At 52.1% G+C, this 57671-nt stretch carries 49 protein-coding genes and 2 tRNA genes (1 of these 51 running past the window's edge); 10 read left to right on the plus strand and 41 right to left on the minus strand.

What is annotated here, in order from left to right; all coding sequences use genetic code 11:
• Window positions 1-48: 48 nt before the first annotated feature.
• The 7 genes from B4N58_RS12380 to B4N58_RS12410 all read right to left on the minus strand — a co-directional run bounded on the left by B4N58_RS12380 (window position 49) and on the right by B4N58_RS12410 (window position 6851).
• Window positions 49-124, minus strand: a tRNA-Val gene (locus B4N58_RS12380).
• Between the two features lie 107 nt (window positions 125-231).
• Window positions 232-504 carry an HU family DNA-binding protein gene (locus B4N58_RS12385; protein ID WP_105029303.1) on the minus strand — a complete coding sequence of 91 codons (273 nt, stop codon included), beginning with the start codon at window positions 502-504 and terminating at the stop codon, window positions 232-234.
• Between the two features lie 215 nt (window positions 505-719).
• A complete protein-coding gene (gene lon, locus B4N58_RS12390; protein ID WP_040512342.1) occupies window positions 720-3128 on the minus strand; it encodes an endopeptidase La in 2409 nt (802 codons plus the stop codon).
• A gap of 162 nt (window positions 3129-3290) precedes the next feature.
• Window positions 3291-4562: an ATP-dependent Clp protease ATP-binding subunit ClpX gene (clpX, locus tag B4N58_RS12395; protein WP_008248422.1), complete on the minus strand. Its 1272-nt coding sequence runs from the start codon at window positions 4560-4562 to the stop codon at window positions 3291-3293.
• 64 nt (window positions 4563-4626) lie between these two features.
• Window positions 4627-5274, minus strand: a complete 648-nt coding sequence (clpP, locus tag B4N58_RS12400) for an ATP-dependent Clp endopeptidase proteolytic subunit ClpP (RefSeq protein ID WP_105029305.1) — start codon at window positions 5272-5274, stop codon at window positions 4627-4629.
• A gap of 21 nt (window positions 5275-5295) precedes the next feature.
• Window positions 5296-6600, minus strand: a complete 1305-nt coding sequence (tig, locus tag B4N58_RS12405; protein ID WP_008248428.1) for a trigger factor — start codon at window positions 6598-6600, stop codon at window positions 5296-5298.
• A 166-nt stretch (window positions 6601-6766) separates the two neighbouring features.
• A tRNA-Leu gene (locus B4N58_RS12410) sits at window positions 6767-6851 on the minus strand.
• 87 nt (window positions 6852-6938) lie between these two features.
• Here B4N58_RS12410 and B4N58_RS12415 point away from each other — a divergent pair.
• Complete coding sequence (locus tag B4N58_RS12415; RefSeq protein WP_291749854.1) at window positions 6939-7784, plus strand: squalene/phytoene synthase family protein; 846 nt, start codon at window positions 6939-6941, stop codon at window positions 7782-7784.
• Window positions 7785-7798: 14 nt separating this feature from the next.
• Here B4N58_RS12415 and B4N58_RS12420 read toward each other — a convergent pair whose 3' ends face one another.
• From B4N58_RS12420 to alr, 4 genes are all read right to left on the minus strand, one after another.
• Window positions 7799-10876: an efflux RND transporter permease subunit gene (locus B4N58_RS12420; RefSeq protein WP_291749855.1), complete on the minus strand. Its 3078-nt coding sequence runs from the start codon at window positions 10874-10876 to the stop codon at window positions 7799-7801.
• Window positions 10873-11973, minus strand: coding sequence for an efflux RND transporter periplasmic adaptor subunit (locus tag B4N58_RS12425; protein ID WP_291749857.1), 1101 nt, complete (start codon window positions 11971-11973; stop codon window positions 10873-10875). Before B4N58_RS12425 ends, B4N58_RS12420 begins: the two co-directional genes overlap by 4 nt.
• A 74-nt stretch (window positions 11974-12047) precedes the next feature.
• Complete coding sequence (gene radA / locus B4N58_RS12430; RefSeq protein ID WP_008248437.1) at window positions 12048-13430, minus strand: DNA repair protein RadA; 1383 nt, start codon at window positions 13428-13430, stop codon at window positions 12048-12050.
• 21 nt (window positions 13431-13451) lie between these two features.
• A complete protein-coding gene (gene alr, locus B4N58_RS12435; protein ID WP_291749859.1) occupies window positions 13452-14549 on the minus strand; it encodes an alanine racemase in 1098 nt (365 codons plus the stop codon).
• Between the two features lie 159 nt (window positions 14550-14708).
• On the opposite strand from alr, the gene lplT reads away from it, so the two are divergent.
• Window positions 14709-15986, plus strand: coding sequence for a lysophospholipid transporter LplT (lplT, locus tag B4N58_RS12440; protein ID WP_008248439.1), 1278 nt, complete (start codon window positions 14709-14711; stop codon window positions 15984-15986).
• Between the two features lie 8 nt (window positions 15987-15994).
• Here lplT and B4N58_RS12445 read toward each other — a convergent pair whose 3' ends face one another.
• The 5 genes from B4N58_RS12445 to ispD are packed head-to-tail and all read right to left on the minus strand — an operon-like array spanning window position 15995 to window position 19064.
• Window positions 15995-16696, minus strand: coding sequence for a uracil-DNA glycosylase (locus B4N58_RS12445; protein ID WP_291749864.1), 702 nt, complete (start codon window positions 16694-16696; stop codon window positions 15995-15997).
• Entirely contained in the window at window positions 16693-17154 is a 462-nt protein-coding gene (gene rimI / locus B4N58_RS12450; RefSeq protein WP_291749867.1) for a ribosomal protein S18-alanine N-acetyltransferase, read from the minus strand. Before rimI ends, B4N58_RS12445 begins: the two co-directional genes overlap by 4 nt.
• The gene (gene tsaB / locus B4N58_RS12455) at window positions 17141-17842 is read right to left on the minus strand and encodes a tRNA (adenosine(37)-N6)-threonylcarbamoyltransferase complex dimerization subunit type 1 TsaB (protein ID WP_291749869.1); all 702 of its coding nucleotides are present in this window, start codon (window positions 17840-17842) and stop codon (window positions 17141-17143) included. The genes rimI and tsaB overlap by 14 nt, the downstream gene beginning before the upstream one ends.
• A complete protein-coding gene (ispF, locus tag B4N58_RS12460) occupies window positions 17842-18336 on the minus strand; it encodes a 2-C-methyl-D-erythritol 2,4-cyclodiphosphate synthase (protein ID WP_291749872.1) in 495 nt (164 codons plus the stop codon). The genes tsaB and ispF overlap by 1 nt, the downstream gene beginning before the upstream one ends.
• On the minus strand, window positions 18333-19064 hold the full coding sequence (gene ispD / locus B4N58_RS12465; protein ID WP_291749875.1) for a 2-C-methyl-D-erythritol 4-phosphate cytidylyltransferase: 732 nt from the start codon (window positions 19062-19064) through the stop codon (window positions 18333-18335). Before ispD ends, ispF begins: the two co-directional genes overlap by 4 nt.
• Before the next feature lie 126 nt (window positions 19065-19190).
• Here ispD and mfd point away from each other — a divergent pair, with 126 nt between their 5' ends.
• The 3 genes from mfd to serB are packed head-to-tail and all read left to right on the plus strand — an operon-like array spanning window position 19191 to window position 24572.
• Window positions 19191-22655 (plus strand): transcription-repair coupling factor, encoded by a 3465-nt coding sequence (gene mfd / locus B4N58_RS12470; protein WP_291749956.1) that lies wholly within the window; start codon window positions 19191-19193, stop codon window positions 22653-22655.
• A 4-nt stretch (window positions 22656-22659) separates the two neighbouring features.
• Entirely contained in the window at window positions 22660-23703 is a 1044-nt protein-coding gene (locus B4N58_RS12475) for a tetratricopeptide repeat protein (protein WP_291749878.1), read from the plus strand.
• Window positions 23700-24572: a phosphoserine phosphatase SerB gene (serB, locus tag B4N58_RS12480; protein WP_291749881.1), complete on the plus strand. Its 873-nt coding sequence runs from the start codon at window positions 23700-23702 to the stop codon at window positions 24570-24572. The genes B4N58_RS12475 and serB overlap by 4 nt, the downstream gene beginning before the upstream one ends.
• 58 nt (window positions 24573-24630) lie before the next feature.
• Here the strand turns inward: serB and bktB are convergent, their stop codons facing one another.
• The 8 genes from bktB to B4N58_RS12525 form a co-directional block, all read right to left on the minus strand.
• Window positions 24631-25812 (minus strand): beta-ketothiolase BktB, encoded by a 1182-nt coding sequence (bktB, locus tag B4N58_RS12485; protein ID WP_291749883.1) that lies wholly within the window; start codon window positions 25810-25812, stop codon window positions 24631-24633.
• 31 nt (window positions 25813-25843) lie between these two features.
• A complete protein-coding gene (gene rimO / locus B4N58_RS12490; RefSeq protein ID WP_291749886.1) occupies window positions 25844-27205 on the minus strand; it encodes a 30S ribosomal protein S12 methylthiotransferase RimO in 1362 nt (453 codons plus the stop codon).
• 8 nt (window positions 27206-27213) lie between these two features.
• Window positions 27214-27831 carry a polyhydroxyalkanoate synthesis repressor PhaR gene (gene phaR / locus B4N58_RS12495; protein ID WP_105029321.1) on the minus strand — a complete coding sequence of 206 codons (618 nt, stop codon included), beginning with the start codon at window positions 27829-27831 and terminating at the stop codon, window positions 27214-27216.
• A gap of 206 nt (window positions 27832-28037) precedes the next feature.
• The gene (gene phbB / locus B4N58_RS12500; protein ID WP_008248461.1) at window positions 28038-28781 is read right to left on the minus strand and encodes an acetoacetyl-CoA reductase; all 744 of its coding nucleotides are present in this window, start codon (window positions 28779-28781) and stop codon (window positions 28038-28040) included.
• Between the two features lie 44 nt (window positions 28782-28825).
• Window positions 28826-30004, minus strand: coding sequence for an acetyl-CoA C-acetyltransferase (locus B4N58_RS12505; RefSeq protein ID WP_291749889.1), 1179 nt, complete (start codon window positions 30002-30004; stop codon window positions 28826-28828).
• Between the two features lie 21 nt (window positions 30005-30025).
• Window positions 30026-31765 (minus strand): PHA/PHB synthase family protein, encoded by a 1740-nt coding sequence (locus B4N58_RS12510; RefSeq protein WP_414673800.1) that lies wholly within the window; start codon window positions 31763-31765, stop codon window positions 30026-30028.
• A gap of 427 nt (window positions 31766-32192) precedes the next feature.
• On the minus strand, window positions 32193-33038 hold the full coding sequence (gene pgeF / locus B4N58_RS12520; RefSeq protein ID WP_083797088.1) for a peptidoglycan editing factor PgeF: 846 nt from the start codon (window positions 33036-33038) through the stop codon (window positions 32193-32195).
• Complete coding sequence (locus tag B4N58_RS12525) at window positions 33007-34173, minus strand: RluA family pseudouridine synthase (protein ID WP_291749898.1); 1167 nt, start codon at window positions 34171-34173, stop codon at window positions 33007-33009. The genes pgeF and B4N58_RS12525 overlap by 32 nt, the downstream gene beginning before the upstream one ends.
• 115 nt (window positions 34174-34288) lie before the next feature.
• On the opposite strand from B4N58_RS12525, the gene B4N58_RS12530 reads away from it, so the two are divergent.
• Complete coding sequence (locus B4N58_RS12530) at window positions 34289-35137, plus strand: outer membrane protein assembly factor BamD (RefSeq protein ID WP_008248472.1); 849 nt, start codon at window positions 34289-34291, stop codon at window positions 35135-35137.
• A gap of 57 nt (window positions 35138-35194) precedes the next feature.
• Here B4N58_RS12530 and B4N58_RS12535 read toward each other — a convergent pair whose 3' ends face one another.
• From B4N58_RS12535 to B4N58_RS12545, 3 genes are all read right to left on the minus strand, one after another.
• Window positions 35195-37159, minus strand: coding sequence for an ATP-dependent DNA helicase (locus tag B4N58_RS12535; RefSeq protein WP_291749903.1), 1965 nt, complete (start codon window positions 37157-37159; stop codon window positions 35195-35197).
• A 30-nt stretch (window positions 37160-37189) separates the two neighbouring features.
• Entirely contained in the window at window positions 37190-37405 is a 216-nt protein-coding gene (locus B4N58_RS12540; protein WP_008248474.1) for a YdcH family protein, read from the minus strand.
• A gap of 99 nt (window positions 37406-37504) precedes the next feature.
• The gene (locus tag B4N58_RS12545) at window positions 37505-37903 is read right to left on the minus strand and encodes a hypothetical protein (RefSeq protein WP_008248477.1); all 399 of its coding nucleotides are present in this window, start codon (window positions 37901-37903) and stop codon (window positions 37505-37507) included.
• A 12-nt stretch (window positions 37904-37915) separates the two neighbouring features.
• On the opposite strand from B4N58_RS12545, the gene B4N58_RS12550 reads away from it, so the two are divergent.
• The gene (locus tag B4N58_RS12550) at window positions 37916-40279 is read left to right on the plus strand and encodes a Tex family protein (RefSeq protein ID WP_291749907.1); all 2364 of its coding nucleotides are present in this window, start codon (window positions 37916-37918) and stop codon (window positions 40277-40279) included.
• Between the two features lie 25 nt (window positions 40280-40304).
• Here the strand turns inward: B4N58_RS12550 and zapE are convergent, their stop codons facing one another.
• From zapE to B4N58_RS12605, 11 genes are all read right to left on the minus strand, one after another.
• A complete protein-coding gene (gene zapE, locus B4N58_RS12555) occupies window positions 40305-41396 on the minus strand; it encodes a cell division protein ZapE (protein ID WP_291749910.1) in 1092 nt (363 codons plus the stop codon).
• 82 nt (window positions 41397-41478) lie between these two features.
• Window positions 41479-42915 (minus strand): dihydrolipoyl dehydrogenase, encoded by a 1437-nt coding sequence (gene lpdA, locus B4N58_RS12560; protein WP_291749913.1) that lies wholly within the window; start codon window positions 42913-42915, stop codon window positions 41479-41481.
• A gap of 11 nt (window positions 42916-42926) precedes the next feature.
• A complete protein-coding gene (gene odhB / locus B4N58_RS12565; RefSeq protein WP_291749915.1) occupies window positions 42927-44213 on the minus strand; it encodes a 2-oxoglutarate dehydrogenase complex dihydrolipoyllysine-residue succinyltransferase in 1287 nt (428 codons plus the stop codon).
• A 68-nt stretch (window positions 44214-44281) separates the two neighbouring features.
• Complete coding sequence (locus tag B4N58_RS12570; RefSeq protein ID WP_040512368.1) at window positions 44282-47140, minus strand: 2-oxoglutarate dehydrogenase E1 component; 2859 nt, start codon at window positions 47138-47140, stop codon at window positions 44282-44284.
• Window positions 47141-47448: 308 nt separating this feature from the next.
• Complete coding sequence (locus tag B4N58_RS12575) at window positions 47449-48756, minus strand: citrate synthase (RefSeq protein WP_008248489.1); 1308 nt, start codon at window positions 48754-48756, stop codon at window positions 47449-47451.
• Window positions 48757-48782: 26 nt separating this feature from the next.
• Window positions 48783-49055 (minus strand): succinate dehydrogenase assembly factor 2, encoded by a 273-nt coding sequence (locus tag B4N58_RS12580; RefSeq protein ID WP_008248490.1) that lies wholly within the window; start codon window positions 49053-49055, stop codon window positions 48783-48785.
• A 72-nt stretch (window positions 49056-49127) separates the two neighbouring features.
• Window positions 49128-49844, minus strand: a complete 717-nt coding sequence (locus B4N58_RS12585) for a succinate dehydrogenase iron-sulfur subunit (RefSeq protein WP_008248492.1) — start codon at window positions 49842-49844, stop codon at window positions 49128-49130.
• Between the two features lie 22 nt (window positions 49845-49866).
• Window positions 49867-51648, minus strand: a complete 1782-nt coding sequence (gene sdhA, locus B4N58_RS12590) for a succinate dehydrogenase flavoprotein subunit (protein ID WP_008248495.1) — start codon at window positions 51646-51648, stop codon at window positions 49867-49869.
• A 2-nt stretch (window positions 51649-51650) separates the two neighbouring features.
• A complete protein-coding gene (gene sdhD / locus B4N58_RS12595) occupies window positions 51651-52031 on the minus strand; it encodes a succinate dehydrogenase, hydrophobic membrane anchor protein (RefSeq protein WP_156799535.1) in 381 nt (126 codons plus the stop codon).
• Window positions 52031-52444 carry a succinate dehydrogenase, cytochrome b556 subunit gene (gene sdhC, locus B4N58_RS12600; RefSeq protein WP_008248499.1) on the minus strand — a complete coding sequence of 138 codons (414 nt, stop codon included), beginning with the start codon at window positions 52442-52444 and terminating at the stop codon, window positions 52031-52033. Before sdhC ends, sdhD begins: the two co-directional genes overlap by 1 nt.
• 196 nt (window positions 52445-52640) lie before the next feature.
• A complete protein-coding gene (locus tag B4N58_RS12605; RefSeq protein ID WP_050771143.1) occupies window positions 52641-53369 on the minus strand; it encodes a GntR family transcriptional regulator in 729 nt (242 codons plus the stop codon).
• 160 nt (window positions 53370-53529) lie between these two features.
• Here B4N58_RS12605 and B4N58_RS12610 point away from each other — a divergent pair, with 160 nt between their 5' ends.
• Complete coding sequence (locus B4N58_RS12610; protein ID WP_008248504.1) at window positions 53530-54516, plus strand: malate dehydrogenase; 987 nt, start codon at window positions 53530-53532, stop codon at window positions 54514-54516.
• An 87-nt stretch (window positions 54517-54603) separates the two neighbouring features.
• Window positions 54604-55581, plus strand: a complete 978-nt coding sequence (locus B4N58_RS12615; protein ID WP_008248506.1) for an HpcH/HpaI aldolase/citrate lyase family protein — start codon at window positions 54604-54606, stop codon at window positions 55579-55581.
• On the opposite strand, the gene B4N58_RS12620 is transcribed toward B4N58_RS12615, so the two are convergent.
• Genes B4N58_RS12620 through B4N58_RS12630 form a run of 3 tightly spaced genes read right to left on the minus strand, consistent with a single transcriptional unit; the run spans window position 55578 to window position 56580 of the window.
• Window positions 55578-56135, minus strand: coding sequence for a DUF924 family protein (locus B4N58_RS12620; protein WP_008248508.1), 558 nt, complete (start codon window positions 56133-56135; stop codon window positions 55578-55580). The genes B4N58_RS12615 and B4N58_RS12620 overlap by 4 nt on opposite strands.
• Window positions 56132-56416, minus strand: a complete 285-nt coding sequence (locus B4N58_RS12625) for a DUF1330 domain-containing protein (RefSeq protein WP_291749935.1) — start codon at window positions 56414-56416, stop codon at window positions 56132-56134. The genes B4N58_RS12620 and B4N58_RS12625 overlap by 4 nt, the downstream gene beginning before the upstream one ends.
• 14 nt (window positions 56417-56430) lie before the next feature.
• A complete protein-coding gene (locus B4N58_RS12630) occupies window positions 56431-56580 on the minus strand; it encodes a hypothetical protein (RefSeq protein WP_008248511.1) in 150 nt (49 codons plus the stop codon).
• Between the two features lie 160 nt (window positions 56581-56740).
• Between B4N58_RS12630 and B4N58_RS12635 the strand changes: the two genes are divergently transcribed.
• Window positions 56741-57671, plus strand: partial view of an AsmA family protein gene (locus B4N58_RS12635; protein ID WP_291749938.1) — the beginning only. The gene runs 1082 nt beyond the window's last position; the window shows 931 of its 2013 coding nt (coding positions 1-931); it begins with the start codon at window positions 56741-56743; its stop codon lies beyond the right edge, outside the window.

Consider the following 57671-nt stretch of genomic DNA (forward strand, 5'->3'; position numbering starts at 1 on the left):
CTAACCAACTGAACTACCACTCCAAAGTTGGTTGCTGTTTCGCAATGTTGGTGGGTGCTGAGAGGCTCGAACTCCCGACCTAAGCCTTGTAAGGGCTCCGCTCTACCAACTGAGCTAAGCACCCGACGCTCACTGTTTTACTAGTGTTTGTCTTGCTGCGAATCAGCCAAGACCGCAATTATATACAAATTAACTCGGCCTGCAATACCTTTTGTCAAAAAATTTTTAAATTTAATTTACTGCGTCTTTAAGAGCTTTGCCAGGACGGAACTTGGGCACCTTGGCTGCCTTGATTTTGATTGTTGCGCCGGTGCGTGGATTACGGCCGCTACGTGCAGCACGCTTGCCAACAGCAAAGGTTCCAAAACCAACCAAAGTTACTGAACCACCTTTTTTCAAGGTTGTTTTAACAGCAGCAATCATTGCGTCCAATGCACGACCAGCGGCCGCTTTGGAAATTTCTGCTGACTCAGCAATTTGATCGATCAGTTCGGTTTTATTCATGTAAAAAGCCCCCTCATGGTGACAAATAAAAAGTGCCCAAAAACAGGCACCACGTTGCTTCCAGTTCTTAATTTAGACATGGCTGAAACCTAGCTGTCAACACATTTTGCGGGCGGATAACCCTTATTTTTCAAGCCAGTTAAGGCTTTGCGCGATGCACAAAAAAAATACCTCCACATTTTCATGCGGAGGCTTGTTTAAAATACCAATTGATATCAATGCTTTACACTTGGGTTTGCAGCAGCCTCATCAGCTTTGCCTGCAATCACCTCGGCTGGCTCGGAGACTGGCTCTGGAAGCGATTCCAGGGCATGTTGCAGCACTTGATCGATCCATTTCACTGGAATGATCTCCAAGCTGTTCTTCACATTGGCTGGAATTTCCGCCAAATCCTTCACGTTTTCTTCAGGAATAAGCACAGTTTTAATACCACCGCGGTGAGCAGCCAACAGCTTTTCTTTCAAGCCACCGATACCCAAAACTTCGCCACGCAGCGTAATTTCACCAGTCATTGCAACGTCAGAACGCACTGGCATGTTCGTCAAAGTTGACACCAAAGCAGTCGTCATCGCGATACCTGCTGAAGGACCATCTTTCGGTGTGGCGCCTTCAGGTACGTGAACGTGAATGTCGCGCTTCTCGAAAGCATCGTTACGAATACCCAATCGATTTGCGCGCGCGCGCACTACCGAACGCGCAGCCTCCACCGATTCTTTCATGACGTCGCCCAATGAACCTGTGCGAATCACGTTACCTTTGCCGGGCATGGAGACCGTTTCAATGGTGAGTAATTCACCGCCCACTTCTGTCCAGGCCAAACCAGTGACCTGACCCACCTGGTTTTCTTTTTCAGCCATGCCGAAGTTAAAGCGACGAACGCCCAGAAACTTGTCGAGGTTTTTCGGAGTCACCTGCACTTTCTTTTCGTTTTTGCCCAACACCATTTGACGCACTACCTTGCGGCAAATCTTGGACATTTCACGCTCAAGTCCACGCACACCCGCCTCGCGGGTGTAGTAGCGAATCACGTCGCGAATGGCTGCTTCAGAAACGCTCAGCTCTTCGTCTTTCACACCATTGTTTTTCAACTGTTTGGGCAGCAAATACTTCTGCGTAATGTTCACTTTCTCGTCTTCGGTGTAGCCGCTCAGGCGAATCACCTCCATGCGGTCCAACAAAGCATGCGGGATGTTCAGTGAGTTTGCAGTGGCCACGAACATCACATCGCTCAAATCGTATTCCACTTCCACGTAGTGATCTACAAAAGTGCTGTTTTGCTCAGGATCAAGTACTTCAAGTAAAGCCGATGCAGGGTCGCCACGGAAGTCTTGCCCCATTTTGTCGATTTCGTCGAGCAAGAACAGTGGATTGCGAACACCTACTTTCGTGATGCTGTTCAATACCTTGCCAGGCATGGATCCAATATACGTTTTGCGGTGACCACGAATTTCAGCTTCATCACGCACACCGCCCAGGGCCATGCGAACAAACTTGCGGTTTGTTGCCTTGGCTACAGATTGTCCCAGCGAGGTTTTACCAACTCCGGGAGGGCCCACCAAACAAAGAATTGGCGCCTTGAGTTTGTCAACACGCTGCTGCACTGCGAGGTACTCCACAATGCGCTCTTTCACTTTTTCCAAACCATAATGATCTTCGTCAAGTACCTTCTCGGCATTGGCCAAATCATTGTTGATCTTTGTTTTCTTCTTCCAGGGCAGCCCTACCAACACGTCGATGTAGTTGCGAATCACAGTGGCTTCTGCTGACATGGGCGACATCAGCTTCAGCTTCTTCAATTCAGCTTCAGCTTTTTTCAAGGCTTCTTTGGGCATGCGCGCAGCCTTGATTCGCTTTTCAAGCTCTTCCATGTCCGCGCCGTCTTCGCCCTCACCCAATTCTTTCTGAATGGCTTTGACCTGCTCGTTCAAGTAGTACTCGCGCTGGCTTTTTTCCATCTGGCGCTTTACGCGACCACGAATGCGCTTCTCAACCTGAAGAATATCGATCTCGGTTTCCAGTTGAGACAACAATGCCTCCAGGCGCTGCGCAATGCTAAAGGTTTCCAGAATGGACTGCTTTTGCTCCAGCTTCAGTGGCAAGTGACTGACGATTGTGTCCGCTAGCCGACCAATATCTTCAATACTGGCCAGCGATGTCAAAATTTCTGGTGGAATTTTTTTGTTCAATTTCACGTAGGAATCGAACTGCGCCATTACGGCACGCTTCATGGCCTCGGTTTCCGGGCTTTGTGAAGGATCGGGCAACAAGGGCAATGCTGTAGCAGCAAAGTGTGTGCCTTCGTCTGTAACCTTGGTCAGGCGCGCACGCTGCACACCTTCTACCAACACCTTCACAGTGCCATCAGGTAACTTCAGCATTTGGAGCACATTGGCTACGCAACCAATGTTGTAAATATCTTTGTCGCTGGGCTCATCTTTGGTGGCCGATTTTTGCGCTACCAGAAGAATACTTTTGCCTGTTTCCATCGCGATTTCCAGCGCTTTGATGGATTTTGGACGACCCACGAAAAGCGGAATCACCATGTGCGGGAACACGACTACATCTCGCAATGGAAGCAATGACAATTCGATGGGTTGTTCCGGAAGCACGTTAGTTGCTGACATATGAATCACCTATTAAATGCATAACCCTACAGTGGGGTTAAAACGCGCTTATTCAAGCTTTATTTCACGACAAATAAACAATACCACTGAAAAGAAAAAGCCCAACCGTGGAGTTGGGCTTTTTTAATCATTTTGCAATCTGTTTTGAGGTGGTTTTCAGCATCAGGATTTGTCTTTGCTGCTGGCCACTTTGGGCTGATCCTCGTAAATCAACAAAGGTTGCCCTGTGCCATTGATTGTATTTTCATCAATCACCACTTTCTTGACGTTGGTGTCGCCAGGCAGGTCGTACATGATACCCAGCAAAGCCTGTTCAAGAATGGTTCTCAAACCACGTGCACCTGTTTTGCGTTGAATCGCTTTCTTGGCAATTGCGCTCAACGCAGATGGACGAACTTCAAGTTCTGCGCCATCCATTTCGAGCAACTTTTCAAACTGCTTGACCATGGCATTTTTAGGTTTGGTCAAAATCTCGATCAACGCAGGTTCATCCAGTTCTTCGAGGGTCGCGATGACAGGCAGGCGACCCACCAATTCAGGGATGATACCGAACTTGATCAGGTCTTCTGGCTCAACTTCAGCCAGCAAGGTTCCCACATTGCCCTCTTCCTTGCTTTTCACAGTCGCGCCAAAACCAATACCTGAACGCTCGGACCGGTTACGGATAACCTTGTCCAAACCTTCAAATGCACCACCCACGATAAATAGTACGTTGGTGGTATCAATTTGAACGAAATCCTGATTGGGATGCTTGCGGCCGCCTTGTGGAGGTACGGATGCAACAGTGCCCTCGATCAATTTCAGCAAGGCTTGCTGTACGCCCTCGCCAGACACGTCACGGGTAATGGACGGATTGTCAGACTTGCGGGAAATCTTGTCGATTTCGTCAATGTACACAATGCCACGCTGAGCTTTTTCTACTTCGTAATTGCAGCTTTGCAGCAGCTTTTGAATGATGTTCTCGACGTCTTCACCCACGTAACCCGCTTCGGTCAGCGTGGTGGCGTCGGCGATCACAAAAGGTACATTCAACAAACGGGCCAGGGTTTGGGCCAACAATGTTTTGCCGGAGCCCGTTGGGCCAACCAGCAAAATATTGCTTTTCGTCAGCTCGATGTCGTCTTTTTTGCTCATGTGGCGCAGGCGTTTGTAGTGGTTGTATACCGCTACAGCAAGCACACGCTTGGCTTTGTCCTGACCAATGACATACTGGTCAAGAATAGAACGAATTTCCTGGGGGGTGGGTAGCTTGTCGCCTCCACCTGTGGCCGTGGCCTCCGCTGCTTCATCACGAATGATGTCATTGCACAACTCAATGCATTCATCGCAGATGAACACAGAGGGCCCTGCGATCAATTTTTTTACTTCATGCTGACTTTTGCCACAGAAGGAGCAATACAGCAGCTTTTCGCTTGAGCCTTTCTTTTCTGACATCTTTTATCCTCTGGAAAGCCCCCTTAAGGGCAATCAAGAAATCCAGGTTTTAGTGTTACTGCAGTTACTTCTTGTCGGCCGGTGGCACACGGTGCTTCAACACGTCGTCAATCAAGCCGTACTCTTTGGCAGAGTCTGCACCCATAAAGTTATCACGATCTGTGTCACGTGCAATCTCTTCGATCGTCTTACCTGTGTTCTCAGCCAGTATTCCGTTCAATTTCTCACGCAAATACAAAATTTCCTTGGCGTGAATTTCAATGTCGGACGCCTGACCCTGCACGCCACCCAGAGGCTGGTGAATCATGATTCGGCTATTGGGCAGGGAAAAACGCTTGCCCTTGGTGCCAGAAGACAGCAAGAACGCGCCCATACTGGCTGCCAATCCGGTACACAGGGTTGACACATCGGGCTTGATGAACTGCATGGTGTCGTAAATAGCCATGCCTGCAGACACTGAGCCACCTGGGCTGTTGATATACAGCGCGATGTCTTTGTCAGGGTTTTCGCTCTCGAGGAACAACATTTGCGCCACGATGACGTTGGCCATTTGGTCGTTGATAGGACCCACCAGGAAAATGACGCGCTCTTTAAGCAAGCGCGAATAAATGTCATAGGCCCGCTCGCCCCGACCACTTTGCTCAATCACCATGGGCACGTACATATTGCCCTGGGTTTCAAGCGCACCAGAATTGTTCATGTTGTTCGTCATAGAGCGAGGGTTCCACATCATTTATTTATTTCCCATCAGTTCGTCAAAGGACAATTTCTTTTCAACCACTTTGGATTTGCTCAAAGCGAATTCAACCACATTGTCTTCCAGAATAACCGCTTCTACATCCGCCAAACGGGCGCGATCCTGAAAATACCACTGCATGACTTCTGCAGGGTTCTCATAGCTTTGAGCCTGTTCTTCAATAAAGGCACGAACCTGCTCAGGTTTGGCTTGCAAGCTGTTTTCTTTCACCAAGTCTGACACGATCAAGCCCAAGCGAACGCGACGCTCTGCCTGTGCTGCAAAAATGTCTTCAGGCAACTGAATTTCTTCTACGTTTTGCATGCCACGGGCCTTCAGGTCCTGACGTGCGCGAGAGGCCAATTCAGTAGTTTCGGATTGAATCAAGGCTTTGGGTACATCAAACTCTGTCACTTTCAACAAAGCATTCATCACCGCTTCTTTGGTTTGCGCCTTGGTACGGTTGCTGACTTCACGGCTCAAATTCACGCGCACATCGTCGCGCAGCTTGTCCAGTGAACCGTCGGCAATACCCATGGCCTTGGCAAACTCTTCGTTCAGTTCAGGCAACTGGGGGCCTTCTACTTTCTTGATCGTGATTGTGAACTGGGCAGTTTTGCCTGCGACATCCTTGCCGTGGTAATCAGCGGGGAAAGCGAGATCAAAGGTTTTCTCTTCGCCTTTCTTCAGGCCTTTTGCGGCAGCTTCGAATTCGGGCAGCATTTGGCCCTTGCCGATTACAAAAGAGAAATCTTCAGCGGTGCCGCCGTCAAAGGGTACATCGTCAATTTTGCCCACGAAATCCAGGGTTACTTTGTCCTCATCAGCAGAGCCACGGTCTACTTCAGCGAAGCTGGCGCGCTGCTTGCGCAGAATTTCAATGGTTTTATCCACTTCAGAGTCGGAGACTTCAACCACTGTTTTCTCAATTTCAAGCGTGGCGAAGTCGCCAAACTTCACTTCGGGGAACACTTCAAAAATGGCATTGAACTCAAATGAGTCATCAGCTGCGTCCTTGGCGGCTTCGATGCGGGGCTGGCCAGCCACTCGCAGATCCTGCTTTTGAACTTCTTCGCTGAAGGTACGACCGATTTCATCGTTCAATACTTCGGAATGTACTTGGGGGCCGTAGTTCTGTACCACCATTTTCATGGGTACTTTACCTGGGCGAAAACCGGGCATGCGAGCTGTCCGAGCTACCTTTTTCAGGCGCTTCTCAACTTCAGCATTGATTTTTTCAACCGACAGCTTCAAGGAAATGGTTTTCTCGAGTGAGCTGGCAGTGGTGGTTGTTTCAGTCATTTGGAACTCTTGAACTAGTTGCCTTGGCAAGGTTGACCAAGGGGATGGTTAATGGGCGTAAAGGCTCTACAATTGCCGATATCTTACACAAGTATGAAGCAGCTTTGGCGGGGGCTTGGTAAAACTGGACCGCCCCAGAAGCGATATACCCGGGGCACAAGAGGGGTGGTGCGGATGAAAGGACTCGAACCTTCACGTATTGCTACGCCAGAACCTAAATCTGGTGCGTCTACCAATTTCGCCACATCCGCATGTAGGCGCGCATTATAGCCCGATTTTAACTTTGAAGCCCTTACAATGTCATTTATTGACTGCATTACCCCCAATTAGAAGGTGACATGGCTGTATCTCTAGAAAACCCGCTTGCCTACTGCCGCGAGAAAGTAAGCGGGGAAACCGCCTCTCTGCACTACGCAACCCTGTTCCAAGCTGAAGAACTGAAAGCATTTTGGCTTGGCTGCTTTACCTTGAACCACGAGTTGAGGCAGGCTTGCCTGAAGCAGCTGGAGGCAGGCTTGACACAGGTCAAACTGGGCTGGTGGCAAAATGCCCTGGCTGGCGCAGCAAGCAACAGCAACCCTCACCCTGTCGTAACAGCAATATCAAAACCCGTGATTGCGAAAATCCCCCCTGAACACTGGGGAGAACTAATCAACCGGGTGGCCAGCGGATGCGAACCCAAGCGTTACAACAGCATGGCCGACTGGCATAACGATGTGCTGCTTGAAACCAAGCCCTGGATTGGTTTGGTACAGGCCAGGTTTATCAGCTCAACTGCGGATTACACGCAGCTACTGGAATTCTGGGCCACAGCCACGCGCCTTTGCCAGTTACTTCGACTTGCGAAATACCTGGACCAGGGGTTTCAGCCCTTGCCCGTCGAATTACTGGCCAAACATGGGGTGACTGCAGAACAAATCAAACGCAGGGAACACAACGGTGCCAGCGCGCGGATGTTCAGTGAAGTAGGCGCACATTTGCTTGAGAAAGCCAACATAGCCTGGAAAAATACGCCAGAGGACCAACGCCTTTTTGCGAGGCCTTTGCGAGCGCTGTTCCGGATGCGCGTTTCGGAACTGAAAGTACACGAGGCGGCCGGTTACCACTTGCTGACCGAGCAGAAAATAATCACCCCTTTCAAAAAATTCAGTACCGCTTGGACGACGCAAGTGCTGAGATTTTGAAGGGTCGTCTCAATTCAAAGCCGTGGTTTACGAATTCGGTAAGCTGCGGCGTACAAGGCGGGCAGGAAAAACAGGGTGAGCAAGGTGGCCACAATCAAGCCACCCATGATCGCTACGGCCATGGGGCCCCAGAACTGCGAACGCATCAACGGGATCATGGCCAGCACGGCTGCCGCCGCGGTCAACAATATAGGCCGTGAGCGTCGAATGGTTGAGCCAATGATAGCCTCATAGGGATCTACCCCCGCAGCTCGGTCTTGCTCGATTTGATCCACCAAAATTACCGAGTTTCGAATAATCATGCCGAACAGGGCGATCACGCCCAGTTGTGCTACAAAACCGAACGGGCGCGCAGTGATGATCAAGGCCAACGCAGCACCAATAATGCCCAAAGGGCCGGTGAAGTAAACCAGCAAGGTTCGACCAAAGCTTTTCAGTTGCAACATCAGCAAAGTAAGCACGATAAACAACATCAAAGGCACATTGGCCATGATCGACTGCTGGGCCTTGCCAGAATCGGCGGCTAGACCATCCAGGTTCACCGATACGCCCAGTGGTAACTCAGACCGCAAGGGGTCTAGTGCCTTGTTCATCGCCAAGGCAACGGTGGTGCCCTGAATACCGGAAACCACATCCGCCTTCACTGTAATTCCAAACTCACCACCCTCTCGCCAAATCACGCCGGGCTCAAAACTCATGGTGACCTTGCCCACTTGGGATAACGGCACATAGGCTCCGCTTGCCGTGGGCACATTGGCGTTCATGAGTTCAGCCAGAGTGTCGCGCTCGCTTTCGGGGTTTCGAAACACAATGTCGATGAGGCGGTTATTTTCGCGATACTGCCCAATGGTTGCGCCCGACAAAATGACATGCGAGGACTCTGCAATGCTTTGACTGCTGACACCCAAGGCACGGGCGCGAGCCTGGTCTACCTCGACTTTCATCACCTTGATGTTTTCATTCCAGTTGTCATGCGTGCCACGGGTGTATTCGCTAGAGGCCACGGCCTCTTTGACCTGGTCGGCAACTACACGCACAACGCGAGGGTCTGGGCCCTGCACCACGAACTGCACGGGATAAGTCACGGGCGGCCCATTGGGCAACAAGGTAATTCGCGGACGTATGTCAGGGAAGTTGTTTTCGAGGTGTTCCTTCAGTTTGCCGCGCAGTATTTCCCGGTCTTCGAATGTTTTGGGAATCACTATAAGTTCGGCCAAATTGCTTTGTACAAACTTTTGATCAAGCGACAAATAAAAACGGGGCGCCCCATCGCCTACAAAACTGGCATAGCCCTGCACTTCGGGTTGATTGGCCAGCCATTGCTCCAGTTTGATCGCCTGCTTTTCCGTTTCCTCAAATGCGGTACCCTCGGGTAACCACAAATTCACCATGATTTCCAATCGGTTGGAGTCTGGGAAAAACTGCTGCTCAATGAATTTGAAGGAATAGCCGCCACCAATGAAGGCAAGAACTGTGACCGTTATTGTGATCCAGCGGTGGTTAACGCACACCTCAATCCAGCGGCGAAAGCGCTGGTAGAACGGCGTATCGAACACCTCCGTGTGGCCTTGTCCGTCTTTGGGCTTTTTAAGCAACCAATAGCCAATATAAGGCACAAAAATAACCGCGACAAACCACGACAACACCAGCGCAATGGCAGTAACCGCAAAAATTGAATAGGTGTACTCGCCTGCCGCTGACTGAGCCAAAGCAATGGGCAAAAACCCCGCAGCTGTAATCAGCGTGCCCGTGAGCATTGGAATGGCAGTGGAGTCGTAGGCAAAAATGGCCGCATCAAAGCGCGAATAACCCTCTTCCAGCTTGCGAACCATCATTTCTACCGCAATGATCGCATCATCGACCAACAAGCCTAGCGCGATAATCAGTGCACCCAGCGAAATTTTGTGCAGGTTGATATTGAAGAACGACATGGCCAGAAAAGTAAGCGCCAATACCAAGGGAATGGTCAACGCCACCACCAGACCTGGCCGTGTGTCGATGCGAAAGGGTTTGCTGTGTAGCCCCAAACTCAAAAAGCTGACTGCCAACACGATCACAATCGCTTCGATCAACACTTTCACGAACTCATTGACAGAGGTGCTGACTGACTTGGGTTGGTCTGCCACGCGCTGAAGTTCAATACCCACCGGGAGTTCGGCCAATATGCGGCGCTCTACCTTTTCCAACTCCTGGCCAAGGCGAATGATGTCTCCACCGTTGACCATTGAAATGCCAAGACCAATGACCTCTTTACCGTTAAAGCGCATTTTGGACACAGGCGGGTTTTGGTAGCCACGATGCACGTGAGCAATGTCTTTGAGCAGAAGTGTATTGTTGCCCGCCCGAATCGGGAGGTTGGCGAGATCATCGATGGACTCAAACTGCCCCTGTACTCTTGACCACACCTTTTGGTCTTCGAGGCTTAAAACCCCCTGAGAGGTGACCGCGTTCTGACTGTTGATTTGATTGAAGATGTCTTGCGCTGAAATCCCCAGTTGCGCAATTTTGTAATGCGAGACATCAATGAACACTTTCTCAGGTTGAACGCCAAACAGCTGCACCTTGGCCACATCGGGCACTTTGAGCATTTCCTGACGTACCTGCGTCACGAAGTCTTTTAATTCCGCGTACTTGAATCCATCGGCGGAGAATGCCAGCAACACGCCAAAAGTGTCGCCAAACTCGTCATTGAAAAATGGGCCAACTACACCACGCGGTAATGTTCCAGCCATGTCGCTGACCCGTTTACGTGTGGTGTACCAAATATCGGCCACTTGCTTGGGCGGTGCGCTGTCATCCAACTGGAGAAAAATAACGGTTTCACCCGGCTTGGAATACGAACGGATTTTGTAAGCGAAGGGTATTTCCTGAATCACCTTCTCAATAGGATCGGCCACTTGCTGACCCATTTGCATGGCCGTTGCACCCGGCCAGTAGGCTCGCACCACCATGCCGCGAAACACAAACGGAGGATCTTCTTCTTGACCCAAGGAGAAAAATGCGGCCACTCCCGCGAAGATGAAAACTGCAAGGAGGTAGCGAACCAATGGCTGGTTTTCGAGCGCCCAGCGCGACAGGTTGATTTTTCTCATTTGGAAAGATCGCTCGTTTCAATGAAACGACGAACCTTTTGGCCTTCGTTCAAAACATGGGTGCCCGCAGTGACAATCAACTCCCCATTGCTTAAGCCATCCTTAACCAGAAAGTCGCTTTCAGACACGTCATAGGGCTCAACAACACGTTTGTTGACCACACCCTGCTTCTCATCGAACACCCACACAAAAGCACCGGTATGCTCCGCAACCAGGGCCGAAATGGGCAACTTGAACGCGGTCGACTTGGCGGCTGTGGTGAACTTCACCGTAGCGCTCATTCCGAAACGGGAAACTCTGGCCGGGTCGTTCACATCCAGCAACACAGCATATGTGCGTGTTACCGGGTCAGCCACGGGTGACACCTCTCTCACTTTTGCTGCCAGAGCCTGTTTGCCAGACCACAGCAACACACTTGCCTCCTGACCCGGCTTGATCTCGCTGACCCTATTCTCGGGCACAGCCATACTGACCTGTACATCATTCTCATCGGCCCATTGCACCACTGCCTGGCCTGGGGCCAATACCTGGCCTACTTCAGCATACACACCGGAAATTACACCGATGCCCGGAGCACGCAAGTCACCGTATTGCCGCTGATTGGCCTGCGTGTTCAATTGCGCGCGAGCCTGGCTCAAACGGCTGCCGGCGGCATCGAATGCCAACTGTCGGCGATCCAGTTCAGCCTGGCTGATGAAGTTTTGTTGCTTCAGGGTTTTGGCACGTTCCAGGTCTGTTTTAAGCTGGGCATGCTCGGTGGCTGCTGCATCAAACTGTGCCTGGGCTGCCTGTAAGGCCAGGCTCAAGTCCTGAGGATCAATTTTTGCAAGTATTTGGCCTTTGGTAACCTTGTCCCCAACGTCCACAAGGCGTGCGGTCAACTTACCACCCACCTGGAAGCTGAGTTTTGCCTGAAAACGGGGTTCAATCTGACCTGGAAAACTTTCTTCAAAAGTACTGTCACCCGCTTGAAGCTCCATGACTCGCACAGGTCGAATCACTTCAGTGGTGTCAATTTCGGAACGGGAACAAGCGGCAAGCACGAGCGAGCCTACGGTGGCCCATACAACAGGCAAGAACAAACGGCTTTTGGACATGGATCGCTCAATAGAGTGAATTTATTGTTATCTGCGCAATTGTCGTATCAATCACAAGTCAAGTCAAAGCGGACTCAAAAACAATCCAGCTTGTCTCTCAGCGCCGCGAGCGCCTTTTCAACACGATCAACGCCGATCACTTCGATACCATCAATTGGCTGCTTCGGTGCATTGCTGGCAGGCACAATGGCGTGGGTAAATCCAAGTTTGGCAGCCTCACGCAGCCTTTCTTGCCCGCGCGGTGCAGGGCGTAGCTCACCAGACAGGCCGATTTCACCAAACACCACCAGTTCTTTGGGTAGGCGTTTGTTGCGCAAGGAGGACACCATGGCCAAAACAATCGCCAGGTCGGCTGCAGGTTCTGAAATTCTTACACCACCCACGGCGTTGATAAAAATGTCTTGATCAAAAAACTGCAGACCCGCATGGCGATGCATTACCGCCAGCAGCATGGCGAGGCGGTTTTGTTCAAGCCCCACCGACAACCTGCGCGGTGAAGGCGAATGCGAGGAATCGACCAAAGCCTGAATTTCAACAAGCAATGGGCGCGCACCCTCTTGAGTGCACATCACGCAGGACCCGGCCACCCATTCGGCAGTTTGCGACAAAAACAAGGCTGAGGGATTGTTGACCCCTTTCAAGCCTCGGTCAGTCATGGCAAATACACCTAACTCGTTCACCGCACCAAACCGGTTTTTGAACGCTCGCACAAGGCGAAATGAGGACTGTGAATCGCCTTCGAAATACAGCACCGTGTCTACGATATGCTCGAGCACGCGGGGGCCGGCCAGAGTACCTTCCTTGGTAACATGGCCGACCAAAATGGTAGTGATCCCCAGGGCTTTGGCAAGCCGTGTAAGCTGACTTGCACATTCGCGTACCTGGCTTACAGACCCTGGCGCTGCACTCAACTCGCTGGTGTACAGGGTTTGAATGGAATCGATCACCAACACTTGGGGTTTGTGTGCTTCAAGTTGCGCAACAATTTGCTCAAGCTGAATTTCGGTTAACACATTCAGGTTAGTGTGTTCGAGCCCAAGGCGTTGAGCACGCAAGGCGATTTGCCCGGCAGATTCCTCACCACTGACATACAAGGCTGAAGTTGTTTTGGCCAAGGTGACCATGGATTGCAATAGCAAGGTGGATTTACCGATTCCAGGGTCACCGCCAAGCAACACCACCATGCCCGGCACCATTCCCCCACCCAACACACGGTCAAATTCGGGGACACCGCTGCTGAAACGTGGGTGGTCTTGCGCCTGAATTTCGGAAAGCTTGATGACGCTGCTACTTTGTGCAGCAAGGGCTGCAAAACGACTGTGCTTGGGCGCTGTTGCCGTGCTTACGGCCGATTCAACCAGTGTGTTCCAACTGTTGCAATCGCTGCACTGCCCTTGCCATTTGGCGAAAACAGAACCGCATTCCGTGCATTGATACTGACTTTTACTTTTGGCCAAAACTGCATGTCCCTGTAACGACTAGGCTTCTAAAAATGGTACTCGCGGCGCAATTGCACACAACAATTCATAACCAATGGTGCCACAACGGTCGGCCACCACATCAACTGGAATGTGTTCACCCCACAATTCAACAGCACTGCCAACATCTGCATTCGGAATATGGCTGATGTCAATGGTCATCATGTCCATCGAAACACGGCCTGCGACCGGCGCAACATGACCTTCTACATAGGTAGGGGTTCCGTCGGGCGCATGACGCGGGTAGCCATCGGCATAACCGCAGGCCACCACGGCAACACGCCCGCTGTCGCTGGCTTCCCACCGCGAGCCATAGCCAACCCTGTCGCCCTTCTTCACAGATTGAATTGCAATAATTTCACTGCTGAAGATCATTGCTGCCTTGAGGCCATAATTGGCTGCCGCATTTGGGCCTGGGGTGGCCCCGTATATGGCAATACCCGGGCGCGCAATATCACCAGCGAGCATCGGAAAATTAAGACTGCCAGCTGAATTGGCAAGACTACTTCGCCAATGGTCGGGTTTGAGATCCATCAAGATTTGATGCTGACGCTGCGCAAAAGGCAAACGAGCCCTGGGCTCCGCTTCATCCGCATTGGCAAAGTGCGTCATCAACACAGGCGTAGGCCATTGATATTTCAGGGTGAACTCATCGAGCCACTGAATGGCGGCTTGCGCTTGAGCAGGTTGAAACCCCAAGCGATTCATGCCTGTGTTCAATTTCAGGAAAATTTGGGGTTTGTGTGCAGGCTGCGACTGCGCAATAGCCGCGAGGTCATTCAACTGGTTCTGATTGTGAACCACCCAATCGCAACGCAACTCCATGGCCTTCAGCAAATCGGTCTGATCAAAACAGCCCTCGAGTAACACAATTGGCTTGTTCCAGCCCATGCAACGCAAGCGAGCCGCACCCTCTATTTCTAAGATGGCCAAGGCGTCTGCTTGCCACAAGCCGTCGATGATTCGTTCCAAACCATGCCCATAACCATTGGCTTTCACCACAGGCATCATCACAACATTGCCCAGCAATTCTTTGATTCTATTGATATTGGCAGAGATGGCGGCGGGTTTGACCACTGCACGTATGGGTCGCGGCATGGGCTGGCAATTGGTGATTTAGGGGTTGGCTCGAACTTCGTAAAAAAGGCATTGCTTAATACGCGAAGCGCTTGGATATGATATAACGCCTCAACACCGTTGAACGAGCAGCGAAACGGCGAAATCGCACTAATTGGATTTCGCTCAATTCACAGTTGAATGAAACCCGGCTTTTACACCATCATGGCGGCGCAGTTTTTCTCGTCGCTTGCAGACAACGCACTTTTGATTGCAGCAATCGCATTGCTGTTTCAGATCCAGTCTCCTGACTGGATGACCCCATTGCTGAAGCTGTTCTTCGTAGTGTCGTACGTGGTGCTAGCCCCATTTGTTGGCGGGTTCGCAGATACCTTGCCCAAAGGGCGGGTCATGTTGATCACCAACTCGATCAAGATTGTGGGTTGCCTGATGATGTTCTTCGGTGTGCACCCTCTACTTTCTTATGCGGTGGTGGGCCTGGGCGCTGCAGCCTACTCGCCTGCAAAATATGGCATTCTGACCGAGCTTTTGCCGCACGACCGGCTTGTAGAGGCCAACGGCTGGATTGAAGGGCTCACAGTGCTGTCGATCATTCTTGGCACCGTGCTTGGCGGCATATTGATTGCGCCGGGCACTAGCCAATACCTGATGCAGCTGCACATTCCAGGTGTGACCGACAATATGGACACGCCAGCAGAAGCTGCCATCTTTGTGATTACTTCAGGCTATTTGATCGCTGCCATTTTCAACTTCAAGATTCCAGACACAGGTGCTCGCTACGAGCCACAGTTGAATCACCCAATCATCATGACCCGCAAGTTTTATGGCTGCGTCAAACAATTGTGGAACGACAAGTTGGGTCAAATCTCATTGGCTGTTACCACTCTTTTTTGGGGTGCCGGGGCCACGCTTCAATTTATCGTGCTGAAATGGGCTGAAAGTGCCTTGGGCCTGCCACTGGACAAAGGCGCCATTCTTCAAGGTGTTTGCGCATTCGGCGTGGCTGCTGGCGCTGTGGCTGCTGCGAAACTGATTCCCCTGAAAAAATCGATGTTGGTGCTACCCATGGGCATTCTGATGGGCATTGTGTGCATGACCATGGTGTTGGTCAACAACCAGGGTATGGCTTACCTGCTGATCACCGTAATCGGCGCACTGAGCGGATTTTTCGTTGTGCCCATGAACGCTTTGCTGCAACACCGCGGTCATGTACTCATGAGTGCAGGCCGATCGATTGCCATTCAAAATTTCAATGAAAATATTTCAGTCCTGACGATGCTCGGCATTTACGCCATCTTGATCAGTTTTGATGTGCACGTGAACAACGTGATTTTGATGTTCGGCGGCTTTGTCATGGCCACCATGCTGATGGTGATTATTTGGCACCGCCGCAACCAGCGCTTATACAACGTGGAAGCGCGAATTGGCGAGGATCGCCCGGTCGGCGTTCCGTTGTAACAGGCTGTTTAAATTACGCCTTGCTGTTTCAGCAGTAACAAATCGTCCCACGCTTTCTGTTTTTCCTCAGGTCTGCGCAACAGATAGGCTGGGTGATATGTGACCACAGCGGGGATGTCGAGCCCATCCACAATCACTCTGTGAACCGTGCCCCGCAATTCCCCCACTGGCTTTTTAGTGTTCAAAAGAGTTTGAATTGCAAAGCGCCCCACCAGTAGCAAAACTTGGGGCCTACTGGCCTTGATTTGCTGAACAAGGTATGGCGAACATTGATCAATTTCGGCTTGTTCAGGATTGCGGTTGCCGGGGGGGTGACACTTCACCACATTGGCGATATAGGTGTTGTTTGTACGGCTCGCGCCAACGGCTTTGAGCATTCGATCCAACAGTTGCCCTGACTTACCCACAAATGGCCGGCCTGTCGCGTCCTCGTCCACGCCAGGTCCTTCTCCCACCACCATTAGGGGTGCATGGGGTATGCCATCAGCAAACACGGTTTGCTTGCGGGTTTCGCACAGACCGCATTTTTTGCAAACAGCAACCATCTCTTGTAATGACTCAAGCGAAAGTGAAGCGGGCAACATTTCATCGAGCCCCACGCCGCTTGCCATGGCGTCGGGCTTTGAGGGCTCGTCTTGGCTCCGTAATTCCCAAACAGGGCCAATACCCATGGCATTGAACAAATCGGCTTTGTTTCGAGTACTTGTCATTCCAGAGAGCCTGTAAATCGTTTGAACATCACCAAGGCATCTTCGCGGCCCAGTTGAGACGGGTAATAATTCTTGCGCGCACCGATCAGCTTGAACCCCTCTTTCTCGTACATATTCTTGGCAGTCAAATTGCTGGGACGAACCTCCAGCAACATGCCCGTTGCATGGGCAAGTTTCGCCTGGCCAATGCCCCACTGCAACAAGTGCTTGCCGTGACCCAAACCTTGCAAGTCGGCACGAATGGAAATGTTCAGCAGGTGGTATTCATCAACAACCTGCATCATCACAATGTAGCCTGCAAGTTGTTCATCCAACCACATGCAATGCATGTGATAACCCGCGCGCAGGGAGTCCAGAAAATTCCGGTCTGTCCAGGGGAACTCGTAAATCTGGTTCTCAACCAGAATTACAGCGGGCACATCGGCCTCGGTCATGGGTCGAATACTAAACAGCGCCATGCTTCAACGCCAATCGTTCAGTGGTGGTTTGCGCAACTTTGTCACGCACATACAAGGGCTGACAATCAAACGGTGTAGCGACTCGCCCAGCCTCAAATTCCTGCCATGCCAATTGCGCCAGGCGAACTGCGCACACCGCCCCCTGAACGATGGTGGAGCCAGGTTCGTGAACTTGTGCATACACATGTATATCGCATACTGCAGACCCGTGAATATTCTGCAGTTCATCCAGGGCCAGCAAATGCGGTGGCTTCACCCATTGGGTGCCCTGCGCGGTTCGCTGAATACAGGCCGCGTAAATTTCATTCAAGCGCGCATCCATTAAAACCGTGACTGGCTGGTCCTGAAACTGTGCGGTCAACATGCATTCAAAACTGGTCAATGGCACAGTGGGCACCTGCCAGGCCACAGCAAGGCCCTGAGCAACACCACAGGCTGTTCGAAGACTGGTAAAACCACCAGGACCAATATCAACAGCAATGGCTGCACACTGGGCAGGCTTTAAATTGGCCTGGTCCAGATGTTGCTGAATCATGGGCAGCAGTTGAGCCGACTGGCTTTTGTAATCCGTAATTTCAAAATTGAACAAACCGTTTGCAAGCGCATTTGCGCTGTCTGGTTCAATGGCAGCAGCCACCTTGGCCACGCCTGAACTGGTACTGATCGCCAAAATAAAACGGGAAACCATCAATCGCCCTTCATCATCAACACAACGGCCTGCGCCTCAATGGCTTCCTTGCGCCCAAGGTAACCCAACTTTTCATTGGTTTTGGCCTTGATGTTGACCGCATGCAAGGGCAAGTCGCAAAGACCGCTCACACTGGAATGCATGGCAGCCATGTGAGGCGCAAGTTTTGGACTTTGGCAAATCAAAGTGGAATCGATATTGATCAAGGTGAATCCCTTCTGCCTGGCTTTCTCGATCACGTTTTTCAACAATACGCCACTGTCAGCGCCCTCGAACTGAGGGTCTGTGTCAGAGAAGTGGGTACCAATGTCGCCCAGGGCGCATGCACCCAAAATTGCATCGGTGATGGCGTGCAACAAGGCATCTGCGTCGGAATGGCCCAGCAAACCGAGCTCCGAAGGAATATGTACTCCGCCCAGAATCAGCCGACGTCCTTCAACCAATCGGTGCACATCATAACCCTGCCCCACTCGCAGACGGCCAATTTCACTCATTCCAAATTCTCCTGTTGCAAACCAAGCAACCTGGCTACTGTGCCCAAATCTTCAGCGCGGGTAATTTTCATGTTTTCCACATGCCCGGGGACAATCAGGGGACCCACACCCATCGTTTCAATCGCACTGGCATCGTCGGTCAATTGGGCACCTTTGTACAAGCACTCGGAAATGGCCATACTCAGCGCCTGCGCCCGAAACATTTGGGGTGTTTGTGCCGCCCACAAGTGGTCTCTGGGTATGGTGTGCTGGGCAATCACTTCACCCTCCTCTGCCACGCTGGTTTTCTTCAAGGTATCCGCCACTGGCACGGCCAGCAAGGCCCCGGCAACATGCTGACTGCCTTGGTCAATCAAGCTTTTTAATGCAGCGGCACTCAAGCCCGGGCGAGCGGCATCGTGCACCAACACCCAATCGGTCTCATTCACCAGGAAGTTCTCAAGCAAATGATTCAATCCATTCAGTACGCTGTTCACACGCTCCTGTCCACCCACAGGCAAACATTTGACCTGTGGGTTGCCTTGAAACAGCGCAGTGGCAATCGAGTCGTCGTTGGCCACCACCACAAATACCCCTTCCACACGGGGGTCGACCAACAAGGCCTCAACACTGCGTTCCAGCACGGTTTTTGCACCCAGCATGGCGTACTGCTTGGGAATGCTCCCGCCAAAGCGCCGCCCGGCACCACCGGCGGGGACTAATCCAAAGTACTTGGCAGTTCTTGCCATGAAAGCCTGTTCCTATGCGGGCACTTGCCGCCGTATAATACGGGCCTTGATTCACCGACCCAAAAACCCGAACTTGAAGCCCACTGGAAAACCAGCATGGTTGCAGTATCCAAGCGGGCAAACTTTATGCTTTCACATTTTACTTCTTCTTTTCAGCTAACCGGTGGCCACAGGCTCAGCTTGGCGCACCCGCCGGGCAGTGCCGACGCTTTTTTGCTGGCGCAATTGTGCACGCAGGCCCAAGGGCAAAACAAACTTTGCCTGATCACCTGTGCCAACCCGCATGACGCCACCCGCCTGCAGGAAGAAATTACCTTGTTTGCGCCCACCCTGAAGGCACATTACCTGCCCGACTGGGAAACCCTGCCCTACGACAGTTTGTCGGCGCACCAAGACCTGGTGTCGGAGCGCCTGGCCACGTTGTACCAAACCCAACAGGGCGATCTAGATGTGTTGATTACAGCGGCCAGCACAGCCATCCAAAAGCTGGCGCCCCCCTCGTTTTTAGCAGGCAGCACCTTCTACTTCAAAACCGGCGACAAACTGAATGAAAAGAAGCTGCGTGAACAACTGACGATTGCGGGCTATAACCATGTATCACAGGTGATGACACCCGGTGAATACTGCATTCGCGGCGGCATTATCGACTTGTTCGCCACTGGCACTGCCCTGCCATTTCGAATCGATTTGTTCGATGACGAAATTGAATCCATCAAGACATTTGATGTCGATACCCAGCGCAGCCTGTACCCCGTGCGGGAAATGCGCCTGCTGCCCGGTCGCGAATACCCCATGGATGAACAAAGCCGTGCGCAGTTTCGCAGCAAATGGCGTGAGCGCTTTGAGGGTGACCCTTCCAAAGTTTCCATTTACCGTGACATGGGAACCGGTGTGGCCAGCGCGGGCATTGAGTATTACCTGCCCCTGTTTTTTGAAACTACAGCCAGCCTTATTGACTATCTGCCCAAGAAAGAGCTGGTCTTCATTCAGCATGGCGACGTCGATCAAGCCTTGCAAACATTTTGGGCACACACGCAAAGCCGTTTCGATTTTCTATCGAAAGACATTCAACGCCCCATTCTTCGGCCTTCTGAAATTTACCTGAACGCCACTGAATTCTTCAGCAGTTTCGACAATGCGGCACGCGTGAATTTGTCGGCATCCAAGAATGCCTTGGTGCCGGAATACAGCGGCGCGCTGCTGCCAGACCTGGCCGCAGATCGCAAAGCAGATGACCCGATTTTCAAGTTCCGTAACCTGGTCGAACGCACTGGTGCAGGAAGCTACCAACAAGTGATCATGGTGGCCCCAAGTGACGGCCGTCGCGAAACCCTGAACCAGTATTTTCTGGAACACAAACTAAAGCCTTACCAAACAGAAACGCTGCAAGGCGCACTGGAAAGTGGCGAACGTTTCGTACTGTGCACCGCGGTGCTTGACCAGGGCTTTGGTGTTTACCGTGGGCTGGATGCACAAGTCGCGTTTGTTACGGAAGCCGAGTTGTTTTCACTGTCACCACGCCGTCGCGGCGCACGCAGGCAACAGGAACGGCAAAGCAACGTTGAATCGATGATTCGCGATTTGTCGGAACTGAAAATTGGCGACCCGGTTGTTCACCAGCAGCATGGCATTGGTCGATACAAAGGCCTGATCAGCATGGATCTTGGCGAGGGTGCATCTGAATTCCTTCACCTGGAATATGCCAACGGTTCAAACCTGTTTGTGCCAGTGGCTCAGTTACATGTCATTGCCCGCTACAGCGGTGCAGACCCTGAAAACGCACCTGTGCATGCACTGGGTTCAGGCCAATGGGAAAAGGCCAAAAAGAAGGCTGCAAAAATGGTGCGCGACACCGCAGCAGAACTGCTGAACCTGTACGCCCGCCGGGCCTTGCGAAAAGGCCATGAATTCAAACTGAGCATTGGCGACTATGAAGCCTTTGTTGAAAAATTCGGATTCGAAGAAACCGCAGACCAGGCCGCTGCCATTCGCGCTGTGATTGCAGACATGACTTCGCCCCGCCCCATGGACCGCCTGGTGTGTGGCGATGTGGGCTTCGGCAAAACCGAAGTGGCATTGCGGGCCGCGTTTGTCAGCGTGATGGATGGCAAACAGGTGGTGCTGTTGGCCCCCACTACCTTGCTGGCCGAACAACACTTTCAAACCTTCTCAGATCGATTCTCAGACTGGCCTGTGAAAGTGGTTGAACTGTCGCGTTTCAAATCGCCCAAAGAAATTCGCGATGCAGTTGAATTGATCAACAGTGGCCGTGCCGACATCATTATTGGTACCCACAAGGTGCTGAGTTCCGAGGTGGAGTTTTCACGCCTTGGCTTGGTAATTATTGATGAAGAACACCGCTTCGGTGTGCGCCAAAAAGAAGCGCTGAAAAACCTGCGTGCTGAAGTCGATGTGCTTACTTTGACCGCTACCCCCATTCCACGCACCCTGGCCATGAGCATGGAAGGCATCCGCGATTTCTCGGTCATTGCCACTGCGCCACAACGTCGCCTGTCGATTAAAACATTCGTGCGTCGTGAAACCGACAGCGTTATTCGTGAAGCCGTGCTGCGTGAATTAAAACGTGGCGGGCAGGTGTACTACCTGCACAACGAAGTGGACACCATTGAGAATCGTCGCGAAGCGCTTGAGAAAATACTGCCTGAGGCACGCATTGGTATTGCGCACGGGCAAATGAATGAACGCGACCTTGAACGCGTCATGCGCGATTTTTATCAACAACGCTTTAATGTGTTGTTGTGCACCACCATTATTGAAACCGGTATTGATGTACCCACCGCCAACACCATTGTGATTCACCGAGCCGACAAATTCGGCTTGGCCCAATTGCACCAGTTGCGCGGCCGGGTTGGGCGAAGCCACCACCAGGCCTACGCCTACATGATGGTGAACAACGAAGAAGGCTTGAGCAAGAACGCAGAGCGCCGCCTTGAAGCCATCACCATGATGGAAGACCTGGGCAGCGGTTTTTACCTGGCCATGCACGACCTTGAAATTCGCGGTGCCGGTGAAGTGCTGGGTGCCAACCAAAGTGGCAACGTGCACGAAGTGGGCTTTCAAATGTACACCGACATGCTGAACCACGCCGTGCGCAGTTTGCGCGCAGGCAAAGAACCCGATTTGACCGCACCACTGAACGCCACAGTAGAAATCAACCTGCACACACCCGCCCTGCTGCCCGAGGATTACTGCCCCGATGTGCATGAGCGCCTTACGCTGTACAAGCGACTGGCGAGCACCGAGGAGATGGACTTCATTTCTGAAGTGCAAGAGGAATTGATTGACCGCTTCGGCAAATTACCTGAAGCCGCAACGGCGCTGCTGGAAACGCACCGGCTTCGCATTCTGGCCAAGCCCCTGGGCATTGCAAAAATTGACAGTTCGACCGACGCAACCGTGGTTCAGTTTGATGCCCAACCGAATGTGGATGCTGGCAAAATCATTTTGATGATCCAGAAAGAGAAAGACATGAAACTGGCCGGCGCAGAACGCTTGAGAATCACGCGGAGTTTCCCGAAAGTCGGCGACCGTGTACAGTTTCTCAAAGGTTTGATCAAACAACTGGCTTGAATTCATGACCAACAACGCTGGCAAACACAACATTTGGTTGCTCTTGTTGAGCGCGGCACTGATAGGGTGCGCAGTGCTCAACACAACAACCGCCAAAGCGGCAGAAAGCACAAATAGCGACGATGCTGGCATGGCCGTGTACAAAGCACTGCTGCCAAAGGCCGAAGCCGGGGACGCAGAGGTACAAACCACGCTGGGCTTAATGCGATTGCGTGGTGATGTAGTAGAGCGCGACCTCAAAGTTGCACGCGTGTGGCTGGGTAAAGCTGCCCTGCAAAACCACACACCCGCTCAATATTATTTGGGCCAGTTGCTGCTGCTTGATGTGTTCAACGCCAGCCAAAGTGATCTGAACAAACAACTGACCGAGGGCATGGGTTGGTTGCGCCGTGCCTCACGAGACCAACACAACCCCTCTCAGTTGCTGTATTCGCAAACCGTTCTGGAAAGCCAACTGGAAAGCCCGTTCGGACACAGCAAAATTGAAGTCCAGCAACATCTTGATTCCTGTGCGGAAGTTTATCTACCTTGTACTCAGTACGCATTAAAGCGACTCGATCAAGGCAAAGAAGAGGTTTACTGTCCCAATAATGAATTCTGCGAACAGAAAAAACGCCTGCTTTACACATTGGCCAATGCGGGCGACGCCAACGCGCGCTACCGGTTGAGCAAATTTGAGGGTGAAGACCGCATGTTCTGGGTACGGCGTGCTGCGCGCTTGAATCACCCACAAGCCAGCCATGAATTGGCCGAGTTGGTGTTGAAAAATGAAGTTCCCTTGCAACCGGAAGACCCTGCCGTGCTGGCCTTACTCAACACAGCTGCACAACAGGGCTTGCAGGAATCCATGCATTTGCTGGGCAGTCTGCTGTACGAAGGGACCCGATTTCCTGTCAACAAGCCCCTGGGGTTACAATGGTTAAACCTTGCGGCGCAACGGGGCCACGAACCCTCGATTGAACTCTTGGCACAACTTCAAGAGCCCGCCGACAACATTCCTGCTATCGACAAGGTAGAATCCGCGCAACCCACGGAGAGCACACCATGAGCCGACTTTTCTTTTCCTCGCAAACATTAAACACCACACAAGTACACACAGCGCTGGACGCACTGAACTTGCCCACACTTGGCGTAGAAGCGCTGAATCAACAAGCCTGCATCGAAATTCCAGAAGCCTACACACTGCCAAAGACCGCAATTACTGATACGCTGCGACCATTGGGCCGCGTACATCAATTTGATTTCGCAATTCTGGAAGCCGAATTTCAAGCCAATGAGTTCAAGCTGTTGGCCATGGACATGGACAGCACCCTGATCACCATTGAATGCATTGATGAAATTGCCGACTTTGCGGGCAAGAAAAAAGAAGTGTCAGAAATTACCGAGGCCGCCATGCGCGGTGAAATCAAAGATTTTTCTGAAAGCCTGAACCGCCGCGTGGCCTTGCTCAAAGGGGTACCGGAAAGCTGCCTGCAATCCGTGTTTGAAGAACGCCTGCGCTTGTCTCCAGGCGCAGAAGAATTGATCGCCTACGCCAAAGCCCACAAGTGGAAAACATTGTTGGTCAGTGGGGGCTTTACCTTTTTCACGGACAAAATGAAGGAAGTATTGGGGCTTGATTACACCCGCTCCAATACACTTGAAATTGTAGACGGGCACCTGACTGGCCGTGTGCTGGGCACCATTGTGGATGCGGAAGTAAAACGCGAAACCGTGTTGGAAACCTGCACACTGCTGGGCTGCGAGCCTTCACGCGCCATTGTGGTGGGCGATGGATCGAACGATTTGAAAATGATGGAAATTTCTGGTGCCAGCGTGGCCTTTCATGCCAAGCCAGTGGTGCAGGAGAAAACAGACTTTTGCATCAACCATGGCGGGTTGGACACAATATGCAAGTGGTTTGAAGCGAATATTTAAACCCAAATACAGAATGGGGCGCAGGCAAATAAGTTGCAGGCGCCCCACCAACAGATAATTACATCCGCTCAAAAATCGCAGCAATACCCTGACCGCCACCAATGCACATGGTCACCAGTGCATAACGCCCCTGAATACGCTGCAATTCATACAGCGCCTTCACGGTAATGATTGCGCCTGTTGCGCCAATGGGGTGTCCAATTGAAATACCTGAACCGTTGGGGTTCACCTTGGCTGGGTCCATGCCCAATTCCTTGGTGACCGCACAAGCCTGCGCCGCAAACGCTTCATTGGCTTCAACCACGTCCATGTCTTCAATTTTCAAGCCCGCTTTGGCCAGGGCTTTTTTGGTTGCTGACACTGGGCCAATACCCATAATGGTTGGCTCAACACCGGTGTTAGCGTAAGCCACCAAACGGGCCATAGGCTTTTTGCCCGCTTTTTCAGCCGCGCTGCGTTCCATCAACAGCACAGCGCCTGCACCGTCGTTCAAACCGGAAGCATTGCCAGCAGTTACAGTGCCATCTTTCTGGAACACTGCACGCAGTTTGGCCATGCCTTCTACCGTGGCGTCACCGCGAACATGCTCATCGGTGTCAAACATCACCGGGCCTTTCTTGCTCTTGATTTCAATCGGCAAAATCTGCTCTTTGAAATAACCATTGGCAATCGCATTGGCTGCACGCTTGTGGCTTTCAACTGCCAAAGCGTCCTGGTCTTCACGGCTTACATTGAATTCCTTGGCCACGTTTTCCGCAGTTACACCCATGTGAATCACATGGAAGGGGTCATGCAAGGCACCCACCATCATGTCGATGCCTTTCATGTCGCCCATGCGTGCACCCCAACGGGCGGCGGGCAAAATGTAGGGGGCTTTGCTCATGCTTTCAGCACCACCACCAATGGCCACATCCGCGTCGCCCAGCATAATGCTTTGCGCTGCAGTCACAATCGCTTGCAGGCCAGAGCCACACAAGCGGTTCAGGGTAAGGGCTGGCGTAGACTTGTCCAGACCACCCTCGATGGCGGCCACGCGCGACAGGTACATGTCGCGCGGCTCGGAATTCACCACATGCCCAAACACCACATGGCCCACCTGGTCAGCGCTTACACCGGCGCGCGCAACCACTTCCTTCACCACCATGGCGCCCAACTGCGTCGGGGAAAAGTCTTTCAAACTTCCACCAAAGTCACCCACTGCGGTGCGTACACCGGCCACTACAACCACTTCACGTGTCATTGTTCTATCTCCTTGTTATTAAACGACTCATTTAAACAATCCGGCCCCAAAGGTCGTGTTCATCACAGTCATCGATCAGCACATTAATAAAGTCGCCCGGCTTGGGTTGCCGCGCCTTGTCTTCTGGCATGGGTATAAACACATTGCCATCAATTTCAGGGGCATCGGCTTTGCTGCGCGCCACAATGCCCTCTTCGTCGGTTTCATCGACCAACACTTGCATCACCTTGCCCAACTTGGCCTCGTTGCGGCTCAGCGAAATCTTCTCCTGCAATTCCATCAAACGCGCACGGCGCTCTTCTTTCACTTCTTCAGGCACGGGGTTGTCCAAAGCGTTTGCCACCGCGCCATCGACAGGCGAGTAGGCAAACACGCCCACACGGTCCAGTTGTGCCTCTTCGATGAAATCAAGCAAGTGCTTGAACTCATCCTCGGTTTCACCAGGGAAACCTGTAATGAAGGTGCTGCGCAAGGTGATGTCGGGGCAGGTGTTACGCCAGGCGCGAATGCGCTCGATGTTGCGCTCTCCACTGGCTGGGCGCTTCATGCGCTTCAATACATCAGGATGTGAATGCTGGAATGGAATGTCCAGGTAAGGCAAAATTTTGCCTTCTGCCATCAATGGCACCACGCGGTCCACGTGGGGGTATGGGTACACGTAGTGCATGCGCACCCAAATGCCCAACTCGCCCAACTCTTCGGCCAGTTGCTGAAACTGTGTTTTTACGGGGCGACCATTCACAAAGTCGGTGCGATATTTCAAATCAACACCGTAGGCCGATGTGTCTTGGCTCACCACCAGCAATTCCTTCACACCCGCTTTTTTCAGGCTTTCCGCTTCACGAATTACTTCACCGATTGGGCGGGACACCAAATCGCCTCGCATGCTTGGGATGATGCAGAAGGTACAACGGTGATTACAGCCCTCTGAAATTTTCAGGTAGGCGTAGTGCTTTGGGGTTAGCTTCACGCCATGGTCGGGTACTAAATCAATGAAGGGGTCGTGTGGTTTGGGCAGGTGAATGTGCACTGCCTGCATCACTTCCTCTGTGGCATGTGGGCCAGTCACCGCCAATACCTTGGGGTGCAGTTTGGTAATCATGTCCTTGCCTTCGTTGCCGTTTTTGGCGCCCAGGCAACCAGTCACAATCACCTTGCCATTGGCATGCATGGCTTCACCAATTGCATCCAGGCTTTCTTGTACGGCGCTGTCAATAAACCCGCAGGTGTTGACAACAATCAGGTCCGCTCCTTCATAGGAGGCGGACACATTGTACCCCTCTACTTTAAGCTGGGTCAGAATTCGCTCGGAATCCACAAGGGCCTTTGGGCAACCCAAAGAAACAAAGCCCACACTCGGTGGGCGCTTGGCAGAGAAGGTGTCGTCTTGCATTTTTTCGTTTATTTTTTCGTAGGGTCCGGCTTGGCTTTGGTGGCACCGGGCATACCAGGCATACCTGGCATTCCGCTCATGCCAGGAAACTCGCCCGGGTTGGGAAATCCAAAGTTTGTGAACATGCTGCGGGTTTGGTTTTGAAACTGATCCTGCATTTGCACAAACATGTTTTTGCTTTGTTCAATGTAATTGCTCATCATGCTTTGAATGACGGGCGTTTGAACGCTCATGAACTGCGACCACAACTCCGGATTGGCAAACTGGCTGCCATCTGCAACGTTCTTGCCTTGATCCTGAAAACTGTTCTGAATGTCCATGAACGCCTGCAGGTTCTTCTCAAGGAATGTGCCCATGATGCCCTGCATCGCATTGCCATAGAACCGAATGATTTGCGAAAGCATGGGTGAAGTGAAAATAGGCACGCCCGCGGTTTCTTCTTCCAGAATGATCTGGAGCAGAATACTTCGGGTTAAATCTTCGCCACTTTTCGCATCCACGACTTGAAAGCCTTCGTTTTCCAGCACCAATAGCTTCACATCGCCCAAGGTGATGTAACTGCTGGTTTGAGTGTCGTACAAGCGTCGGTTCGGATATTTCTTGATCAGTCGTGTTGCTTCAGCCATGCCTCTCATCTCTTTCTTGTGGTGTTATACGCCGCCGCACCTGCGTGGGTGGGCGGTCTGGATGCCAGTGCCCTGGTGTTGCAGGTTGCCAAACAACCCAACACAAACAAGCACTTACAAAAAACAAAGCACTGCACGCTTTTTCAACGTGCAGTGCAACATCATACCGCCTTTTTGACACTTGGTTGCCGAAAATGCACCAAGCATTAACCCATGTGCAGGCCGCCGTTCAGCGAGAAGTCAGCACCTGTCGAGAAACCGGAGTCCTCAGAGGCCAGCCACGCACAAATGGACGCGATTTCTTCAGGCGTGCCCAAACGCTTGACTGGAATGGTGTTCACGATTTTTTCAAGCACGTCGGGACGAATAGCGCGAACCATGTCGGTGCCAATATAACCTGGCGACACGGTGTTCACAGTGACCCCTTTGGAGGCGACTTCCTGCGCCAGTGCCATGGTAAAACCACGCAAGCCGGCCTTGGCTGTGGAATAGTTGGTTTGACCAAACTGCCCCTTCTGCCCGTTCACCGAAGAAATATTGATGATGCGGCCAAAGCCCTGCTCAACCATGCCACCAATTACCTGCTTGGTCACGTTGAACAGCGAATTCAAGTTGGTGTCGATCACAGCAGACCAATCGTCGCGGCTCATTTTCACAAAGGTGCCATCGCGTGTAATACCGGCGTTGTTCACCAAAATCGACACAGTACCGTGTTCGGCGCGAACCTTTTCAAACGCTGTGACAGTGCTGTCCCAATCGGCCACATTGCCTTCACTGGCATACACCTCATATCCCGCGCTGCGCATTTCGCCCAACCATTTTTCCTTTCGCGGTGAATTGGGGCCACAACCGGCAATCACGCGGTAACCCTGCTCACACAGTTTCTTGCAAATGGCCGTTCCAATGCCACCCATACCACCTGTTACGTACGCTACTTTTGGTTCACTCATGATTCACATCCCTTCTTTATTTGTATTAATTTAAATTTTGCGCTTTATCGTGATACGGCCAATGCCACACCCATGCCACCACCGATACACAAAGAGGCCAGGCCTTTCTTGGCATCACGCTTGTTCATTTCATGGATCAAGCTAACCAGCACACGGCAACCCGAGGCACCAATCGGGTGGCCCAAGGCAATCGCGCCACCGTTTACGTTGATTTTCGAGGTGTCCCAGCCCATTTCCTTGTTCACTGCACAGGCCTGTGCAGCAAAGGCTTCGTTGATCTCCATCAGGTCCAGGTCAGCTGCTGTCCAGCCTGCTCTTTCCAGACACTTCTTTGAGGCAGGAACAGGACCCATCCCCATGATTGTGGGGTCAAGGCCAGCACTGGCATAGGCCTGTATTTTGGCCAACACGGGCAAACCCAGTTCTTTGGCTTTCGCAGCACTCATCAGCATCACAGCAGCCGCACCGTCGTTCAAACCAGAGGCATTGGCTGCAGTCACACTGCCGTCTTTCTTGAATGCCGGTTTCAAGGCTGTCATGTTGTCCAAGGTGGCGCCTAAGCGCGGAAACTCGTCGGTGTCAAACACCAAAGGGTCACCTTTGCGCTGCGGAATGCTCAGCGGAAAAATTTCATCCTTAAAACGTCCCGCTTTAATGGCAGCTTCGGCCTTGTTCTGGCTTTTCACAGCGAACTCATCTTGCTCGGCACGGTTAATACTGTACTTTTCAGCCACGTTCTCGGCCGTAATACCCATGTGGTACTGGTTGTACACGTCCCACAGGCCATCCACAATCATGCTGTCGACCAGCTTGGCGTCACCCATTCGGAAGCCATCGCGGCTGCCCATCATCACATGGGGCGCAGCGCTCATGTTTTCCTGTCCGCCAGCAATTACAATTTCAGCATCACCACAGGCAATCGCCTGTGCACCCAACATCACAGCCTTCAAGCCAGAACCACACACCTTATTAATCGTGAGCGCAGGCACACCCACTGGCAAACCAGCCTTGATCACCGCTTGGCGCGCGGGGTTTTGCCCCGAACCCGCTGTGAGTACCTGACCCAAAATCACTTCGGAAATTTGCTCGCCCTTAACGCCGGTTTTTTCAAGCAAACCCTTGATGACGTGCGCACCCAATTCAGGCGCAGAAATTTTGGCAAGTGATCCACCAAACTTGCCCAGTGCGGTTCGGCCCGCGGCAACAATTACCACTTCAGTCATGTCAACTCTCCTTACAGGTTTTTATACGGCCCGCTGTTTCACGTATCGTCCAGGTGCAGGCTCAATCGGTTTGTATTTCGCATTACCGGGCTTGGCAGGCGCTTTTACTTCGCCACCTTTCATGGGCTCAAGCCACTGCGCCCAATCATTCCACCAGCTGCCTGGTACTTCTTTCGCTTTCTTGAACCACTGCTCAGGTGTTTCTGGAATTTCGCCCTCACACACCCAGTAATTGCGCTTGTTCTTGTTTGCGGGGTTGATCACACCCGCGATGTGCCCGCTGGCACCCAACACGAAACGAGATTCGCCACTGACCAAATGACTAGTTTGAAATGCGCTGGTCCACGGCACAATGTGGTCTTCCCGAGTTGCCAAAATGTAAACAGGCACATCGATCAAACCCAAATCAACCGGCATGCCACACACCTGGGCCTTCCCGGGTTGGCACACCTTGTTTTCAAGGTAGGTGTTGCGCAGGTACCAGGCAAACATGGGACCGGGCAAATTGGTGCTGTCACTGTTCCAGTACAACAAATCGAACACGGGTGGTTTTTCACCTTTCAGGTAATTGTTCACCACATAGTTCCAGATCAAATCATTCGGACGCAGGGAGGAAAATGCGCTCGACAAATCTTTACCGGGCATCACGCCACCCTTGCCAATACTTTCCTCGCGCGCTTTGACCTGTTCTTCATCGACAAACACGCCAAGTGCACCTGTGTCAGTGAAATCGAGCAATGTGGTCAAAAAAGTGACACTGTTCACACTGTCATCACCACGATTGGCCAAGGTTGACAGTGCTGTTGCCAGAAGCGTGCCACCCACACAAAACCCCAGCACATTCAGCTTGGGCTGCTTTGAAATGGCCTTGACCACATCAATTGCTTTGATCACGCCATCCTCAACGTAGCCGTCCCAAGTAAAATGACCATCGGCTTCGGTCGGGTTTTTCCAGGATACCAAAAACAAGGTATGGCCTTGCCCAACCACAAAATTCACCAGTGAGTTGCTTGGCTGAAGATCGAGGATGTAATACTTGTTGATACACGGAGGCACAAACAGCATGGGCTGTTTGCCTACTTTTTCGGTGGTGGGCTTGTATTGCAAAAGCTGAAAGTATTCGCATTCAAACACCACATCACCCGGGGTGGTGGCCACATTCACGCCCACTTCAAACGCACTTTCGTCGGTTTGGGAAATGCGGCCCTTCTGCATGTCTGCCATCAGGTTTTGAATAGCCTGCGTCAGGCTTTCACCTTTGGTTTCCAGCAGCTTTTTTTGCGCTTCGGGATTGGTCACGAAAAAATTGGATGGGCTGAGCGCGTCGACAAATTGCTCAACTGCGTACTCCACCTTTCTTTTCTCCGGGCTGCTGTCGGGCACCAACTCAACAATTCGTTTGGTGAACCGCGCATTCAATGAGTACATGGCCGCAGTGAACTCGTACACACCGTGGTCATGCCAATCGGCTGAAGCAAAACGCTTATCGCCTTGAATCCAGCTGTCCAATGGAACGGGCTGAGTTGCCTTGGAATCGGTATTGGGTAGATTGGAAAAAGCTGAAGCCATCAACGCCGACAACTCGGCAGCGTATTCAGTTTGAATTTGCCCAAGAGAATGAACTGGAATTTGACTAAGCGCCGCTTGACAAGCTCCCATGATGGAATTCATGAAAGGCTGAATAGCGCCCATGGCTGCATTCTGCAAAGGTACAGCAGCCTGCAAACCAGGCAACGGACCCAATTGACCAAAAGCACCCATGGCTTGTTGAAACTGCGCCTGCATTTGCTGCTGCATTTGTTCTGCAACAGGCAATAGCTGACCAAAGACTTCGTTGAAGTCTGGTATTTTTTTGTTCACCTTCCTCTCCTTTGTGGGGGCCGTATGCTCCCTTGGCTCGTCGGCCTTTGCGATATTGTGCACCGCAACATTTTGACTTGTCAAATAATTGTATGCCTCTGACCCTTACTGTTTGCTGATGAGGCTGATTTCATGCACCATCTCCAGTGTATTCGCTTCACCCTTGAGTTCACAAAGATGTACATCGTTATTATTGGCTGGATGTATGTGGTCACCCTGATGGCGGCCACTGAAACAAACTTCGTGGCTGGAATTGTCACATTCCTTTTTTACGGGGCTCTACCCTGTGCCGTGCTGGCATATTTGATGGGGACAAAGTCGAGACGACTCAAACGCCGTGCTCAGGAAGAAGCCGAATTAGCGTTGCAAAACGCCCGGACTGAACACCCTGCTGTTGCCCCCGTCGATGAGAAAACCAACGCGGATCAGTAAAGGTGTCGTAGCCACCGCCTTCAATATTGGCGTCACCCAATTCGCGCAGTGCGAGTCGCGCCAGTGCATACAGATCGGCCATGTATTTTTCAGGCTTGTCAGTCAAGGCAGCGCAAGGCTTGAAGCAATCAACTGAACTCGCATTCTGCTCGGCAAAGGCCTGAAATACTTCAGCCCCGACTTCAAACGAGTCTGGGCCAATTGCTGGGCCCATCCAGGCCTTGATTTGAGTGAGGGGAACCTTGCAGGCCTGGCTCAATGCACTTGCACTGGCTTGTAAAACACCCGCGTGAAGGCCACGCCAGCCTGCATGGGCTGCAGCAACCCCCAAGGCCTTGCCAGATTTGCTCAATGCCACAAAAACAACGGGCAAGCAGTCTGCAGTCATAATGGCCAAGGTAACATCGCTGCTGACACTTACGGAGGCATCAGCCCCCGGCGGTGCTGTGCGGGACGAATGGGCATCGCTGGCTAGATTCGCATTGAATACCTGGCAACCATGCACCTGATTCAACCACACAACCGGGGCCCCCATTTCCTGCTCGGTTGAACTCCGACGGTCTCGCACATCAGCCAAACAGTCCCCAACGTGGGCACCCAAATTGAATCCATAGGAATCGACGTGAAACTGTGGATGATCAAACCCTGACTCCGTGACCAACACCTTGACGCCCAACCAATCCGGACCGAGCCCGGAGACAGGAATTCGCTTATTCAATTTCTTCAAGGTCATCGTCGTCATCAAAACGCACCAGTACCGAAGCCTTGTGTTGATGGGCCTCCGCCAACACAGCGTCTTCTACATCATCGCTGTGGAAATCAATTCCAGCCATTTCCCCCAGTAAACGCAAGTCCTCTGGTGCTTTGGCCACATACTCTGGCCATTCGTGATTACCAAGGCTTTCGTCCCAATCTTCAGCGGCCTCATCGGAGCCCTGCACGTGGAAATGAGCTGGATCAGGGAAACTTAGGTGGGTGGCATGCAAGGCTTGACGCTCGAACTTTTCCCCATTGGGTAGTTCAATCGAAGAAAGCCGCAAGGCGGAGTGGCTGCCCGCGCCCTTTATTTTGTAGACCGGATCGGCCACCAAAGCAAAACCAGCATGCTGGGCGTGTACACGAATTTGATGGGTACGCCCGGTTTCCAGACGGCATACCATTAGTGTCACCGGCACTTCAAGCAGTTCACCAAAAGCCACGGGCGTGAAGTGGGTTACAGCAGGCTTGCCATGATCCACTACAGCCATACGCAAACGGTTGCGCGGATCGCGACCCAAAGGGTTATTGACTATCAAGGGGCTGGAAATTCGTCCCCACACCATGGCCAAATACACCCGCTTCACAATGCGAGCTTGCAACATTTGGACCAGTTTGACCTGGGTTTCCTGGGTGCGCGCCACGACCATCAAACCGGTGGTATCTGCATCCAGGCGATGAACGATGCCGGCACGCGGCACATGAATCAATTCCGGGTCAAGGTGATAGAGACCATTCATCAAAGTACCTGTCCAGTGCCCCGGTGCGGGATGAACCACCAAACCGGCCTGCTTATTGACCACCGTGTATTCGTTGGTACGGGCCACAATGTCCAGGTTCATGTCTTCGGGAATCAAAGCCTGCATGTGGGCCAATACCCCAGGACTTAACTCAATACGGTCCATACCCTGCACTTTTTGGTTGCCTTTGGCAGCGGCCACGCCATTGACCAGCACTCTTTCCTCTTTCAACCAGCCCTGTAGTCGGGAACGCGAGTACTGCGGGAACAACTCGGCGATCACTTTGTCCAAGCGGGAGCCTCCCAGTTCCATGGGCACCCTGGCTTGCAAAGGTTGATCGGGTAGTGCGTTTTCCGCATCGGCTTGAATTTGGGACGTCATAAATTAGAATCGAATCTTTCAATTGAGTATGCCGCCGGTAGGCGGCACGGGCTTTGCCCGATATAATAGAAAACCATTGATGATCAAACAGGGACACTTCGGGTTTCGAAATCATATGAACAAAACCACACTGGCCCCGCGTACCACTTGGCTGCGCTCATTATCGCAGTTATTCCTGATCCCCGCGTTGATTTTCGCGCTGGCCGCATGCGGCTCCGCAAAACAATTTGATGAAACCGAGGGCTGGAGCCCTGCCCGCCTTTACGAAGAAGCCAAGGCTGAAATCGACGTTGGCAATTACGAACGCGGTATCGAATTACTTGAAAAGCTGGAAGCACGCTACCCTTACGGGCGGTTTGCGCAACAGGCTCAAATTGACACGGCCTTTGCGTACTACAAGGCTGGTGACAATGCGCAGGCTTTGGCCGCAACCGATCGCTTCATCAAGCTGTACCCGAACCACCAAAATCTCGACTACGTGTATTACTTGCGCGGTTTGATCAGCTTTAACGAAGACAAGGGCATTTTTTCATTGTTGTCTGGCGAAGATCAAAGTGCGCGAGACCCTAAAGGTACCCGCGCCGCATTTGATGCCTTCAAAGAAGTGGTAAGCCGTTTTCCTGACAGCAAGTACTATGAAGACAGCAAGTCTCGCTTGCAATACCTGGTGAATGCGCTTGCGCAAAATGAATTGCATGTAGCCCGTTACTATTACAAGCGTGGCGCTTACCTGGCTGCAGTCAACCGGGCACAAGAGGTGGTTCGTCGATTTGAACAAACTCCGTCTATTGAAGAAGCGCTCTTTATCAGCCTGCGCAGCTACGAAAAACTGAATATGACTGCCCTCGCAGCTGACACCAAACGTGTGATCAACCTGAACTTTAAAGACAGCCCCTATTGGAATATGGACCTTCCGGAAAAGGAAAAAGCAGAAGCCAAATGGTGGCAGGTCTGGAAAGAGTAATACACCAGTAGGGCAACAAAAAAGGATCCTTAATGGATCCTTTTTTGTTTTTAGCAGTTATTTTTGGCGTTTATCGCGCATGAATTCGATTGCCACCTTCAATTCTCGCGTGCGCTTGAATGGTGGCAAGCTTCGCCACAGAAGCTTGCCATAACCCTTTTCAACCAAGCGGCGGTCGCCGATCAGCAACACACCCCAATCGGTTTCATCGCGTATGAGACGGCCTGCTCCCTGCTTCAAGGCAATTGCCGCATCGGGCAGCGACAAATCCTGAAATGCATTGCCACCGCGGTTTTTAATCAATTCGCTTTTGGCTTGAAAAACAGGATCATCCGGTGGCGCAAACGGCAGTTTGTCAATTATCACCAAACGCAACCCATCACCACGAATATCCACGCCTTCCCAAAAACTGGCTGCACCCACCAAAACCGGATTGTTCAGCACTCTGAACTGATCCAGCAACTCCGCCCTGGAAGCCTCCCCCTGCACCAAAAGACTCCAATCCAGTTCGTCTTTTTCGATGCGCTCACGCAAGTACTCACCCACCTGCTTCACGGCACGGTGACTGGTACACAAGAAAAAAACACCACCTTCACTGGCGTGTAGCAAGGGCCACACCGCATCACACAATTTTTTACTGAATTGCGGCTCGTTCGGGAAAGGCAAATTGTCGGGCACACACAGCAGCGCTTGCGATTCATAATCGAACGGGCTTGGCAACAACAACTGTTGACATTCATCCAGCCCCACTTGCAAGGTGAAATGCTGCAAACTTTCCTTGATGCTCAAAGTAGCGCTGGTGAACACCCATGCCTTGGGCTGTTCTGCGTACAACTTGGCAAACGCATTTGATACGTCCAAAGGCGAATCACAGAACTGCACCACATGGGTTGAAACACTCACCCAGCGCACCGACTGCTCATCAGCCTGCGCTGTTGCAGGCGAAAACCAGTCTTGCCAACGCAGGCACAACTCACTGGCGCGCCCCATTAGCTTCACCCAGGATTCATTCCTCACTGACAAGGGACTGATCATTTCAATCAAGCCTTCCAGGCGATTTTCAAAGTCGGCACAGACCGCTGCGACACCATTCAACGCCAAAAACTGGGCATGCGTAAAACGCGCAGAATCAATCTCAGTGCCCACTATTCGACGAATTTCCTTCAGGGCCAGTTCCATGGGGCGAAGCACGGAATCCCAATCGCCGGCGTCTGCGCTAGAAGTTCGCCCCTCGATCAGTACGTCGCGCAAAAACTCCTGACACTGGGCAGTCGATATCGCTTGTCCAAGCAGGCTTGTTGCAATGTCTGGCAACTGGTGTGCTTCGTCAAATACAATCACGTCGCATGCAGGAAGCAGCTCTGCGATCCCCTCTTCTTTCAATGCAAGATCGGCCAAAAACAAATGGTGATTCACAACCACCACTTCAGCATCGAGCGCATCGCGACGGGCTTTGTTGACAAAGCATTCTGAGGCGTTGGGGCATTCGCCACCCAGGCAATTGTCTTTGTTGGAGGTTACCCAGCTCCAGACGGCTGAATCTTCAGGTACTCCTGCACAATCAGCCCGGTCTCCCGTGTGGGTGCGTCCCGCAAATATTTTTACCTTTTGAAGATGATCCACCTCACGAGGCGACGGCAAGCGCGCCTCTTTGAGTGCGCGCTCGAGATGGAAATGGCACACGTAGTTTTGGCGACCTTTCAGCAAAGCCACGTTGACAGGCACACCCAAGGCCTCGCGAACAAGCGGCAGGTCTTTGTTGAAAAGCTGATCCTGCAAAGTTTTGGTGGCTGTGGACAACAACACCCTTCGCCCTGAGAGCAAGGCGGGCACCACGTAGGCAAAGGTTTTCCCCGTACCGGTACCCGCTTCGACCACCAAAGCACTTTGAGTTTCAATCGCGTTGCCAACCGCCTGTGCCATTTCAATTTGCGATTCGCGTGCGCTGAACCCCGGCAGTCGGCGGGCCAAAGCACCACCAGGGGCAAAAGCCTCATTCAAGGGTTCAGAGAAATCAAACATGCAGGGTACAGGTAAATTTGGGCGTGAATGTTAAGCGGGAATGTCGGGTTCAAGCTGAATTTGCAACAGCGTAATGGAGTCTTTAATTTGAAGCTTGCGCTTTTTCAGCCTTCGAACCTGCAACTGATCAAAACCAGCCTGTGCAGTCAACATTGCAATGATTTGATCGAGGTCGCGGTGTTCGACCTGCAATTCTACGATTCGTCGCTTGATCGATTCGATGTCTTCTGTGTGGACCATGGGCATTCAGGTTGAACCAGCTCGGTATTGTTAACATTGTAGCCCCAAGTGAGCAATGGCTGGAAACAATCTACCCGAAGTGGATCACCCGTTCTGCGATCCGTTTTAGTTTGGTGTTCTGGCTCGCCGATTCGCATACTCGTCCAAGCGAATCATATCTTCCGCCTTGCCTTGAACTTCCAGATGTGCGCGGCGAATTTGTGCGCCTTGCAAACGCACATCATCCAGGCAACTGGATACAAAAAACTTGTTGTAACAAGCCCGTGACTGCTCGTTCAACTCGTACTCCAAAAACTCAAGCTGCCTTTCGCGCTCAGCAACATAGGCACGCGCCTGTTCAAGCGTATTGGGCGCCTGCGGCTTGCTGGCCTGAAGCTGAACCGTGCTACAGGCAGTCAGCACCAAGGCAAAAGCTGGCAAAACGAGGGTGAACAGGCCTTGCACCCTTACCCCGATCGACTTCCGAAGCTGTGGCACAATGCCCTGCTTACTTTGAAAACTCATAGATCAGAATCCATGTCGCTTGTTCAAAATCGAATTATCGCCCAGTTGGCTCAAGAATTGGGTGCCGCACAATCACAAATCAAGGCAGCCGTCGATTTGTTGGACGAAGGTGCCACAGTGCCCTTCATCGCCCGTTACCGAAAAGAGGCCACAGGTGGGTTGGACGATGCGGTGCTTCGTGACCTTCAAGAGCGCCTGGTGTATTTGCGCGAACTGGAAGACAGGCGTAGCAGTATTCTTGAATCGATTGAAAGCCAGGGCAAATTGACCCCTGAACTGAAAGCAGCAATTGAAAAGGCGGAGAACAAACAAACGCTTGAAGACCTCTACCTGCCCTACAAACCCAAACGCCGCACACGGGCACAAATAGCGCGTGAGGCAGGCCTGCAGCCACTGGCGGATGAAATTTTCCAGAATAAACAAGCCGTGCCTGAATTATTGGCTGCGGCTTACCTGAACACAGAACATCAAATCAACGACACCAAAGCAGCACTGGATGGTGCCCGCGACATTTTGGCCGAACAGTTTTCAGAAAACGCTGCCTTGCTGGCACTTCTAAGAAATCGTTTGAAAGCCGAGGGTGCCATTCGAGCTGCGGTGGTGCCAGAAAAAGCCAGCGAAGCAATCAAGTTCCAAGACTACTTTGAACATCAGGAACCCCTGAGCAGCACAGCTTCGCACCGCATGTTGGCCATGCTTCGTGGCCGCGAACAAGGGTTTCTGACATTGAAGGTAGACCTGCCCGAAGTTTGGGAGGCTGAGAACCCCCGTGCACCCCATCCTTTTGAATCGGAAATTGCTCGCCTGCATGGCATTGAACGCGATGAAAGCCCGCGCGGTAAATTCCTGAGTGAAACATGCCGCTGGACATGGAAAATCAAACTGGCCAGCACCCTGGAAAGTGAGGTGATTGGTACGCTGCGCGATGCAGCACAGGCTGATGCAATAACCGTGTTTGGTAAAAACCTGAAAGACTTGTTGTTGTCAGCCCCCGCAGGGGGAAAAGCCACCATGGGTCTGGACCCTGGTATTCGCACTGGAGTAAAAGTGGCCGTAATTGACAGCACAGGCCAGGTGGTTGAGCACGCCACCATCTACCCACATGAGCCTCGCCGACAGTGGAATGAATCCATTGCCCTGCTGGCTGCGCTTTGCATGAAGCACAATGTCGAGTTGATCGCGATTGGTAACGGCACAGCCAGCCGGGAAACGGATCAATTGGCGGCCGACCTGCTCGCTCAACACAAAGAACTGAAAGCCACACGGGTAATGGTCAGCGAGGCAGGTGCCTCGGTGTATTCTGCCAGCGCGTTGGCATCGGCTGAACTACCGGATCTTGATGTAAGCATTCGCGGTGCAGTGTCCATTGCACGCCGCCTTCAAGATCCTTTGGCTGAACTGGTTAAAATCGATCCGAAATCAATCGGTGTTGGCCAATATCAGCACGATGTGGATCAACGTCAACTCAGCGGGCGGCTGGATGCGGTGGTTGAAGATTGCGTGAACGCAGTGGGTGTCGAAGTGAATACTGCATCGGAACAACTGCTGTCTCGCGTATCAGGGCTAAACGCTTCAGTGGCCAAAGCATTGGTTTCATTCAGAAACAGCAACGGCAAATTCAAAAGCCGTGAAGACTTGCGCAAAGTGCCCCGGCTTGGCGACAAAACATTTGAGCAAGCCGCAGGTTTCCTGCGAATTCATGGTGCAGATAATCCCCTCGATGCTTCCTCTGTGCATCCCGAGGCCTACATGGTGGTCGAAAAAATGGCAGCCAAAGTCAAAAAACCCGTGGGTAGCTTGGTGGGCAATCGGGACGTGCTGAAGGAATTGAAACCGACTGAATTTGTCGATGAACGTTTTGGTCTACCCACCGTTCAGGATATTTTGGTAGAACTTGAAAAGCCTGGCCGTGACCCACGCCCTAGCTTCAAGACCGCAAAGTTTGATGACAAAGTCCACACCATGGCTGACTTGAAACCTGGCATGACACTAGAGGGCGTGGTCACCAACGTGGCAAACTTTGGTGCCTTTGTCGACATTGGCGTGCATCAGGATGGGTTGGTACATGTTTCTGCCTTGTCCAACACGTTTGTGAAAGACCCGCATGCTGTGGTGAAGACCGGTCAAATTGTGAAGGTGAAAGTACTTGAAGTCGACATTCCGCGCAAACGGATTTCATTGACTATGAAAATGGGCGATGATGTGCCAAAAGCTGCACCGGGACAAAATGCTGGACGACAGGTTCAAGCCAACCGTGCAGGCGATCCCCGTGGTGACAGGCGCGGTGGAAACTCCGGTTCAAATTCACAACAAGGCGCAGGTTTTGCCAACAATGCATTTGCTGCCGCATTTGCAAAGGCAAAGAGTAACAAGTAAAACTCAAAAGCAGGGTGAACGCTGTTTAAAGTTTTACAGCGTTTCGCTTGGGCGAATCCAGATATTCTTTGGACTGCATCTCAACAATGCGGCTCACCGTGCGGAAGAACTCGTGCGCCATGGCACCTTCGGTGTACAGTTCTTCCGGTTCCACAGCAGCCGACATAATCAGCTTGACTTTGTGATCGTAGAGCACATCAATCAGCCAGGTGAACCTGCGTGCCTCTGAGGCCATACCAGCACCCATTTTTGGCACGCCGCTGAGAATCACAGTTTGAAACTGGCTGGCAATTTCAAGGTAATCGTTTTGCGAGCGCGGACCGCCACACAAGGTGGGGAAATCAAACCACACCACAGAACCCGCACGACGTACCGCTTTGATCACGCGAGACTCAATTTGCAACTCGGCAGGCTCATCGGCCACCTCGGCCAAACGCTTGAAATCTTCGCCTAACTGTTTGTCAGCGCCTTCGTCCAGCGGCATCAAATAAGTGTTCAGTTGCTCCAGGGTACGGCGGCGGTAATCAACACCAACATCCACATTGATCACATCCAGTTGCTTGTTCAGCAAGGCGATGGCTGGCAATAAACGATCACGGTGCAAACCATCCGGGTACAAGTCATCTGGCTTGTAATTCGAGGTCATCAGGAAAGTAACGCCGTTGGCAAACAGGCCATCGAGCAGGCGATACAGAATCATGGCATCGGCAATGTCCGACACATGAAACTCATCAAAACAAATCAAACGGTATCGTTTGGCAATTCGCGCTGCCACCTCGTCCAGCGGGTCCTGCACTCCCTTGAGATCATCAAGTTCAGCATGCACACCCCGCATGAACTCATGAAAATGCAAACGTACCTTGCGGTGTACTGTTACCGAGTTGTAAAAGCAATCCATCAAAAAACTTTTTCCGCGACCCACACCACCCCACAGGTACAAGCCCTTGGGCACAGCTGGTCGGTTCAGGAATTTTTTAATCACGCTGCTGCGTGCTTTCTTGTATTCAACAAACTCATCATAAAAAAGCTGCATACGGTCCACAGCCTTTTGCTGTGCAGCATCCGACTGATAGCCACGTTCGGCCAACGTTTGTTTGTAGTATTCCTGAACGTTCACGATGATGAATTTGAATCAATAGAATTAAAAACGGCCGATGAAGCAATTCACCAGCCGTTTCGGATCGACAATGAACAGGATGTTAACCGTTCAGTTGACGCTTGTCGCAAGCCAACGCGGCTTCTTTAACCACTTCAGACAAACTGGGGTGCGCATGGCAAATGCGACCAATGTCCTCAGAAGAAGCCTTGAACTCCATGGCCATTACAGCTTCCGCAATCAAATCAGACGCATGGCTGTTGATGATGTGCACACCAAGGACTTCATCGGTGGTGGCATCGGCCAACACTTTCACAAAACCTTGGGAATCACCTTGCCCCAGTGCACGGCCATTGGCCATGAACGGGAACTGACCTGCCTTGTATTTGCGACCTTCCTGCTTTAACTGCTGCTCGGTTTTTCCAACCCAGGCCACTTCAGGCGACGTGTAAATAACCCACGGAATGGTGTCGTAGTTGCAATGACCAGCCTGACCAGCCATGATTTCAGCAACCATCACACCTTCTTCCTCGGCTTTGTGCGCCAGCATGGCACCGCGAATCACGTCGCCAACCGCGTAAATACCAGCCACCAAAGTTTGGCAGTGGGCATCCACGTCGATTTGGCCGCGTTCATTGGTTTTCAAGCCAACCGCTTCCAGATTCAAGCCATCGGTGTTCGGAACACGTCCTACAGACACAATCAGTTTGTCACAGTCCAGCTTCTGGGCTGCGCCATCGGCATCGGTGTAAGCCACAGTAACGCCTTTCTTGCTGGCTTTCACTTCACCAATTTTCACGCCCATGTTCATCTTCAAACCTTGCTTGGTGAAGATCTTCTGCATTTCCTTGGCCACGCCTTCATCGGCCGCCGCCAGGAAATTGGGCATTGCTTCAAGCACGGTTACATCCGCACCCAAACGGCGCCAAACTGAACCCAACTCGAGACCGATAACACCCGCGCCAATCACACCCAATTTCTTGGGAACAGCACCAAATTTCAGGGCACCTTCGTTGTCGCAAATCATTTCGTTATCAACAGTGATACCTGGCAAGTGGCGTGCCTTGGAACCTGTCGCAACGATAACCTGTTTGGCTGTTACTTTTTCTTCACCAGCCGCGCTTTTCACGGTCAGCTCGAAACCACCATCGACCTTGCCAGAAAAACTGGCCCAACCCTTAATGGGCGTGACCTTGTTCTTCTTGAACAGGTATTGGATGCCGCCTGTCATTTTGGCAACGATGTCATCTTTGCGCTTGATCATCTTGGCCACATCCATTTTTGCGCCAGTCACGGTGATGCCGTGGTCTTCCGCATGGTGGGCAATCTTCTCGAACTCTTCCGAAGAGGCCAGCAAGGCCTTGGACGGAATACAGCCCACATTCAGGCAGGTACCGCCCAAGCGTGGCTCACCCTTGGGATCGTCGTAAGCATTGCCCTCGATACAGGCTACTTTCATCCCCAACTGACCTGCACGGATCGCAGCAATGTAACCGCCAGGACCCGCACCAATCACTACTACATCGTATTGTGTGCTCATGAATATCCCCTTTACAGTTCCAGCAGCAAGCGTGCTGGGTCTTCCAGGGCTTCCTTCATTGCAACCAAGCCAAGTACAGCTTCGCGACCATCAATAATCCGGTGGTCGTAGCTCATCGCGAGGTAGTTCATGGGACGAATCACAATTTCGCCATTCTCAACCACAGCACGCTCTTTCGTGGCGTGAATGCCCAAAATTGCAGACTGAGGTGGGTTGATGATTGGAGTCGACAACATGGAACCGAACACGCCACCGTTGGAAATCGAGAATGTACCGCCAGTGAGGTCGTCCAGACTCAGCTTGCCGTCTTTGGCTTTCTGGCCAAACTCGGCAATCTTCATTTCGATGTCCGCAATACTCATTTGATCCGCGTTGCGAATGATGGGCACAACCAGACCACGTGGAGAACCCACCGCAATGCCGATGTCGAAGTAGCCGTGGTACACAATGTCATTGCCATCAACAGAGGCGTTCAGTACAGGGTACTTTTTCAAGGCCGCAACTGCAGCTTTGACGAAGAAGCCCATGAAGCCCAGCTTGGCACCATGTTCCTTTTCGAACTTGTCTTTGTACTTGTTACGCAAGTCCATCACCGGCTTCATGTTCACTTCGTTGAACGTGGTCAGAATGGCATTGGTTTGTTGAGACTGCACCAGACGTTCCGCAACGCGAGCGCGCAAACGGCTCATGGGAACGCGCTGCTCTGGGCGACCTTCAATCAGCGTGGAAGGATCCAGAGGAGCCTTCACCTCAGGCAACAAGCTGACCGGCTTGGCGGCAGCGGGGGCTGCTGCTGGCTTTGCTGCGGGAGCAGGCGCTGCAGCCGGTGCACTCAAGGTACCAATTACATCACCTTTGGTGATGCGGCCATCTTTTCCAGAGCCTGCGACCTGAGCAGGGCTTAGGTTGTTTTCAGCCATCATCTTGGCTGCTGCCGGCATAGCGACTGAGCCATCTACACTGGCTGAAGGGGTTGAAGCTGATGCTGCAGGGGCTGGGGTTGGCTCAGATGCAGCTGGAGCAGATGGCGCGGCAGGTGCACTGGCGGAAGCACTTGCTTCGGTGTCAATTTTTGCTAAAACCTGACCAGCGACAACGGTTGCCCCGTCTTCACACAAAATTTCTACGATCACGCCAGCCGACGGTGCGGGCACTTCAAGCACCACTTTGTCAGTCTCTACATCGATCAGGTTTTCATCACGCTTTACAGCGTCACCGGGTTTTTTGTACCAATTCAACAGCGTTGCTTCGGCGACAGATTCGGACAGTTGTGGTACGACCACTTCTACGATTGCCATGGAATATTTTCCTTTTGAATTCTTTGTTCAAGTGCGGGCGACCACCATGGCCAGCCCGCGTCCTGTATTTATTTCGTAACCACGAAACCCTTGAGCTTGCCAAATGCCGCATCGATCAGCGATTTTTGCTGTTCGTTGTGCTTGGCGTAATAGCCCACGGCCGGAGAAGCTGAAGCCGGACGCCCCGCATAACCCAGACGCTGACCCTCGGACAGATTTTCCAGTACGTTGTGCTGGATCTGGAACCAGGGGCCCTGGTTTTGCGGTTCATCCTGACACCAAACCACATCAGTCACATTCGGGTACTTGCGCAATTCAGCGCTGAGCGACTTGTGCGGGAATGGATAAAGCTGCTCGATTCGTGCAATCGCAACGTCTTTGATGTTGCGTTCGCGACGAGCCGCGATCAGGTCGTAATAGACGCGACCAGAACAGAGAACCACGCGTTTGACCTTGCTGGCATCCAGGTCACCCTGATCACCAATCACGGTCTGGAAGTGGCCTTTGGACAGGTCTTGCAAAGAAGACGTGGCTTCCTTGTGACGCAACAAAGACTTCGGCGTCATGATGATCAAAGGCTTGCGGAACAAGCGGATCATTTGACGACGTAACAGGTGGAAAATTTGAGCCGGCGTGGTGGGCTGGCATACCTGCATGTTGTTTTCGGCGCAAAGTTGCAAATAACGCTCAATGCGCGCGGAGGAATGCTCTGGACCCTGACCTTCGTAGCCGTGAGGCAGCATCATGACCAGGCCAGAAGCCCGCCCCCACTTCACTTCGCCGGAAGAAATGAACTGGTCGATCACCACTTGGGCACCGTTGGCAAAATCGCCAAACTGGGCTTCCCAGATGACCAATGTATTTGGTTCCGCAGTGGAATAACCATATTCAAAACCCAGAACTGCCTCTTCCGACAAAACCGAATCGATCACAGTAAATGGTGCCTGTCCCTCAGAGATATTCTCCAGGGGAACATAAGTGCCCTCGTTCCATTTTTCACGGCCCTGATGATGCAAAACAGCGTGGCGGTGAGTAAAGGTACCTCGTCCGCAATCCTGACCGGTCATGCGAACAGCATAGCCTGAAGATACAAGCGAGGCATACGCTAGGTGTTCACCCATGCCCCAGTCGAGCAGGGTTTCACCCTGACCCATGGCAGCACGATCAGCAATTACCTTTTGTACCAAGGGGTGAACCTTGAAGTTCTCGGGCACGGTGGTGATGCGCTCTGACAAACGCTTGATCTCAGAGATAGGCACGGAAGTATCCGCTGCGTCGGTCCACTTTTTATTCAAGTAAGGAGACCAATCCACCGCAAACTTGCTCTTGTAGTTGGTCAGTACTGGGTCTGCACGGTTGTGCTTGCCCTCGTCCATCGCTGCCCGGAAATCAGCCACCAGTTTTTCAGGACCGTCTTCTTTCAACAAACCTTGCATGACCAGACGTTCAGCATACAGGGCACGTGTACCAGGATGCTGACCAATTTTCTTGTACATCAATGGCTGAGTAACGGCGGGAGTGTCTTGCTCGTTGTGGCCCAGTTTACGGAAACAGACAATGTCGATGACCACGTCTTGCTGGAATTCCATGCGGAAATCAAGCGCCAACTGGGTCACAAAAATGACTGCTTCAGGATCGTCACCATTCACGTGGAATACCGGCGCCTCAATCATTTTGACCACATCTGAACAGTACAACGTGGAACGACTGTCTCGAGGATCGGACGTGGTGAAACCGATTTGGTTGTTGATCACGATGTGAACCGTACCGCCTGTACCGTAGCCACGAGTGTGCACCAGGTTCAGCGTTTCCATGACCACACCTTGACCCGCAAACGCCGCATCGCCGTGTACCAACACTGGCAATACCTGCTTACCTTCCTTGTCGCCACGGCGTTCCTGGCGCGCCTTGACAGACCCTTCTACTACCGGGTTAACGATCTCAAGGTGCGAGGGGTTGAAGGCCAAGGACAAGTGCATGGGGCCACCGGGGGTGGTGACATCAGATGAAAAGCCTTGGTGATACTTCACGTCACCCGCTGGCAGGTCATCGGCGTGTTTACCCTCAAATTCTTCGAACAACTGGCTTGGGCTTTTGCCTAAAATATTCACCAACACATTCAGGCGACCGCGGTGGGCCATACCGATGATGGTTTCTTGCACACCATTCGCGCCACCACGCTGAATCACGTGATCAAGCGAGGCGATAAAGGACTCACCACCCTCCAGCGAGAAACGCTTTTGACCCACATAGCGGGTGTGCAAATAGCGCTCAAGGCCTTCCGCTGCGGTAAGGCGCTCAAGAATGTGTAATTTTTCTTCAGCCGACAGCTGGGCAGTACCCAAGCTGGTTTCCATACGTTCTTGCAACCAGCGCTTTTGAGCGGGGTCGCTGATGTGCATGTATTCAATACCGATCGAACGGCAATAGGTGTCGCGCAAAGCCTTCACGATGTCGCGAAGGGTCATTTGATCTTGACCAAAATAAGTATTGGTTGCCGAGAACATGATGTCCATGTCCGCCTCGGTCAGACCGTAGAAGGCAGGATCCAGCTCTGGAATGTTCGGGCGCTCCTGACGTTTGAGCGGATCAAGATCTGCAAAACGTGATCCCAGGAAGCGGTATGCTGCCACGATGGACTGCACATGCACCTGTTTTTTGGCGACTTCCAAGTCGGCAGACTGGATCTGCGGCTGCAAGAAGCCTTTTTTGGCACGTTGGGCAAAAGATTGAACCACAGGCGCATGGGCCACGTCTTTCTCGTTCACGTCGCCGTGAGCGGAAGGCACCATTTGCATTTGGTCAAAGTAGGCGCGCCATTTGTCTGGCACGGATCCTGGGTTGTCCAGGTAGGCCTCGTACATTTCTTCGACATAGGGCGCATTGCCCCCGAACAAATACGAGTTTTGTTGAAATGATCGCATCATTTGCGCTTCACCTTTTTCCGAGTTTCTCGTTTCAAAGATGTGGGGTTCGGACTCGACCTTGGCTATTGCCATCGGACCGAATCCCTACACACGTGGGTTAAACCGCACTCCCCGTCTGGTTTGTGGAGCCCCTGCCCCTAACCAGATAGCAAAAAGCAGCCAAAAAGGACTGCTTTAAGAGTTAAGTCCAAAGGATAGCAGATTAGAGAAAGGGCACTAAAGCCCTAACGAGGATGAATGTGAAAAATGTGGTGAAAATGAAAAAAGCCACCCGGAGGTGGCTTTTTTCATTTCAACTGAGCTACCAATCAACGCTGGTCGATTGGCTTCACGTTGCGGTGCGCTGCACCATTGAACAACTGACGAGGACGACCGATCTTGTACTCGGGGTCTGCGATCATTTCGTTCAACTGGGCGATCCAGCCCACGGTACGGGCCAGCGCGAAGATGGCTGTAAACAAAGGCACAGGGATACCGATCGCCTTTTGAACGATGCCGGAATAGAAGTCCACGTTCGGGTAAAGCTTGCGCTTTACAAAGTACTCGTCTTCCAGAGCGATTTTTTCCAGGGCCATGGCGATCTTGAACAATGGGTCATCATGCAAGCCCAGCTCATTCAATACTTCGTGGCAAGTTTCACGCATCAGCTTGGCGCGTGGATCGTAGTTTTTATAAACACGGTGACCAAAGCCCATCAAGCGAACGCCTGAATCCTTGTCTTTTACCTTGGCAATGAAATCGCCAATTTTCTCGACGCCACCGTTGGCCTGAATTTCAGTCAACATGTTCAAGCAGGCTTCGTTCGCACCACCATGCGACGGGCCCCATAGACAGGCCACACCTGCCGCAATTGCTGCAAACGGGTTGGTGCCTGAAGAGGCACACAAGCGTACGGTAGAGGTAGATGCATTCTGCTCGTGATCGGCATGCAAAATAAAGATACGATCCATGGCGCGTACCAGCACATCGTTGACTTGGTACTCTTCACAAGGATTGCCGAACATCATGCGCATGAAGTTGGCCGTGTAGCTCAGTTCATTCTTTGGGTAAATGTTTGGTGCGCCAATGCCGTATTTGTAGGCCATGGCCACCAGGGTTGGCATTTTGGCAATCAAGCGGATCGCAGAAATATCGCGCTGGTTTTTGTCCAGCAAATTCATGGAATCTGGGTAGAAAGCAGACATGCCGCCCACCAAACCGGTCATCACAGCCATAGGGTGTGCGTCACGACGGAAACCACGCAGAAAGAAATTCATCTGCTCGTTCACCATGGTGTGTTTGGTCACCAGGTCGTCAAAAGTCTGCTTTTCAGATACGTTGGGCAGTTCGCCGTTAAGCAGCAGGTAGCACACGTCCATGAAGTCGCAGTTTTGAGCCAATTGCTCAATGGGGTAGCCGCGGTACAGCAGCTCGCCCTTGTCGCCGTCGATGTAAGTAATGGATGAATTGCAAGAGGCTGTGGACAAAAAGCCTGGATCGTAGGTGAATTTACCGGTGGATCCGTACAGCTTTCGGATGTCGATCACATCGGGACCAATGGTACCTTTGTGAATGGGAAATTCTACCGAAGGGGTGCCGTCAGTAAACGACAGCGTGGCCTTGTGTTCTGTGCTCATCGGATTTCCTTCTAATGGGATTGAAATTAAAGTTCTCGCATCATCTGGATTACCTTGCGCACATCAGGTGTATCCAGATCCCCTTCCGGCTCTTTTCGGCCAAGGAATAGGTCAAGCAGGACGTTGTCAACCTCTTCAAACAGCACAGTCAATGCCTGCACGTCATCGTTGGTCAATTCCATTTCATGCTTGTCGAAAAATCGTTCGATAATCAGGTCGTTTTCCAATAGGCCTCGCCTGGCGCGCCAGCGTAAACGGGCACGTTGAGTTGGATCCGCCTGATGACTCTGATTAGACATAAACTACAACAAAAAAAACGGGGTTTTGCAGTGCACAACCCCGATTTGAATAAAAAAATCCGAACAAGGGTTCTAGACGGCGCGACGCACCATCAATTCCTTGATCTTGCCAATGGCCTTGGTAGGATTCAAGCCTTTCGGACACACGTCCACACAATTCATGATGGTGTGGCAGCGGAACAAACGGTAAGGATCTTCCAGGTTATCCAAACGCTCGCCCGTGCTTTGATCGCGGCTGTCAGCAATGAAACGATAGGCTTGCAACAAACCTGCCGGGCCCACGAACTTGTCGGGGTTCCACCAGAATGATGGACAGCTGGTTGAACAGCAGGCGCACAAAATGCACTCATACAGACCATCCAGCTCTTCACGCTCTTCGGGTGACTGTAAACGCTCCTTTTCTGGGGGAGGCGTTTCATTCACCAAGTAAGGCTTGATCGAGTGGTACTGCTTGAAAAACTGAGTCATATCCACGATCAAGTCGCGTACCACTGGCAGACCGGGCAAGGGCTTCAATACGATAGGCTGCTTCAGGTCGCGCAGGTTGGTAATACAAGCCAAACCGTTCTTGCCGTTGATGTTCATGGCGTCAGAACCACACACACCTTCACGACATGAACGACGGTAGGCGATTGACTCGTCCACGTCGCTCTTGATGCGCATCAGCGCGTCAAGCAACATTTTGTCGGTTGGCTCCAGCTCAACTTCCAGCTTTTGCATTTTTGGCGCTTCGCCGGTGTCCGGGTCGTAGCGATAAATTTCAAAACGTACGATTCTCTTTTCGCTCATTTTCTGTACCTCTTAACCTTGATTAGAACGTCCGCTTTTTAGGCTGGAAGGTTTCAACTGTCAGTGGCTTCAGGTTCACTGGCTTGTAGTCGAGGCGGTTGCCCTCGGAATACCACAGACTGTGACGCATCCACTTGTCATCATCACGCTCAGGGAAGTCGCGGTGCGCGTGCGCGCCACGGCTTTCTTCACGCGCTGCCGCAGACACCATGGTGGCCTTCGCAGTTTCCTGCAGGTTGGCCAGCTCCAAGGCTTCTACCAAAGCGGTGTTGAACACTTTGGACTTGTCTTTCAGGTGAATGTGCTCGGCTTGCTTGGCCAGATCATTGATCTTGGTCACGCCAGCTTCCATCAATTCCGTGGTGCGGAACACGCCACAGTGGTACTGCATACCCTTGCGGATTGCATCGGCCACAACACGGGTGTTTTCGCCGCTGGTGGATGTCATCAGTTTGTCAACACGAGCCAAAGTGAGGTCTGTGCCATCGGCAGGCAGTTCCTTGTGGCTACGGGCCTTCAAATTGCTGTTCACAATGTGATTACCGGCTGCACGACCGAACACGATCAAGTCGAGCAAGGAGTTGGTGCCCAAGCGGTTCGCGCCATGCACAGACACGCAAGCGCATTCACCAATGGCGTACATGCCATTGACGATTTCACTGGCACCGCCCGGTACTTTGGGCGCCACAACCTGGCCATACACGTTGGTCGGAATTCCGCCCATTTGGTAGTGAATGGTTGGAACCACGGGAATCGGTTCTTTGATCGGATCTACGTTGGCGAACTTGATCGCGATTTCACGAATCGAGGGCAAACGCTTCATGATGGTGTCAGCGCCCAAGTGGTCGAGCTTCAACAATACGTAGTCTTTGTTGGGGCCGCAACCGCGACCTTCCTTGATTTCCTGGTCCATGGAACGTGACACGAAGTCGCGTGGAGCCAGGTCTTTCAAGGTTGGTGCATAGCGTTCCATGAAACGCTCGCCTTCGCTGTTCAGCAGAATGCCGCCTTCACCGCGAACACCTTCAGTGACCAATACACCAGCACCGGCCACGCCCGTGGGGTGGAACTGCCAGAATTCCATGTCTTCAAGCGGAATGCCTGCGCGGGCTGCCATGCCCATGCCATCGCCGGTGTTAATGAAGGCGTTGGTGGAGGCGTCCCAAATACGGCCCGCACCACCAGTGGCGAACACTGTGGTTTTGGCTTCCAGCACCATCATTTCGCCGGTTTCCATTTCCAGGGCAGTTACACCAACCACGTCGCCATCGGCATCGCGAATAATGTCTAGCGCCATCCATTCCACGAAGAACTGCGTGCGAGCACGCACGTTGCGCTGGTACAGGGTGTGCAACAGGGCATGACCTGTGCGGTCGGCTGCCGCGCAAGCGCGCTGAACAGGCTTTTCACCGAAGTTGGCTGTGTGGCCACCGAACGGGCGCTGATAAATGGTGCCATCGGGGTTGCGGTCAAAAGGCATGCCGAAGTGTTCAAGTTCGTAAACAACTTTGGGCGCTTCACGGCACATGAATTCGATTGCATCCTGGTCGCCCAGGTAATCAGAACCCTTTACCGTGTCAAACATGTGCCAGTACCAGCTGTCGTCGGACATGTTGCCCAGCGATGCGCCAATACCGCCCTGCGCGGCCACTGTATGTGAGCGTGTTGGAAACACTTTGGACAGTACGGCTACATTCAGACCAGCCTCTGCCAACTGGAGCGAACAGCGCATACCTGCGCCACCCGCACCTACGATCACCGCGTCGAATTTGCGACGAGGAAGGGAAGTTTTAACTGCAGTCACTTTTAGACCCTCCAGAGAATGTCAGCAGCGTAGCCGGCCGCACCAAGCAACCACAACGCTGTAAAAACTTGCAAACCAAGACGAATACCAGTGGGCTTAACGTAGTCCATCCAGATGTCGCGAATACCAATGTAGGCGTGATAGCACAGTGACAAAATAGCCAGCAATGCGAGGATTTTGCCCAATGGGAAAGACAACACGGTGAAGTTGAAGAAACCGACCCATTTTGCATAATCGAGATCTGGGGTGAACAGCACGGCCAGGAAAAGACCGATTGTGTACACCGACATGATGACAGCGGTGATGCGTTGCGCCACCCATTCTTTCAGGCCGTAATGTGCGCCAACGACCAGGCGCTTGGAACCAATGTTGTTACCCATGATTAAAACACTCCAAACAGTTTCAGGCCGAACAAGGCGGTCAGGCTCAAACTGACAGCAAACACGATACCGGCACTTTTGCTGGCTGCATACTTCTCGGTACCCACGTGCATGTCGAGCACCAAGTAGCGAATGCCGGCTGCGAAGTGATGCAAGTAAGACCAGATCAGACCCAACAATACAATTTTGACCAGCGGACTGCTGACCAGCGATTGCATTTCAAGGAAAGTGAGTTCGGAAGTAATGCTTTTGTCGAAAAGCGGCAGGAGAATGACCGGAAGCGCCAAGAACAGCACGGCGCCACTGACGCGGTGCAAAATGGACAACTTGCCGGCCAAGGGGAGCCTGTATTTCAGAATTTGTGTGACATGAATATTCCGGTAAACCGGACGTTTCTTCGCAACAGTGTTTGACATGCTCGTGTTCTTATAAAAGTGATTGGAAAACGGGCCAAAACCCTAAGCCTTTCGGCTTGAATCCTTTAAAAAAAACCAATATCGGACAACGATATATTTTGAACCAAATCAGCTTGGGCTAAAAGCGAGATATTTTTGATTTTGTGTGCCAAGTGGTTCAAATGCATTCTTTTGCCCGCAAAAGACTTGTATCAATTCAATACAATTCATTCCTGTATGAGAATTTGTCGGTCAAGTACCAACCACGACGTAGCTCCACTGGTTTGTCAGCATACGTCATTGAAAGCCGCTCGACCAGCAGCAAGGGGGTGCCTACCCCGACCTGCAGAATGTCTGCATGCTCCTGCTGTGCGCTAACCGCCTTGATGTGCTCGTTGGCCCGCAACATGCGCACATTGAAGCTGCTTTCAAGGAAACCATACAGTGTGGAATTCCACTGCTGAAGGCGCTCAAGCGTGAGCCCCTTGTACTGGGAGGCAGGCAACCAGATTTCATCAAAAATACGCGGTACGCCGTCAAAGCGCATGACGCGCTTGACCACAAACACGGAGTCGCTGGGTTTAATGTCGAGCAACTTGGCGATCTGGGAACTGGCGCGAACCCGCTCAACCGACAAATAGGTGGATTTGGGCTTTACGCCAGGCTCTTCGTCGGCGGCAAGACGCAGGAACCGATATTCTGACTTGGCCTCGTTGTGCGTGGCAACAAAAGTACCCCGCCCCTGCTTGCGATCGACCAGGTTTTCTGCGGCCAATTCGTCGATGGCCTTGCGCACGGTGCCCTGGCTTACGCCATAGCGGGTGGCCAGCTCGGTTTCGGACGGAATAAGCTCACCCGGCTTCCATTCGCCGTCTTGAAGGCTTTTGAGCAGCAAACCTTTAATTTGCTGATAAAGCGGACTGAACGTTGGGTTAACGGGTTGCAAATTGTGTCTCGGTGCTGATTTTTCGGATTATTGTGTATCTTATATCTTATAGAGGACTTTTAGAAGTTAATCCCCTCTAAACCATCAAGTTAGTCAACAAGGTGTCAGCGTTTGGCGCTAAACTATGGCCTTCGATTTTTAATCCTTTGGAGTGTTTGACATGACCAAACCCGCAATGCGAGTTGCCGTTACAGGCGCTGCCGGCCAAATCGGCTACAGCTTGTTGTTCCGTATCGCCAATGGCGACATGCTGGGCAAAGACCAGCCCGTGATTCTGCAGTTGCTGGACATTACCCCCGCCCTGCCCGCAGTGAAGGGTGTGGTCATGGAACTGGAAGACTGTGCATTCCCGTTGCTGCAAGGCGTGGTGATTACCGATGACCCCGCAACCGCTTTCAAAGACGTAGACGTAGCACTGCTGGTCGGCGCACGCCCCCGCAGCAAAGGCATGGAACGCAAAGACCTGCTGGAAGCCAACGGCGCAATTTTCACCGTTCAGGGCAAAGCACTGAACGACAACGCCAAGCCAACTGTAAAGGTACTGGTTGTGGGCAACCCCGCCAACACCAATGCTTACATTGCACAGCAGTCAGCTCCAGATCTGGACCCGAACTGCTTCACCTCTATGCTGCGTTTGGACCACAACCGTGCCCTGAGCCAGGTTGCTGCAAAAACTGGCAAGCCGGTTGCGTCTATCGAAAAGCTGGCCGTGTGGGGCAATCACTCACCCACCATGTACGCTGACTACCGTTTCGCCACTATCGACGGCGCTTCAGTCAAAGACATGATCAACGATCAGGAATGGAACGCCAATACCTTCTTGCCAACCGTGGGCAAGCGTGGTGCAGCCATTATTGAAGCGCGTGGCTTGTCCTCTGCCGCTTCGGCTGCCAATGCTGCCATCGACCACGTACGCGACTGGGTACTGGGCACCAACGGCAAGTGGGTAACCATGGGTATTCCTTCTGATGGCTCTTATGGCATTCCCGAGGGCACGCAGTTTGGCTTCCCGGTAACCTGTGCCAATGGCAAGTTTGAAATCGTGAAGGGCCTGGAAATTGATGCATTCAGCCAAGAGCGCATCAACATTACCCTGAACGAACTGATGGAAGAGCGCGAAGGCGTGAAGCACTTGCTGGGCAAGTAATTTACGAGCATTTCGTGATAAAAAGGGCCAGCAGAGATGCTGGCTTTTTTTATTTGCATTTGAAATAACACTGCGAAGGAATACCGCGTGAAGAAGCACAATCTGGATTTGGCGACGATTTCGACTATTTTGTACAGCGAAGACCATGCACAGGTGAACCTGCCGGTGTGTGACCACTACACAGGTCGCCCGAAATACTTTGAGAAAGCTTTGCAGATTCGTGCGGAGATTGGCGCCTGTTTCGACATTACGCTGGATTTGGAAGACGGTGCCGTGGTGGGCCAGGTGACTGAAATTGCGACTTGGGCCGCCCATAGCCTTGTTGATTTTTCTGCTCGATACGGCAGCGAAACCCGAAGACCCGGTGTTCGGCTTCACCCTGTGCAAGACCCTGCGTTCGAACAGGAACTGCCAATTGTGCTGAAGAAAGGTATACCCACACCAGCCTATTTGATGTTACCCAAGCCTGAAAATTTCGATGATGTAAAACAGGCAATTGGCCGTATCCGTGAACAATGTGCCAAGGCAGGTGTTGAGCCTCCACCCTTGCACGTACTAATTGAAACCCATGGCGCTTTGGCCGCCGTACACAGTATTGCGGGACTTGAGGAAGTAGAGTCACTCTCGTTTGGCATCATGGATTTTATTTCAAGCCATCGAAGTGCCATTCCAAAAACGGCACTCAACTCGCCGGGGCAGTTTGAAAACCCGTTGGTCCGCCGGGCAAAACTTGAAATTTCTGCGGCGTGCCACCGTTTTGGCAAAGTACCCTCTCACAATGTCACCCGCAACATCCGCCAACCAGAGATGGCGGCTGAAGATGCAACACGCGCGAAAAGAGACTTTGGCTTTACACGGATGTGGAGCATTCACCCGGATCAAATTGTGCACATCGTATCGGCGATGTTGCCCACCGATTCTGAAGTCGATGAAGCTGTTCAGGTTTTGACTGAAGCGCAAAAGGCAGACTGGGGACCTATACAAATCAAGGGAGAGCTGCACGACCGGGCGAGCTACAGGTACTTTTTTGAAGTGCTGAATGCGAGATCGAACCGCGGCGGCTAGAAACTCGACCCAGGCTGCTTCAGAAATTCCAGTTCTTCGCGGGTAGAGTCACGATTCAGAATTTTGTTTCGGTGCGGGTAACGCCCAAACCTGTCGATAATTTCCTTGTGTCGAAGCTCGAAGTTGTAGTTGTTCTCGGGGGCCCATTCCCGATACAAATGCTCGGCTTGAACGTGAATGACTCTAGACTCGCTGTGCATGTAAGGCAAAAGCAAGAATGCCCTTTCATCGGGAGTTAAATCATTTAACACGCCCTTGGCCACTGCCTCTTGTGCCAAAACCAAAGCCATTGCGTCTTGTGCAAACGCCAATGGAGTGTTGCGGTAAACATTGCGAGAAAACTGATCCAGAACAATGATTTCGGCAAGACGGCCTTTGGCTGAAGTACGCCAGGAATAACACTCGCCCTGTGCTGCCCTCAACAGTTGTTCGCCATAACTTCGGCGAATTCGTTCGTCGAATATCGGGTCAGCGGCCCACCATGACTTCGGTTCGATGTCTTCGAACCAGAACTTCAGAATTTCTCGAGCAAGCGGATCCAGCAAATGATTCAAGCCTCGTAAGAAGTCAGTAGCACCTGTGCGGCTGCCTCGCGCAGCGGGATGAGCGCCTGATAGGCTTCTGACTGAAACCAGCCATGGGCCGCACCAAGCGTTGGGAAACGTATCACGACAATATCGGTGTGGGGATTTTGAAGCGCCAAGTTAGATGCTTTCACTCCACGAAAAACCAGTTCAGCATTCCAGGCAACAAGAGTACCGGGCACCTCGTCCCGGTACTGCTGCCACTTGAGTGAATCGATGATATTGATTTGGCCAACTACATACGCACTCATTTGAGCCAGCCTGCTTAGCAGTTGCCTTTTTTGGCTTGGCCAGGAGGGCAATGACCGCCGCCACCATGGCCACCTGGATCAACCACCACGGAACCTGCTGGGGTGTACACTGCACAACTGCTCAAAGCGAGCATCAATGCCATCATGGAAAACAATGTTTTCATGTTTCATACTTCCTGAATAAAAGAAATTGATCGAATCTTGATATTCCGTATAACGAGTACAACGCACTTAAGTTGACTGCTTCTCGCTAGTATGCGTTAACCACAGCAAGAAGTGCGAAAACAAGCACTCAATTCTTACACCACAGAATCAGGACAACACTTGAAAAGAACGCCGATTACCCAAATGCTCTATCAACAAAAGCCTTTTCGGTTGCTGGCTTCGACACTACTGGCCTTGATTGTGTTGGCCGTGGGCATACTTGAATTAATGGGATGGCCATTTTTGGCCAAACCAGCCGAACAATGGCTGAGCAAGGCACTGGAACGAAACATTCAATTGACAAAACAAGACGAGGCTACAACACAGTTTAAACTCCGGTTAATTGGCGGCATTCGATTGAACTTGAATCATTTTGAAGTGGCCTCACCCGCGTGGAGCCAGTCACCTTTCATGGTTCGAGCAGAAAATGTGTCTCTCGCACTGCGCTACAGCGACCTGATCAAGTGGGCCAACGCGCCAGAATCTGCTCTACGCATCAAATCGCTAACCGCCGCCTTGCTGGACGGCAATTTTGAGCGACTTAAAGACGGGCGAACTTCCTGGCAATTTACCAAAAACGAGTCTGACAAAGCCTCTGCACCTGCCCCAGAGTTTGGTTTGCTGGCCATCCAAAGAGGCCGGTTGATATACCGCGATGAACCGCTCGATCTTGATCTGGATGCCTCTGTCAGTTTGCAAGAAGGAGACGTTGGCGCCGATACGCTCAAGGTCGCTGCGCTGGGCTTGTACCAAGGCAAAAAGCTGGATGTCCAGTTGAAATCAATCGGCGTGTTGCCTTGGGTGGCCAAGCAAGGTGACCCAATCCCGGTGGAGTTGAACGTGTCTTTGGGCAAAGCCCGATTGGACTTTAAGGGTAAGGCGGCCGATGCGTTTGGCATGCAACAGCTTTCCGGGCAGTTTGCGGTGAGTGGTTCATCACTGGCGGCCGCAGGCGAGGCACTTGGAGTCACTTTGCCAAACACGCCAGCCTTTCGCACAGAAGGCAACTTGGTACGAAATGCAAACAACTGGCAAGTCAAGATTGACAGCG

This window comes from Limnobacter sp. UBA3528 (assembly GCF_002377005.1).
Classification (GTDB): Bacteria; Pseudomonadota; Gammaproteobacteria; order Burkholderiales; family Burkholderiaceae_B; genus Limnobacter.

Coding starts and splice junctions, on each gene's coding strand:
- lon (WP_040512342.1), bottom strand. CDS start 3,128: ATGTCAGCAACTAACGTGCTTCCGGAACAACCCATCGAATTGTCATTG.
- clpP (WP_105029305.1), bottom strand. CDS start 5,274: ATGACGAACAACATGAACAATTCTGGTGCGCTTGAAACCCAGGGCAAT.
- tsaB (WP_291749869.1), bottom strand. CDS start 17,842: ATGGTTTCCCGTTTTATTTTGGCGATCAGTACCAGTTCAGGCGTGGCC.
- B4N58_RS12505 (WP_291749889.1), bottom strand. CDS start 30,004: ATGACTGAAGTGGTAATTGTTGCCGCGGGCCGAACCGCACTGGGCAAG.
- B4N58_RS12580 (WP_008248490.1), bottom strand. CDS start 49,055: ATGTCTAATCAGAGTCATCAGGCGGATCCAACTCAACGTGCCCGTTTA.
- tig (WP_008248428.1), bottom strand. CDS start 6,600: ATGACTGAAACAACCACCACTGCCAGCTCACTCGAGAAAACCATTTCC.
- rimI (WP_291749867.1), bottom strand. CDS start 17,154: ATGGCGCTGTTTAGTATTCGACCCATGACCGAGGCCGATGTGCCCGCT.
- B4N58_RS12610 (WP_008248504.1), top strand. CDS start 53,530: ATGACCAAACCCGCAATGCGAGTTGCCGTTACAGGCGCTGCCGGCCAA.
- pgeF (WP_083797088.1), bottom strand. CDS start 33,038: ATGACGACGATGACCTTGAAGAAATTGAATAAGCGAATTCCTGTCTCC.
- odhB (WP_291749915.1), bottom strand. CDS start 44,213: ATGGCAATCGTAGAAGTGGTCGTACCACAACTGTCCGAATCTGTCGCC.
- B4N58_RS12420 (WP_291749855.1), bottom strand. CDS start 10,876: ATGAGAAAAATCAACCTGTCGCGCTGGGCGCTCGAAAACCAGCCATTG.
- B4N58_RS12545 (WP_008248477.1), bottom strand. CDS start 37,903: ATGAGTTTTCAAAGTAAGCAGGGCATTGTGCCACAGCTTCGGAAGTCG.
- B4N58_RS12385 (WP_105029303.1), bottom strand. CDS start 504: ATGAATAAAACCGAACTGATCGATCAAATTGCTGAGTCAGCAGAAATT.
- B4N58_RS12530 (WP_008248472.1), top strand. CDS start 34,289: ATGAACAAAACCACACTGGCCCCGCGTACCACTTGGCTGCGCTCATTA.
- alr (WP_291749859.1), bottom strand. CDS start 14,549: ATGCCGCGACCCATACGTGCAGTGGTCAAACCCGCCGCCATCTCTGCC.
- B4N58_RS12585 (WP_008248492.1), bottom strand. CDS start 49,844: ATGAGCGAAAAGAGAATCGTACGTTTTGAAATTTATCGCTACGACCCG.
- B4N58_RS12425 (WP_291749857.1), bottom strand. CDS start 11,973: ATGTCCAAAAGCCGTTTGTTCTTGCCTGTTGTATGGGCCACCGTAGGC.
- B4N58_RS12510 (WP_414673800.1), bottom strand. CDS start 31,765: ATGGGTGCTTTTGGTCAATTGGGTCCGTTGCCTGGTTTGCAGGCTGCT.
- bktB (WP_291749883.1), bottom strand. CDS start 25,812: ATGACACGTGAAGTGGTTGTAGTGGCCGGTGTACGCACCGCAGTGGGT.
- B4N58_RS12415 (WP_291749854.1), top strand. CDS start 6,939: ATGGCTGTATCTCTAGAAAACCCGCTTGCCTACTGCCGCGAGAAAGTA.
- lplT (WP_008248439.1), top strand. CDS start 14,709: ATGAAACCCGGCTTTTACACCATCATGGCGGCGCAGTTTTTCTCGTCG.
- phbB (WP_008248461.1), bottom strand. CDS start 28,781: ATGAGTGAACCAAAAGTAGCGTACGTAACAGGTGGTATGGGTGGCATT.
- B4N58_RS12550 (WP_291749907.1), top strand. CDS start 37,916: ATGTCGCTTGTTCAAAATCGAATTATCGCCCAGTTGGCTCAAGAATTG.
- ispF (WP_291749872.1), bottom strand. CDS start 18,336: ATGAGTGAAATTGGCCGTCTGCGAGTGGGGCAGGGTTATGATGTGCAC.
- mfd (WP_291749956.1), top strand. CDS start 19,191: ATGCTTTCACATTTTACTTCTTCTTTTCAGCTAACCGGTGGCCACAGG.
- B4N58_RS12570 (WP_040512368.1), bottom strand. CDS start 47,140: ATGATGCGATCATTTCAACAAAACTCGTATTTGTTCGGGGGCAATGCG.
- B4N58_RS12540 (WP_008248474.1), bottom strand. CDS start 37,405: ATGCCCATGGTCCACACAGAAGACATCGAATCGATCAAGCGACGAATC.
- ispD (WP_291749875.1), bottom strand. CDS start 19,064: ATGGCAAGAACTGCCAAGTACTTTGGATTAGTCCCCGCCGGTGGTGCC.
- B4N58_RS12445 (WP_291749864.1), bottom strand. CDS start 16,696: ATGACAAGTACTCGAAACAAAGCCGATTTGTTCAATGCCATGGGTATT.
- B4N58_RS12630 (WP_008248511.1), bottom strand. CDS start 56,580: ATGAAAACATTGTTTTCCATGATGGCATTGATGCTCGCTTTGAGCAGT.
- B4N58_RS12535 (WP_291749903.1), bottom strand. CDS start 37,159: ATGTTTGATTTCTCTGAACCCTTGAATGAGGCTTTTGCCCCTGGTGGT.
- phaR (WP_105029321.1), bottom strand. CDS start 27,831: ATGGCTGAAGCAACACGACTGATCAAGAAATATCCGAACCGACGCTTG.
- serB (WP_291749881.1), top strand. CDS start 23,700: ATGAGCCGACTTTTCTTTTCCTCGCAAACATTAAACACCACACAAGTA.
- B4N58_RS12625 (WP_291749935.1), bottom strand. CDS start 56,416: ATGAGTGCGTATGTAGTTGGCCAAATCAATATCATCGATTCACTCAAG.
- rimO (WP_291749886.1), bottom strand. CDS start 27,205: ATGCAAGACGACACCTTCTCTGCCAAGCGCCCACCGAGTGTGGGCTTT.
- B4N58_RS12475 (WP_291749878.1), top strand. CDS start 22,660: ATGACCAACAACGCTGGCAAACACAACATTTGGTTGCTCTTGTTGAGC.
- sdhC (WP_008248499.1), bottom strand. CDS start 52,444: ATGTCAAACACTGTTGCGAAGAAACGTCCGGTTTACCGGAATATTCAT.
- B4N58_RS12575 (WP_008248489.1), bottom strand. CDS start 48,756: ATGAGCACAGAACACAAGGCCACGCTGTCGTTTACTGACGGCACCCCT.
- clpX (WP_008248422.1), bottom strand. CDS start 4,562: ATGTCAGAAAAGAAAGGCTCAAGCGAAAAGCTGCTGTATTGCTCCTTC.
- B4N58_RS12525 (WP_291749898.1), bottom strand. CDS start 34,173: ATGACGTCCCAAATTCAAGCCGATGCGGAAAACGCACTACCCGATCAA.
- lpdA (WP_291749913.1), bottom strand. CDS start 42,915: ATGAGCACACAATACGATGTAGTAGTGATTGGTGCGGGTCCTGGCGGT.